Below are 56550 nucleotides of genomic sequence, written 5' to 3' on the forward strand. Positions count from 1 at the left end.
AACCCCCCCCCGCGCGGCCGGCCCCCCCCCCACCCCCCGCCTGTTGGGGGGCGGGGGGGCCCGCGCCCCCCCTGGGGGCCGGCGCGGACGCCACACCTCCCGGCGCCAGAATCGGCAGCGCCAGACCCATGTCGCCGTAGGCCAGGGCCTCTGCCGCCAGCACGTTGGTGACGCTGGATCGGTGCGCGGCGATCCCCTCGAAGTCCTCGGGAATGTTGATCGCGGTGATGCCCAACTCGGCGGCCTTGGCGATCAGATCCGGCGGGTAGGTCGCGGCCTCGTCTGCGTCGTGCGCCGCGGGCCGCAGCACCTCTTCAGCGAAGTCCTCGAGGGTCTCGACGATCATCTTCTGCTCGTCGTCGGGCGTCAGGTCGTAGTAGTCCTTGCCGCTCGACTTGAGCCGGGTCGGTCCACCGCGAAGGTTCTGGACCCGCTTGAACTGCCGGGTGGTGGCGCCGGCGGTGGAGAAGATCGTCTTGGTGCCGTAGCGCAGGGCCCGGTTGAGCGGGTCGCGCAGATGGTATTTGTCCAGAAAATCCTGCCCGACGAGCGGGGTGAGCAGGGCCATGGCGATATCGATCCCGGTCCGCCGGTGCGGTTGCAGCCCGACGCCGGTCTTGCGGCCGCGCCGCCGGAAGCGTGAACGCGTGGATTGCGACGATTGAGTCTTCTTTGAACCGGTCATTTCGGCAGCCTCGGTCGTTGGGGCGATGCGGATGACGCTATCTTACTCCGGAGTAAGATGCGCGAGATGCCCTGTTAACTAATTCACACCGCGTGCTTCCGGATGCGAGCCGATGCGGGCCAGCACCTGGTCGTGCAGCAGCCCGTTGGTCGCGACGGCGCTGCCGCGGTGCGGACCCGCGCTGCCGTCCAAGCCGGTGAACGTTCCGCCCGCTTCCCGGACGAGGATGTCGAGGGGTGCCAGGTCCCACACCGACACCTCCGGCTCGGCGGCGATATCGATGGCCCCCTCGGCGAGCAGGCAATACGACCAGAAGTCGCCGAAGGCGCGCACCCTCCACACCGCGTCGGTCAGCTCGACGAAGCGTTCGCGTAGACCGCGTTGCGCCCATCCCGACAGGCTGGCGAACGACAAACTGGCCGAATTCAGCTGTGCCACAGAGGAAACCGAGATCTGCCGCGGCGGGGCTCCTTCGACAGCGACGAACGCTCCCCGGCCGCGGGCAGCCCACCACCGACGCTGCAGCGCGGGGGCGCTCACCACCCCGACCGAGGGCGCACCGTCCTCGAGCAACGCAATCAAACTGGCCCACACCGGCACTCCGCGCACGAAGTTCTTGGTGCCGTCGATCGGGTCGATGATCCATTGCCGCCCGGTGAACGATGTGGTGCCGCCGAACTCCTCGCCTACGACGCTGTCGTCCGGCCTTTCGCGCCCGAGCACCTCGCGCAGGTCGGCCTCGACCGCCCGATCGGCGTCGGTCACCGGAGTCAGATCCGGTTTGGTGTCGATGCGCAGGTCGAGTGCGCCGAACCGGGCACGAGTCAGCGTGTCCGCACGGTCGGCCAGCACGAGCGCCAGCGCCAGATCATCCCGGGCCATGCCAGCAGTCCTACCACGACTTTCAGAAAGGACTCCCGGAAAGCCCTAACCTGGATGCGTGTGGGAATTCGGGTTGCTGCTCCTACTCGTGGCCGTCCTGGCGGTCTTCCTTGCGCAACGGTTCATCCCGCGTGGCCCGCGCGGTGAGCTGGCGAGCGGCACGCTGCTGGTGACCGGCGTCAGCCCGCGGCCGGACGTGAGCGGTGAGCAATACGTCACGATTGCGGGGGTGATCAACGGGCCGACTCTCGATGAGTACTCCGTGTATCAACGCATGGCGGTCGATGTCGACGCGTGGCCGACGGTGGGCCAGCTGATGCCGGTGCTGTATTCCACCAAGAATCCCAATAATTGGAAGTTCGCGCCGCCGGAGCCTCCCGCGTAGCCGGCCGTCATCCAGCCGCCGGCGGGCGCGCCATCACCGTGACCCGGGCGCCGTACCGGGGGACTACCATCGCGGCCCGCGAGACTCTCGGCATCCCGGGTACGCCCGGCATGCCGGACCCCGTCCCCTGGGGCGCCGGTAATCCGTTGCTCGACAACGCCATTGCGGGGATGGTCATCGTCGGTGCCACAACAGCGTTACCCGACGGCGCGGCCCAGCTTGACGGCACGGACATCGACCCGATGGTGCCGGCCCGGGCCAGCGTCGCGGTGACGTTCCCCAGGCCGCCTCCGAGGCTCGAGGCGCCGCTGAGCGACGGCGCCACCTGAGCCGTTGTCGCCCCGACGACAGGCAAAATCCCCAAGTCCTTCTCGGCCCCGATAATCCCGGCAACGAATCCCCCGAAACTGGTGGGCGCTTTCAGCGCGGTGCCGGTCGCCATGATGGCGTCGAAGAGTGCGAAATCGGCGGGGGTGCCCGAAGCGGTGCTGGGTACCGTCGAAACCGCCTGTGCGGCTGGGATTGTGGACGCGGCGCCAGCGTTGGCTTGTGCGACCGCGGCATTTTGCGCGGCCATCCCGTCGGGGTTGGTGGCCCGCTTCGGAGACGAGAACGGCGTCAACCGCGTTGCCGCCACCGAGCTGGTTGCGTAGCCGGACATCGCAGTGACGTCCTGGGCCCAGTACTCGGCATACTCCGCCTCGGTGGCCGCGATCGCCGCGGTGTTCTGGCCGAAGAAGTTCGTCGCTATCAGCAGAGCCAGCCGAATCCTGTTGGCCGCGACCGCCACCGGAGGCACCGTCATCGCGAACGCCAGTTCGTAGGCCGCCGCGGCTGCCCGAGCCTGGATGGCGGTCTGCTCTGTCTGCTCTGCGGCCGCGTGCAACCACCCCAGATAGGGGGTGGCGGCTGCCGCCATTGCCTCCGAAGCCGGCCCGCGCCAGTGCAAGCTGGTCAGGGCCCAGAGCACCGATTCGCAGACCCCGGCCGCGATGCCCAACTCGGCCGAGAGCGATTCCCAGCTTTCCGCGGCAGCCAGCAGCGGGCCCGACCCCGGGCCGGCATACATCCGGGCGGAGTTGACCTCCGGTGGCAAGAAGGCGAAATCCATTGTGTCACATATCGATAGAGGGTGGCCGTGGTCAACCGTGCGCAGCGGCGGCGCCGGCGCGCGGAAACGCGCGACAGCGACAGCGGTTGGTCAGGCGACCGTCACCCGGCCGCCGGCGGGCGCGGCATCACCGTGAGCCGGACACCGTATCGGGGCGGAGCACCCACGCCGGCGCCCCGGGAGACGTTCCCCGCCGGCATCCCTGGGTAGCCCGGGTAACCCGACGCGACCGCCTCCTCGGTTCCCGGAATCGTGGTGAAGCCGGCGGGTTCCAACCGCGCGATCTGACCGGTCGACGGCGCCGCCCAGCTCGCCGGGACGGACATCGGCCCGATCGTCCCACCGCGGGCGAGCGTGGCCGTGACGTTGCCCAGCCCCGCACCACCGCCCAGTTGGGGCGACGCCGTCAGCGTTGGGGCGAGCGCGGCCGGAGCCGCCGCGACCTTGGGCAAAATGCCCAGGTTGTTCTCGGCCCCGATGACACCGGAGGCGAACGCTTCCATGTTGTACGGGGCCGTTAGCGCGAGATTCGTCGCCTGAATGGCATCGAGGATCCGGAATGCGGTCGAGTCGGACGCCGCCGCAGCGGGCGCGGCCGCGGCGGGCGCGGCCGCGGCGGCCGGCTGGACAGCGGCCCCAGAAACCGCCTGCGCGGCCGACCGGGTGGCGGTGGCGCTGGCGTTAGCCTGGTTGACCGCGGCGCCCTGAGCGGCCACCCCGGACTCGGTGGTGGCCCGGTTCGGGGAAAAGAACCGAGGCAACCCCGTCGTCGCCGCTGTCGAGGAGGCGGAGTACCCGGACATCGCGGCGGCGTCCTGAGCCCAGTAGTCGGCGTACTGCGCCTCGGTGGCCGCGATCGCCGCGGTGTTCTGGCCCAGCACGTTCGTCGCGATCAGCGAGGACAGTTGTGTCCGGTTGGCGGTGACCGCCGGTGGGGGGATCGTCATCGCGTAGGCCTGCTCATAAGCGGCCGCAGCCGTCCTGGTCTGCATGGCCGTCTGCTTTGTCTGTTCGGCGGTCGTTTGCAGCCAAGCTACGTAGCGGGCGGCCGTGGCCGCCATCGCCTCGGATGCGGTCCCGCGCCACTGCAAGTCCAGGCCGGAAAGCACCGACTCATAGGACTCGGCTGTGTTGCTCAACTCGGCGGACAGGGCGTCCCAGCTACCCGCGGCGGCCAACAGCGAGACGGCCCCGGGTCCGGCATACATCCGGGCCGAATTGACTTCCGGCGGCAAAAATGCGAAATCCATTGTGTCGCATCTCCTTCATGAATTGCTTTGCGGTGAGGTTCATAGGCGTCGACAACGCGACCACCGCCCCGGGGGCGGTGGTTTAGGGAAGTGGGTTGGCCGCTACGGTCGCGGCCGGCGTCGTCAAAAAAGAGTTGGCGGGGCGTTCGCACAGGGCATTTCTGCAGCCTTCAGCTATGTATCGTCTTGAGCCCGAGAGGCCAGTATCGCGTTTTGGGCCTGGTAACGGAGCAAGTCTGCGAAATTTCCGGCGACAGTTCCCTCGTCGCCCGAAAGGGACCAATGGCACTCGGTTGGTGACCATCGCCTCTGCGGGAACGGCATGCCCGGCCCATAACGTACGGGTTAGCAACGATGGTCACTCCCGCAAAGGAGACTCCGATGAGCGACATCTACCCAGCTCCGTCGGTCGTCGTCGGCATCGATGGATCAAGGGCGGCAACCCACGCCGCCCTGTGGGCCGTCGACGAGGCGGTCGCCCGGGACATCCCGCTGCGACTGGTGTACGTCGTCGATCCGCTGTGCACCCCCGCGGCCGGCTCACAGGACGACCCGCAAAGCGTCGCCCGCGCCGCGCTCTACGCCGCCTACCGGGCAGTCGACGCCACGGACAAACCGGTCAAGATCGAAACCGAGATCCTGTGGGGGCGGCCACTGGCCAAGCTGATGGCCGAGTCGAGGTCGGCGGCATTGGTCTGTGTCGGGTCGATCGGGCTCAACCACGCGCGCCGCATCGGCGGCACCGTCGCCGCGGCCTTGGCCGAATCGGCGTTGTGTCCGGTTGCGGTGGTGCACCGCTCGCCGGGCGGTCCGGCAAGCCCCGAGGTCAACGAGGTCGTCGTGCAGGTGGACAATGGTTCGGTGCTGAGACACGCGTTCGACGAGGCGAGGTTGCGCGGAGTTCCGCTGCGGGCACTGGCCGCACACGTCGCCGAGACCCCCGATGACGTCGGCGACGGAAACCGTTTAGCGCAAGCGCAACTGGATCGCCGGCTGGCCCGCTGGACGCCGCGCTACCCCGACGTGCCGGTCGAATCCACGGTCATCCGCGGAGGTGTCGGCGAATACCTCGGGGCCAACGCGGACACCGGGCAGCTCTTCGTCACCGATATGCACGCCGCCAATGACGTGTGCGGGGCGTACAACGTGGGATGCTCGATACTCACGGTGCGGTGCGGCAACTTGTAGGCAGCGGATGTCGGGAGTGGCGCCTTGGTAAAGGTCTTCTTGGTCGACGATCACGAAGTGGTGAGGCGCGGACTGATCGACCTGCTCGGGGCGGATCCCGACCTCGACGTCGTCGGTGAGGCGGGCTCGGTCGCGGAGGCGATGGCCAGGATTCCGGCCGCGAACCCGGATGTCGCGGTGCTCGACGTCCGGCTGCCCGACGGCAACGGCATCGAACTGTGCCGTGATCTGTTGTCGCGCATGCCAGAGCTGCGCTGCCTGATCCTGACGTCCTACACATCCGATGAGGCGATGCTGGACGCGATCCTGGCCGGCGCCAGTGGCTATGTCGTCAAGGACATCAAGGGGATGGAGCTGGCACGCGCCGTCAAAGAGGTCGGCGCCGGGCGATCGCTGCTCGACAATCGGGCCGCCGCGGCGCTGATGGCCAAGCTGCGCGGCGCCACCGAGAAGTCCGACCCGTTGTCGGGTCTCACCGACCAGGAACGCACACTGCTCAGCCTGCTCAGCGAAGGCCTAACCAACAAGCAGATCGCCGACCGGATGTTTCTGGCCGAAAAGACAGTGAAGAACTACGTGTCTCGGCTGTTGGCCAAGCTTGGCATGGAGCGGCGAACCCAAGCCGCGGTGTTCGCAACGGAACTGAAGCGCTCGCGGCCGCCCGGTGATGAATAGCGACACCCCAGACGCCGGCATCGGCCCGCTGCGTCAAACACTTTCCCAACTGCGGCTGCGCGAGCTGCTGGTCGAGGTGCAGGATCGCGTCGAGCAGATCGTCGAGGGCCGCGACCGCCTCGACGGGCTATTAGAGGCGATGCTCGTGGTCACGTCCGGGTTGGATCTGGATGCCACCCTGCGCACCATCGTGCACTCGGCCACCAAGCTCGTCGACGCCCGATACGGCGCGCTGGAGGTGCACGACCGGGACAACCGCCTGGTGCGCTTCGTCCACGAGGGCATCGACGAGGAAACCGTGCGGCGCATCGGCCACCTACCCGAAGGCCTGGGTGTCATCGGCCTGCTGATCGACGAACCCAAACCGCTACGCCTAGACGACCTTTCGCAACATCCCGCCTCGATCGGGTTTCCGGCGCACCACCCACCGATGCGGACTTTTCTCGGGGTGCCGGTCCTGGTGCGCGACCAATCGTTCGGCACGCTCTACCTCACCGACAAGACCAACGGGCAGCCGTTCAGCGATGACGACGAGGTGTTGGTCCAGGCGCTGGCCGCGGCGGCGGGCATCGCCGTCGCGAACGCCCGGCTCTATCAGGAGGCCCAGCAGCGGCAGTCGTGGATCGAAGCCACCCGTGACATAGCCACCGAATTGCTGTCCGGCACCGAACCCGCGACGGTGTTCCGGCTGGTCGCCGAGGAAGCACTCAAACTCACCGCCGCTGAAGCGGCGCTGGTCGCCGTTCCCGTCGACGACAACGCGGCGAGTACCGACGAGCTGCTGGTGGTCGAAACAGTGGGCAGCGCAGCGGCTTCCACCGCCGGCCGAACGGTCGCCATCGCGGGCACGGCGATCGGGGACGCCTTCGCCACGGGCACCCCGCGACGGGTCGACGGACTCGACCTCGACGGTGCGCACGACCTGGGCCCGGCGCTGATACTGCCGTTGCGGGCCACCGATACGGTCGCGGGAGTCGTTGTCGTGGTACGCCAACGCGGCGCATTCACCGACGAACAGCTCGAGATGATGGCCGCATTCGCCGATCAGGCCGCGCTGGCCTGGCAGCTTGCCACCTCCCAGCGCCGGATGCGCGAGCTCGACGTGCTGACCGACCGCGACCGCATCGCGCGCGACCTGCACGACCATGTGATACAGCGGCTCTTCGCCGTCGGTCTGGCGCTGCAGGGCACCGTGCCGCGGGCACGCGATTCTGAAGTGCAGCAACGGCTTTCGGAAGCCGTCGACGACCTGCAGGCCGTCATCCAGGATATCCGGACGACCATCTTCGACCTGCATGGTGCCGCGCAGGGCATCACTCGGCTGCGGCAGCGGATCGACGAAGCGGTCACCCAATTCGCCGGCTCGGGGCTGCGCACGACGGTCCAATTCGTCGGGCCGCTGTCTGTGGTCGACGGTGCACTGGCCGATCACGCCGAGGCGGTGGTCCGCGAAGCGGTCAGCAATGCCGTTCGGCACGCGGACGCCACCACGCTGACGGTCCGGGTCAGCGTCGAAGACGACTTGTGCATCGAGGTCAGCGATAACGGGCGGGGGATGCCCGACGAGTTCACCGGCAGCGGCCTGACGAACCTGCGGCGTCGCGCCGAGCAGGCCGGCGGTCAGTTCACGATCGAAAGCGCCGGCACCGGCGGCACGGTGTTGCGGTGGTCAGCCCCGCTGCTCCAATAGGCCGGGCCACTCGACGACCCGGGACAGCCGGCGCCGCGGCGTCGGCGGCAACGGATCGGCGTTGACCGGGGCCCACCCCACCCGGAGCAGCATCTGCGGGTATCCGCTGGAGCCGAAGACATCGGCGCGCACGGCCTCGCGGGTTTCACGGATTTCCAGGGGTTCGCTGATCGGGCAGCACGCCAATCCCAGTGCCGTCGCCGTCAGCAACACGACGCTGGTGGCTTCCCCGGCGCGCAGCCGGGACAAGCGGTCGTCGCCCTCGGTGCCCAGCGCCACAATCGCGGCCCCGTCCTCGGCAGGCGGGGCGGCGGACGGGGCCAGACCCGGTCCCGCGAAGAGACGGCCCGGGATCGGGGAGGTTCGCTCCGACGGTGGTGTGTTCCTGGCCGGGACCCCGGCCACCGAACCGTACCGTCCGCTCCACATGGTGAGTTCGCGAAGGTAGTCGCGATTGGTCGCGTGATCCCAGACCGCTTGGGCGACAATCTTGTTCATCCGTTCCAGGGCGTCTACCTGCCGCAGCATTACCCCGCATCGCGCGGCACGGGCGGCCATCAACGCGATGTCGCCCCCCGATACCGGCCACGACCCGTAGGCCCGCCGATCGGTTCGGCGCCGCGGGATGGCGGCCGCCAGCGCGATGTCGGCATGGTCCGGGGTGTGCCGCGCGACGTCGATGGTCGCCAGGTGGGTGGGGTCGTCGGGATCGGGAAAGCGATGAACCCGCGCTTGCCAGCCCATGGCGGCCAGCGCCGCAACGCAGTGATGCAACGCGGTTCCGCAGCTGAGCATCAACTCCCGCCCGTCGGGGTCGGTGTTGCGCAGCTGCATGTCGGGCTCGGAGTACAGATCCACGCTCGCCGCGCCCACGCGCCACCGCCACGGTTGCGTGTTGTGAATGGAGGGCGCCCGGGTGGCCAGGGTGAGGACCGCCTCAACGGTGTCGGTGTCTGGGAAAAGGGCGTTCATGTCTGCCTCTCCGGTCCGACAAACCTTGCTGTCGAGAAGTGTGGTCATGCTTTCCAGGATCGCGCGACGACGCCGTCGCCAGCAGAGCAGGAAGCCACCGGCATCGGGGGACCTTTGGCCCTGAACACTTTGATCGCGCGGTGACCGTCAGGAAGGACCCGCGGCGGGGTCTGGCTCTGGTCCGAACCTGAAGTGGCGGCCGGTGATTTCGGACGGGGTCACGCGGACGTAGTGAACCTTGGGTATCGCGGTCCACGGCAGGAGCTGGGCCCGCTCGGCTTCCTCGATCTCGGCGTCGGTGCGTAGCACCTTGGCGCGGCCACGGACGATCACGCTCCAGCCTTCGGCGACGTTGTGGTCGTCGGCCTCGAACAGCACGACGCTGTTGGCTACGGCGGAAAACAGTTTGGTGCCCTCGGAAGTCCGAAACAGCACGGTCCGGCCCTGCGCGACGAAGTTGACCGGGAAGATCTCCGGCTCACCGGCAAAGCTGGTTACCAACCTGCCCAGCGCGACGCCGCCCAACCGGCGCCAACTCTCGTCCTCCGACAGGATGGTGACTGGCTCATCGGTCATGGTTCCAACCTTTCCCTGCACATCACCACCATTTCAAGCCGCCGCGTGGTTCCTCGCGAAACTCGAGGACGTCGTCCAACGGCCGCCGCGGTGTCGGTGCGGGAAGCGCCTCCAGGGGCGGCGCGATCCCGGCGCGGACCAGCACCTGCGGTTCGCCGTGGCCGACCAGGTTGCGGACGACGTCGCGGCTCTCCTCCGATTCGATCAGATGAGTCAACGTGCAGGTCGCCATCCCGGCCACGGTGCATTCCAGTAGGACGGTCGACAGCGCTTCGCCGCACTCCAACACCTCGGCCCGCGTGTCCTCAGCCGTCGACAGCACAAGGATTTTCGACCAGTCCGCGCCGATCTCCGGGCGCCGATCCTGGTGGCTTCGAACCGGGAAGTCGCGGGCCACGTCGACTCGGTGGCGCTCGACGTCCGATGCCAGCGCGCTCGGCGGCACGCCCTCCGCCAACGCGAATGGCGAAGTCCACCACTGCAGCTCGAGCTGATACGACGAATCCTCGCGCCGGAGCGATTCGCTGAGCTGCGTGGCCTCCGCCAGGAGCGGGCGCTGATTATCGGTCAGGATGTCAAGCGTCGCAACGCTTTCGCTCAACACGCTTCGCAGCTCGGGTTCGAACGCATCCCAGTAGGTGGGCATGCCGAAGGCGAGCCGATCGGTCCGACGTTGCAGGATCGCCCGCGCGCGCTGTCGCTGCGACTCGGTGATGTGATCCGTGAGGCTGAATTCGATCGAGGCCAAGTGTGAGGGATCGGTCGGGTCGGGCAGCCGAGTAATGCTCGGCAGCCAACCGGCCGCGGTAATGGCCACGCGAAAGTGGTCGAGTGCGGCGCCGCAACTCAAGATCGCTTCCCGGCCGGATCGGTCGGCGGCGGGCACCGTCCGGTGCCGGTCGACGAACAGATGGACGACATCGCCTCGCGCCACCCACCGCCAGGGCTGGCTGTTGTGAACGGAAGGAGCGCGGCAGGCCAGCAGGACCGCCGTCTTGAGCGCCTCGACTTCCACACCGCAGACGCTATGGCGAGCGGGCGCGGGCCCCTAGGGGCCTTCGTCCCTTATCAACCCGCAGAAGGCACTTGTCTGGCATCCTGAGGGCATGGCACGCGGAGAAATCGATCCGATCCGGGCAAAGAGCGCTCTGGCGGTGATCAGGCAGAACCCCGGAATAGCGCTCTTCGCGGTCTCACCGGCACTCGTGGCGCTGGCCGTCGTCTGGTGGCTCGCCGGCGCCGGCTGGGCCATCGCCGCCGCCATCCTGCTGCTGATCGCTGGAACCGCCGTCGTCGTCTTGAAACGCTGACGCCGCCAGCATGCGTTCGTGGTGGGGCTGGGGCACCGTCGAGGACGCGCTTTCGGAGCACGAGACACGCGAGCTGGTCGCACGCGTGGCGACGCTGCTTCCCGGGCACGACCTGACCGATCACCCGCCGCCGGACCCCCATGCCCTCGGTCTGGCGCAGCCGCGGGTGGCCCCGCCGTCGTCGCTGGCAGACCTGTGCTCCGTTGACGCCGTCGATCGGGCGGCCCACGCGCACGGCAAGGCTTTCCGCGACGTCGTGCGCAACCTGCACGGCCGCCTCGACCACGTTCCCGACCTTGTCGTGCGACCCCGCCACGAACAGGACGTGATCGACGTCCTGGATTGGGCTGCACCCCAAGGGATTGCGGTGATCCCCTACGGCGGCGGCAGCTCGGTGGTCGGCGGTGTCGAACCGCGCTTCGACGGTCCGGCCGTCACGGTGGATACCACCGCCATGGGCGCGGTGCTCGAGCTCGACCGGACCAGTCGGTCCGCCCGCATCCAGGCCGGCGCTCTGGGGCCGGAGCTCGAAAACCAGTTGCGCCCATACGATTTGACGCTGCGCCACTATCCGCAGTCGTTCGGGTTTTCCAGCCTGGGGGGCTGGCTGGCCACCCGCGCCGGCGGGCACTTCGCCACGCTCTACACCCACATCGACGACCTGACCGAATCGTTGCGGGTCGTCACCCCGGCCGGGGTGAGCGAGTCGCGGCGGCTCCCGGGGTCCGGTGCGGGGCCGTCCCCGGATCGGCTGTTCCTCGGCTCCGAGGGCACGCTCGGCGTCATCACGGAGGCGTGGATGCGGCTGCAAAACCGGCCGAAGTGGCAGGTCACCGCGTCGTTGGCGTTCGACGACTGGGCGGACGCGCTCGCCGCGACCCGGACGATCGCGCAGGCCGGCCTGTACCCGTCGAATTGCCGGTTGCTGGACCCGGCCGAGGCATTCCTGAACGCCGGAGCCGCGGTCGGGGGAGGGATGCTGGTACTGGCTTTCGAATCCGCCGATCACCCGGTCGACGCGTGGCTCGGCCGCGCCGTGGCGATCGCCGCCGAACACGGCGGCGTTCTGACCGCGCGACGCGACCGCGAAAACACAAGCGATGCAAGCAAATCGGACGCTTCCGGGAATTGGCGTTCGGCCTTTCTACGCATGCCGTACCAGCGCGATGCGCTGGCCCGCCGCAGTGTCATCGCCGAGACGTTCGAGACGGCGTGCACCTGGGACGCATTCGAGGCCCTGCACGACGCGGTGATGAGGGCGGCGCGCGCATCAATCGAACGGATCTGCGGGACCGGCGTGGTGACCTGCCGGTTCACCCACGTCTACCCCGACGGCCCGGCGCCTTATTACGGCATCTATGCCGGCGGACGGTGGGAATCCCTGGACGCGCAATGGGACGAGATCAAGGCCGCCGTGTCGGAGGCGATCATCGCCGCCGGCGGCACCATCACTCACCACCACGCCGTCGGTCGCGATCACCGCCCGTGGTACGACATGCAGCGCCCCGACCCGTTCGCGGCGGCGCTGCGCGCGGCGAAGTCCGCGCTGGACCCGGCCGGGGTTCTCAACCCCGGGGTGCTGGTCGACGCGTGATCAGCCGTGGCTGACGCGCAGGAGCTCGGCCAGGCTCGGCAGCTTGACCCGCGGCCGCCCGTGGGGCTCACCGGCGGCCCGCTCGTGGCGATCGATGATCTCCCAGTGAGCGGAGGTGACCAGCTTCGGCTGCCGGGAGGCCAGCCACTCGGCCAACTTGTCGGCATGGTCCTCGCCGAAGTCGGCCAATTCGTCGGTCCCGCTCAGGTCGGCCAGCAGCGTGTCGACGGTGTCCTGGGAGTCCTTCTTATTGGTGCCGATCACACCCGTCGGCCCGCGCTTGATCCATCCGACGACGTACTCGTTGCGGCTGCCCTCGACCCGGCCGTTGGCGTGGGGGATGGTCGCGCTTTTGTCGTCGAAAGGCAGTCCCGGGGTTGGCACCCCGCGGTAACCCACCGACCGCACCACTAGCTGCACGGGCAGTTCCTCGCGCTCACCGGTGTCCTTGGCGGCCACCCGCCCGCTCTCGTCGGCGACCAATTCGTTGCGGCCCAGCACGATCCGCTCCACCTTGCCGTCACCCTTGATCTCGATCGGGGACGTCTTGAACCGGAACACCATGCGACGGTGTCCCGGGCGGGGTTCACGGCCCGCGTAGTCGCGCAGCACCTTGAGGTTTTGCTTGCAGACCTTGCCGACCGCGGCCGCGTCCTCGTCGGTGATGCCCTCCAGATCGGCGGGATCCACAATCACGTCGACACCTTCGAGGTCTGCCAACTCGCGTAGCTCGAGCGTCGTGAACGCGGTCTGCAGCGGACCGCGCCGGCCGACGATCACCACTTCCTCCACACCGCATGGGCGCAGCGATTCCAGCGCGTGATCGGCGATGTCGGTTCGCGCCAGCTCGCCCGGGTCGGTGACCAGGATGCGCGCGACGTCGAGTGCGACGTTGCCGTTGCCGATCACTACCGCGCGACTGCCCGACAGATCGGGCGATATCTGCTCGAAGTTGGGATGGGCGTTGTACCAGCCCACGAAATCGACGGCCGCGACACTCCCCGGCAAGTCCTCACCGGGAATGTTGAGCGAGCGGTCCGACTGCGCCCCGACGGCGTAGATCACGGCGTCGTAGCGCTCGGCGAGTTCGGGCGCCTCGAGGTGCTCGCCCACCACGACGTTGCCGAAGAAGCGGAAGCGGGGGTCCTCGGCGGTCTTCTCGAATTGTTTGCTGATCGACTTGATCTTCGGGTGATCGGGAGCGACACCGGAGCGCACCAACCCCCACGGCGTCGGCAGCATCTCGATCATGTCGACGGCCACGTCGATCTCGTCGGAGGTGTCGGCGGCTTTCAGCAACGATGCTGCGGCGAAGAACCCCGACGGTCCGGAGCCGACGATGGCGACATGGTATGGGCGCATACTCCAGCCTTCTGTTTAGTGCCCGGTCTGCGCGCAGAGGGGCTGTCGCGGCACAGTCGGGGGCTGCACATGATCGTGACTCGATGCTAAACGCATGACCGCTGGTCGTGACCTGAGCACTCGCCGAGCGCAAAGCCCCCGGTAACGTGGGCGGCTGTGGAACCCGACCGTCAAGCCGACATCGCCGCCCTTGACTCCGCCCTGACCACGGTGGAGCGGGTACTCGATGTCGACGGTCTGCGCGGCCGCATCGAGAAACTCGAGCACGAGGCGTCCGACCCCAACCTCTGGGACGACCAGGCCCGCGCGCAGCGCGTCACGAGTGAGTTATCCCACACGCAGGGCGAGCTACGCCGGATCGAGGAGTTGCGGCAGCGCCTGGACGACCTGCCGGTGCTTTACGAGCTGGCGGCCGAGGAGGGCGAAGGCGCCGCCGAAGCGTTGGCCGAGGCCGATGCCGAGCTGAATGCCCTGCGCGCCGACATCGAAGCCGCCGAGGTGCGCACCCTGCTCTCGGGTGAGTACGACGAGCGCGAGGCGCTGGTCACCATTCGTTCCGGCGCCGGCGGGGTGGATGCCGCCGACTGGGCCGAGATGCTGATGCGGATGTATATCCGGTGGGCCGAGCAACACAAGTATTCGGTCGAGGTGTTCGACACCTCCTACGCGGAGGAAGCGGGCATCAAAAGCGCGACGTTCGCCGTGCATGCGCCGTTCGCCTACGGCACGTTGTCCGTCGAACAGGGCACCCACCGACTGGTGCGAATCAGCCCGTTCGACAACCAAAGCCGGCGTCAGACATCCTTCGCCGAAGTCGAAGTGCTTCCGGTGGTCGAAACCACCGATCACATCGACATTCCGGAAGGCGATGTGCGAGTGGACGTTTACCGCTCCAGCGGGCCCGGCGGCCAGTCGGTGAACACCACTGACTCCGCGGTTCGCTTAACCCACATCCCAACGGGTATCGTCGTGACTTGTCAGAACGAGAAGTCGCAACTGCAGAACAAAGTTTCGGCAATGCGAGTGCTCCAAGCAAAGTTGTTGGAGCGCAAGCGATCAGAAGAGCGCGCCGAGCTGGACGCCTTGAAAGGCGAAGGCGGCAGTTCCTGGGGAAACCAGATGCGCTCCTACGTACTACACCCGTATCAGATGGTCAAGGATCTGCGAACCGAGTACGAGGTGGGCAATCCGGCGGCCGTTCTGGACGGAGACATCGACGGATTCCTGGAAGCGGGAATCCGGTGGCGCAACCGAAAAGATGACGACTAACACAACTGTTCTCGCTGCATCGATGGCGGATCGCTGGCACGGCTTTTGGCGCGGTGCGATCGGCGAATGGATCCTCGGCAGAGGCCTGCACATCATCATGCTGCTGATCGCGGCGGTGCTGGCGGCACGCTTCGTCAGCTGGATCGCACAGCAGGTGACCCGGCAACTCGACGTGGGCTTCACCGAAAGCGACGCGTTGGTGCGCTCGGAGGCAACCAAGCACCGCCAGGCCGTCGCGTCGGTGATCCAGTGGGTATCGATCGTGGTCATCGCGATCTGGGTCCTCGTTCAGGTTGCTGGTGTGCTGCAGTTCTCCGTGGGTGGGCTGATCGCGCCGGCCACGGTGCTGGGTGCGGCGCTGGGTTTCGGGGCTCAGCAAGTGGTCAGGGATCTGCTTGCCGGGTTTTTCATCATCGTCGAGAAGCAATACGGCTTCGGGGACCTGGTCACGCTCACCATCGTTTCCACGACGGAAGCCAGCGGCACCGTCGAGAACGTGACGCTGCGGGTGACACGGCTGCGCTCACCGGATGGCGAGGTGTTGACCATCCCCAACGGCCAGATCGTTAAGGCGACCAACCTCTCGAAGGACTGGGCACGCGCAGTGGTGGACATCCCGGTGTCGACCAGCGCCGACCTCAACCAGGTCAACGACGTCCTGCACCAGGAATGCGAGCGCGCTCTGGACAACCCGGTGTTGGGTGAGCTACTGCTGGACGCGCCCACCGTGATGGGCGTGGAGAGCATCCAAGTCGACACCGTCACCCTGCGCATGGTGGCCCGCACGCTGCCCGGGAAGCAGTTCGAGGTCGGCCGCCAGCTGCGTGTCCTCGTCATTCGAGCACTTGCCCGGGTCGGGATCGTGACTTCGGCCGATGCGAGGGTCGGCGTCGTTGACGACGCCGCGATCCCGGACGCCGAGGTCGCCGCGGCGCAGGACAGGACCGAGAATCGGGTGCATCAGCGGTGAAGCTGACCCTGAATATCTTCGAGAAGGGCGACGACGAGGTCCAGCAGCGCCGGCCCCTGAGCCATCTGTTCGGCGGTCGGGTTCGCACCTCCACCGTGGTGTTGATCGTGGCTTTCCTGGCGGTGTGGTGGGTCTACGACACCTACCGCCCGGAGCCGCCTCCCAAGCCGGCCGCGCCGCAGGTGGTGCCGCCCGGGTTCGTGCCCGACCCCAACTACACCTGGGTGCCGCGCAGCAGGGTGCAGCAGCCGACGCCCACTGTGACCGTCACGCCGACGCCGACCACGTCCACCCCGGCGCCCCCGCCACCGCCGCCGCCGGTCACCACGACGACGACGCCCCCGTTCGTGCTGCCGACGCCGCCGTGTTTGCTGCCGCCGCCCTTCTGCCCGCCGAGCGCGAGCCCGTCACCGGCGCCGCAGCAACCCCAGCCGGGGCCCGGTCCGGTGCCGACATCGGCGCCACCGGCCAGCTGATCGTCCGGGCCAGCGAAATTCACCGCTACACTGGCGTGCCGTGATGATCACCCTGGACCATGTCAGCAAGAAGTACAAAGCGTCGGCCCGCCCGGCGTTGGACGACATCAACGTCAAAATCGACAAGGGTGAATTCGTCTTCCTGATCGGCCCGTCGGGTTCGGGCAAATCGACGTTCATGCGGCTGCTGCTGGCCGAGGAGACGCCCAATACCGGCGACATCCGGGTCTCGAAGTTCCACGTCAACAAGATGCCGGGCCGGCACGTGCCGAAGCTGCGGCAGGTGCTCGGCTGCGTCTTCCAGGACTTCCGGCTGCTTCAGCAAAAGACGGTGTTCGAAAACGTCGCTTTCGCGCTGGAAGTCATCGGCAAACGCAGGGACGCGATCAATCGGGTGGTGCCCGAGGTGCTCGAGACGGTCGGCCTGTCCGGCAAGGCCAACCGGCTGCCGCACGAGTTGTCCGGCGGCGAGCAGCAACGGGTCGCGATTGCCCGCGCGTTCGTCAACCGGCCGCTGGTGCTGCTGGCCGACGAGCCCACCGGCAACCTCGACCCGGACACCAGCAAGGACATCATGGATTTGTTGGAGCGGATCAACCGCACCGGGACGACGGTGCTGATGGCGACGCACGACCACCACATCGTCGATTCGATGCGGCAGCGCGTCGTCGAGCTGTCGTTGGGCAGGCTGGTTCGCGACGAACAGCGCGGCATCTACGGAATGGATCGCTAAGTGCGCTTCGGTTTCCTGCTCAACGAGGTCCTGACCGGTCTTCGTCGCAATGTCACCATGACGGTCGCGATGATCCTGACGACGGCCATCTCGATCGGCCTGTTCGGCGGTGGCCTCTTGGTCGTCCTGCTGGCCGACCACTCGCGTGCCATCTACCTCGACCGCGTCGAAACGCAGGTCTTCCTCACCGAAGACGTCTCCGCCAACGACCCGGGCTGCGGAGCCAACCCGTGCAAGGCGCTGCGGGAGACGATCGAGAAGCGCCAGGACGTCAAGTCCGTGCGATTCCTCAATCGCCAGGACGCGTACGACGACGCCATCCGGAAATTCCCGCAGTACAAGGACGTTGCGGGAAAGGATTCCTTCCCAGCGTCGTTCATCGTCAAGCTGGAAAACCCCGAGCAGCACAAGGACTTTGACACCGCGATGCAGGGCCAGCCCGGCGTGCTCTCGGTGCTCAACCAGAAGGATCTGATCGACCGGCTGTTCGCTGTCCTGGACGGATTGAGCAACGCCGCCTTCGCCGTCGCCCTGGTGCAGGCCGTCGGCGCGATTCTGTTGATTGCCAACATGGTTCAGGTGGCGGCGTATACCCGGCGCACCGAGATCGGGATCATGCGACTGGTCGGGGCCAGCCGCTGGTATACCCAGCTGCCCTTCTTGGTGGAGGCGATGGTCGCCGCGGCCGTCGGTGTGGGCATCGCGATCCTCGGCTTGATCGTGGTGCGCGCGTTCTTCCTCGACAACGCGCTAAACCAGTTCTACCAAGCCAATTTGATCGCACGGGTCGACTACGCCGACATCCTTTACATCTCGCCGATTCTGTTTTTGCTCGGCGTGTCGATGGCCGGCCTGACCGCCTACGCGACGTTGCGGCTCTACGTGCGGCGGTAGTAGCTGTGGCCAATAACTCCGGCCGGGACAAGGCCGCGGGCGGCAAGCGTGGCAGCAAACAGATTGTGGCCACCAATCGCAAAGCGCGACACAACTATTCGATCATCGAACTTTTCGAGGCCGGAGTGGCTTTGCAGGGCACCGAGGTGAAGAGCCTTCGGGAGGGCCACGCGTCGCTGGCCGATGCGTTCGCAACCGTCGACGACGGCGAAGTGTGGTTGCGCAACTTGCACATTCCCGAGTACGAGCATGGTAGCTGGACCAACCATGACCCACGCCGCAATCGAAAGTTGTTGTTACATAGGCAACAAATCGACAGGCTGGTCGGCAAGATACGTGATGGTAACCTCGCCCTCGTGCCGGTGTCTCTGTATTTCTCCGAAGGAAAGGTCAAGGTCGAGCTCGCGCTTGCACGTGGCAAGCGAGCGTACGACAAGCGCCAGGATTTGGCCCGCCGCGACGCGCAACGCGAAGTGCATCGCGAGCTGGGCCGGCGAGCCAAGGGCATCAACTGATCGGGGCGGCTTACGCCCAGCTGTCGGCCGTTACCTACGGCGTCAGCGATTTCGTGGGCGGAGTAGCCGCTCGACGGGTAGCTGCGCTGCGAGTGATGCTCGTGGCCTACCCGATCGAGACAGTGTTGACCGCCGCGCTGGCCATCGCCGTGGGCGGACCAATCCAGACGGGCGCGGTCGTGTGGGGCTGTCTGTACGGCATCGGCATGGCGTTCGGCGTGTGGGCGTTGTTCGCCGCGCTGGCGGCCGGGCCGATCTCGGTGGTCTCGCCGCTGGCGGCCGTGCTCAATGCGGCAGTGCCCGTTGCGGTCGGTGTAGCCCTGGGGGAGCGGCCAGGCCAGGCGGCATCGCTGGGCGTCGTACTGGCCCTGGTCGCGGTGTTGCTGGTCAGCCGCGAAACCGCTGTCGACGGCATCACGCCGTATCGGTTCACCCCGAAGGTGGGCTGGCTCACGCTCCTCGCGGGATCCGCGATGGGGCTGAACCTGGTGTTCCTCCATCAGGCGCCCCAGGAGTCCAAGCTCTGGCCACTGTTGTTCGCCCGGGTGTCGGCCACCGCGGTGGTGTTCGCCATGGCTGCGATCAGCAAGAATCTGCGATTGCCGGGCGGGCAGCCGCTGAAGCTGGCCCTGGGTGTCGCCCTGCTGGACATCTGCGCCAACATCACGATGCTGCTCGCGCTGCACACCTGGCTGCTGTCGTTGGCCAGCATCCTGATCTCGCTGTACCCGGCGGCGACGGTCGTGCTGGCCATGGTGGTGCTGCGCGAGCGGCTGAGCCGCTGCCAGGGGGTCGGCATGGTGTTGGCCATGGGCTCGGTGGCGATGATCGCCGCAAGCTGAATCCCGGTCCGTGCTTCACCCCTTTACCATGATCCCGACAGCAGCGGACGTCGTGTCGGGAGATGGCATTAGGCGCGTTTGATACCGAGGACCCGGTGATCCGGGAGTTGTCCGACGCGGTGGAACGCAGCCCCGACGTCGTCGAGTTGCGGCTGCATCTGGCTGGCCTGCTAGCAGACAAGGGGCGCTATGCCGAGGCGCTGAACCATTGCAGTGCGGCGCTGACCCGCGATGCGGGCAATGCGACCGCGCTGAGCCTGTTGCAGCGGTGCAGCGCGGCGCTGGCGGGAGCACCCGCCGAGCCACCCGCTCCCAAAGACAGCTTCGATTGGCCCACCGCAGAAAAGGAAGTCGCGGACATTATCGAGCCGGCCTTTGTCGAGGCGCCTGCCGATGTCGTCGACGAGGGCGACTTCGACGTCCTGGAGCGCAGCCGGGTGCGGCTGGCCGACGTCGCGGGCATGGCCGACGTCAAGCAACAGATCGAACTTTCCCTGCTGGGCCCGATCCGCAACCCCGAGCTGATGAAGGCCTACAAGATCTCGGCGCGCGGAGGCCTGCTGCTCTACGGGCCACCGGGATGCGGCAAGACATATATCGCGAAGGCCATCTCGGGTGAGATGAGCGCGAACTTCTACCAGGTGGGCATCGCCGAGGTCCTGCACCATTGGTTCGGCGACTCCGAACGCAGCATCCACTCGATCTTCGAGACCGCCCGGCGCAACGCCCCCTGCGTGCTGTTCTTCGACGAGGTGGATGCGCTAGGACACCGGCGGTCCGGGTTGGCCGGCAGCTCCGGCCTGCGCACGGTAGTCAACACCATGCTGGAGGAAATGGACTCGGCCACTTCCACCAACGACGGCGTCTATGTGCTCGGCGCGACCAACGCCCCGTGGGACGTCGATCCCGCGCTGCGGCGGCCGGGACGATTTGACCGGATGGTTTTCGTCCCGCTGCCCGATGCCGAAGCCAGGGCCGGCATTGCCCGCTTTCACCTGAGAGACCGGCCGGTGGCGGGGATCGACCTTGCGTCGATCGCGAGCCGAACCGAGGGCTATTCCGGCGCCGACCTCGCCCACATCTGCGACAGCGCAACGCAATTGGCGATGGCCGATTCGATGCGTGCCGGACAGGTTCGCCCGGTGACCATGGCCGACGTCAACGCCGCCGCCGCGCAGATCCGGCCCAGCACGGGGCCGTGGTTCGACACCGCCCGCAACATCGTCGAATTCGCCAACAACGACGGCACCTACGACGAACTGGCGAAGTTCCTGCGGCGCAGGAAAATTCGGTAATGCCCGAGTCCGGCCTGGTCCGACCGGACCAAGTCGTTCACGTCACCGACGCGTACATCGACAGCAAGAACTACGAGCGAGCCCGCGACGTGCTGCGGCAAGCGTTGTCACAACACCCGAACGATCCGGTCCTGTTAGCGCGCTACGCCCGGGCGGAATACATGCTCGACAACTATCCCGGCGCAGCGTCGAGCGCCTACGCCGCCTTGTCGGTGGCCCCGCAGGACGAGATGGCCATGCGCATGTACGCGCTGTCGCTCGATGGCCTGGGCCGCGGGTACGAAGGATTGTGGATGGCGTGGCGGACCGTGCTCGCGCATCCGAACGAACCGACGGCGCACCGCCTTTACGCGCGACTCCTGCAGAAGTCGCGCCAATACTCCTCGGCGTTACTTGCAGTGGATGAGGCGCTCCGGCTTGACCCCACGAACGTCGACGGACTGGTGCTGCGCGGCTCCGTCCTGCACGATCTGCGCCGGATTCCGGAATCGGACGCGGCCTATCGGCAGGCGTTGGCCTTGGAACCGGACAACGCCGAGGCGCTCAACAACATGGCGGTCAATCGGGTGCAGCGCGGCAGGTTCGCGACCGCCCTGCTTGGGTTTCTGGGCGCGGCCGGCATCGACCCGGCGTACGGGGATCTCGCCCGCAGGAACATCGGGGTGGTCCTGCGCAGGGTGCTCAGGTTCGTGACGGTCGCGGCGACGATTCTCAGTGTCCTCGTCGCCGTGGCCGCCGGGTTGTACAGCGAAGGCCACTCGACGACGACGATCCGAGTGTTCGCCGGGCTGATCACCGGGGTGCTGATCGCCGTCCTGGGACGGTTGGGGCGGACCATCCCGCGTCAGGTGCTCGCATCCGTCCTGCGGCAGCAGTTCTTTGCCACGCTGCGACTCGTGCACGCGCTGCTGGCCGTCGTGACCGGCGCCTGGATTACCATCTTTCCGTGGCCCGCGGTGTTGATTGCCGTCGGTGGCATGCTGGCGATCTGCGGCCTCGTGCTTTTTCGGGTCGGCTCCTTTATTGGGAGGTAGTCGGCCTACGATCCGACCATGGCCACTCGTCCCCTCACCGAGCTCGATAAATCCGATGTCCTGTCCGGTCTGTTCGCCGTCTGGGACGACATCGCCGCGCTGCTGGAAGGGTTGCCCGAGAGCGGCTGGTGCGCGGCCAGTCCGCTGCCCGCGTGGGACGTCAAGGCCCTGGTGTCGCACATCATCGGAACCGAGTCGTTCCTGGCCGGCATCGCGCCTCCGCAACCCGACGTCGACGTGTCCGCGCTCGACCACGTGCGCAACGACATCGGAGCGATGAACGAGTGCTGGGTACGTCATCTCAGCGGTGAACCCGGCGTCGAGGTGCTGGCCCGGTTCAGGGACATCACTAACGAGCGGCGCAAGGCGCTGATCAGCCTCTCGGACGAGGAGTGGAACGCGGTCACCGCGACTCCGGTGGGCCCCGAGAGCTACGGGCGATTCATGCGGGTGCGGGTGTTCGACTGCTGGATGCACGAGCAGGACATGCGCGAGGCGCTGTCGCGGCCACCATCCGACAACGAGCTCGACGGGGCCGCGTCGCAGCTTTCCCTCGACGAGGTCGCGGCGACCATGGGATACGTGGTGGGCAAGCTCGCCAAAGCGCCCGAAGGGTCACGCATTCTGTTCGAGCTGACCGGCCCGGTGGCCCGCAACATCCACGTCAGCGTGGACGGTCGCGCTCAGGTGGTCGACGGCTTCGGCGGCCAGGAACCGACGGCGACGATCCGGATGGACGGGCTGCAGTTCACCAGGCTTTCGGGCGGGCGCCCGATGAGCCCCGCCCGCAGCCAGGACATCGAACTCGACGGCGATAAAGACGTGGCCACGCAGGTCGTCGAGCACCTGAACTTTGTGATCTGACCGCAGCCTGCAACGGAAGATAATTCCGTTGCCGCTGGTTGAACACGGCGTACCATGGATTGTCCTGCCGAAAGTCGGCGGGGATGAGCGAAGAACGCATAGACAAGGGGCTGAACGGTTTCGACTTCGCGCATCGAATCAAGGGAAGCGTGCCGGTGCAGGCAAGAGACCACCGTAAGCGTCGCTGCAAATATATAAGCGCCGATTCACATCAGCGCGACTACGCTCTCGCTGCCTAAGCGACAGCTAGTCCGTCAGACCGGGAACGCCCTCGGCCCGGACCCTGGCGTCAGCTAGAGGGATCCACCGGTGAGTCCGGTCGCGGGACTCATCGGGACATACACAGCGACTGGGATCGTCATCCTGGCTGGTTCGCGTGACCAGGAGATCCGAGTAGAGGCATAGCGAACTGCGCACGGAGAAGCCTTGAGGGAATGCCGTAGGACCCGGGTTCGATTCCCGGCAGCTCCACTGAATAGCCGCTGGCCGCCGGATGCGGTCATTACGGCGGTCGCCCATCAGTACGACAACCTCACGCAGCCGCCTGCAGGGTGATCTCGGAGATTTCCATCCGGCTCTCGCCGTGGGTGCTGCCCAAGGTGGAGATCCACACCAACACGTTGGACGTCTTGGTCTGGTTATGCACTTCTATGCGGTTGTGCCCCGATTGCAGTGACGTGGTTGGTGTCAGCTCGACGGTGTCGGCCAATTTGGCTGGGGCATCGGTGGGTGACGAGCGAATCTGCACCTGGGTTCCCGTGCTGGATACGTCGATCGTCACGGCGCTCAGCGCGGTCGGTTCTGACAGGTGTAGCAACAGACCCATTCCTTCGATGAATTTCGGGAAAGGGTCGGCGTCCCTATAGGTCACGGTGGACCACGCCGTGTTTGGGTTCCCGTCAATTGCCAAATTGGCCTTCTGCGGATTGTCGGGGGCACCGTCGGGTGAAAACACCGTTGCGCTCGCTGGCCTGACGATGGGGCCGGGACGAGTCCAATGGCCGAAGCCGTCGGTGAACCACATCACCGCACCCGCGGTCAACAGGATCACAGCGGCAGCGGCGACGAGTGCGGCGATCCACCCCTTTCTGCTTTTCGCTGCTTCCGATGCCTTTTCTCGCGGCGGTTGGGTGCGGGCCGCGGACCAGCGTTGCTTCGGACGGGCTACGGCTGAAAGGTTGACGATCTTGTCGGCATCGAGGATGTCGCCGTCCCAGACGCCGCTGACCTCGACCTCATCCCCATCGGCGAGCTGGCCCGCCACGAGATCAGTTTCAATTTCGACCGGAACATTCGCAGGCCCGTTGTCTGGTGGTTCATACGGGATCAAATGGAACGACAACATCCCGACCTGGTCCTGGGCACCCACCACGCCTTGCTGTACGCCGCGCGCTGTCCCAGTGATGACCAAACGCTCGAGACGCTGCGTGGGTGGGCGTTCGCCCGAGCCCGGGTATCCGGCGCGGCCGGGAGCCTGCTGCGTGAGGGCCCGGGCGAAATCGACGCAGGTCGGGTATCGCTGTTCCGGATCCTTTGCCAGCGCCCTGATCAGCACGGCGTCCAGATGCGCGAGATCGGGTCGGCGCTCTGAGATCCGCGGTGGTGGCGCACTGAGATGGTGGCTTAGCACCACGGCGCGATTTGAGTCTTGAAAGGGTGGGGCGCCGGTTAGTAGGTGAAAGGTCGTGGCAGCCAACGCATATTGATCCGCTCGGCCGTCAAGCGGCTTGCCCAAAAGTTGCTCAGGGGCCACGTAACTGTTAGTACCTATGTCTATGTTGGTCGCAGTCAGGCCGCTGATGTCATCGGTTCGCCGGGCAATACCGAAGTCAGCCAAAAGGATTCGGTGCCGTTCCACCTCAGACCCTGTGAGCAGGATGTTCGCCGGTTTGACGTCGCGATGCAGTAGCTTGCGCTGGTGCGCATAGTCGAGCGCATCAGCGACGGCAGTGACAATCTCGGTCGCGTACCATTCGGGGAGGCCGTCTGGGTAGTGCTGCCGTTGCAGTCGCCCAGCGTCGGTCCCGTCCACGTAGTCCATCGAGATCCAGAGCCGGCCGTTGAACTCACCACGATCGAGAACGCCGACGATATGTGGGTGCCACAGCGTCGCAGCCAATTCGGCCTCGCGATTGAATCTCGCGCGAAACTCCTCGTCGCGTGTTGAGGCCAACGACAAGATCTTCAGCGCGTCGTGACGAGGCAGACGAGGATGCTGGGCGAGGTAAACCTCACCCATACCACCAGTGCCGAGCAAGCGCTGAATAACGTAGCCAGCGAAGACCTCACCGTTGTTGAACGGCATGTCCGAAGCCTACAAACCGGCGTCGCCGAGAAGCGAATTCGGCCAACGAGCACTAGGACCCGAGTGGGGCCCTTGACGCGGTCAAGACGGGAGAGCGAAACCGCAGATAACAAGGGGTGCTGAATCGGGCCGAAACGTAACGAACAGGCAGCTCGCAAGCCATTTTGCCTGATAAAGCGTCCGGTTCGATTCCCGGCAGCTCCACTGAGAATGTGCTGTGCTCAACGTCAAGAGACTTGTGGGTTGGATTATGCCTAGGGTGAGCGGCTTTAATCGTCATACGACGGCAATGTCACGTCGTGCACGCCCGAGACCGCATCACGAGGAGCTCTCATGACCTATCGCCATCTTGCGTGGGTGCTCGGCGCACTGATGGTGGCGGCCATCGTTCCCGTCGAGGCGCATGGCCAACCGCCGACGAAGTGTCTGACCAACACCCCCACGGGCAAGCAGGTCTACGTGCCGTGCGATCTGCTCAACGCCGGCGCCAATTTCCCGCCGGGGCAGCGTTGTCCTCCACCGCTTGAGCAGTACCCGAAAGATGTGGCGGACTGGTGTGGCGAAGGCCCCGGCCTTGCGAGTCCCGCGCCCGCGAGTCCCCCGCCCGCGAGTCCCACGAGCCCAACAGGTCCGACGACCCCTGTGCGGCCTACGACCCCCGTGAGCCCAACGCGTTCTGCGACTCCGACGAGTTCTGCGACCCCGACGAGTTCTGTGACCCCGACGAGTTCTGCGACCCCGACGAGTTCTGTGACCCCGACGAGTTCTGTGACCCCGACGAGTCCCACGACCCCGACGAGTCCCACGAGCCCGGAGGTTCCGGACAGCGCGAGCTGACGACGTCCTGCATGAGGTGGCCAAGTGCGAGAGCGTCCATGCGCGGCAAAAGATTGCTTCCACTGATCGCCATCGCCGCGGGGCTGGCGGCATGTAGCAAGGCGACTCACACCACTACACCCGCCGGGCCGCCATCGATCACCAGCGAGCCCTTCGGTCAGGTGAGCGGGACACCCGTAAACCGCTACACGCTCATCAGCGGGCACGGCATGCGTGTGCGGGTCCTGAACTACGGCGGCATCATTCAGTCGATCGAGGTCCCCGACCGCACCGGGCGCAACGGCAATGTGGTGCTCGGCTTTCCGACGCTGGACGGCTACCTGAACAACACCGGATCCGCCAAAACGTATTTCGGTGCGATCATCGGCCGCTACGGCAACCGGATCGCCAAGGGAGCTTTCTCGTTGAACGGCAACGAGTATCGCCTGCCGATCAACAACAACGGCAACAGCCTGCACGGTGGCAGCGCGGGTTTTGACACGAAGGTGTGGCAAGCCAGCCAGCAGAACGGTAGCGACAGCGTGGGCCTGAAGCTCCAATATGTCAGTCCCGCAGGAGAAATGGGCTATCCCGGCACGCTGACGACAACCGTCACCTACACCGTGAACCAGAAAAACGAATTGCGCATCGACTACCACGCGACCACCGATGCGCCGACCGTGATCAACCTGACCAATCACAGCTATTTCAACCTGGCGGGTGAGGACACGCTCGACGTCTACGACCAGAAGGTCACCATTCGCGCCGACCACTACCTGCCAACCGATTCGACACAGATCCCGACCGGGCAGATTGCCTCGGTGCAGGGCACACCGTTCGATTTCACATCGCCCACCGCGATCGGCGCGCATATCAGTGCGAATGACCCGCAGCTGTTGCTGGCCCAGGGTTACGACCACAACTGGGTGATCAACCGCGGCAACAGCGCGGGGCTGGTGGAGGCAGCCAAGGCCGAGGATCCGCAGACAGGGCGCACGTTGACTGTCTCCACTACCGAGCCCGGGGTGCAGTTCTACACGTCCAATTTCATCGGCGGGGCGTTCACGGGCACCAGCGGGCATATCTACCGGCAGGGCGCGGGATTCACGATGGAGACCCAGCACTACCCGGATTCGCCAAATCAGCCGAACTTCCCGACCACGACGCTCAACCCTGGCCAGGCCTACGATTCGACAACGGTTTTTGCCTTCAGCACGGCGTAAGGTTCGACCATGAACGTCGCGGGCAGGGCCCCGGACATCCACTATGCCAAGAGCGGCGGCCTGAACATCGCGTTCTCGGTGATCGGCGAGGGGCCCGACCTCGTCGTCGCGCCCGGCTTCATCTCGCACCTCGACATCATGTGGGAGGAGCCGTCGGTCGCCCACTTCTACTCACGGCTCGCGTCCTTCCGGCGCGTCGTGATCTTCGATAAACGGGGGACCGGCCTCTCTGATCCGACAACGCATGCGCCGACGTTGGAACAGTCCGTCGACGATATGCGCGCTGTCATGGACGCGGCCGGATGTGAAAGTGCCGACCTCGTGGGCATTTCGGAGGGCGGCACGATGGCGATGCTGATGACGGCCAGCCATCCCGAGCGCGTCAAGGCGCTCGCCCTCTACGGCACGTTCTCCCGCCTGCTCCAAGCGCCCGACTACCCGCTCGGTGTGACCGAGGAGCAGCTGTCGGCGTTGATCGAGCTAAGCGCCAAGGGCTGGGGTGAAGGCGTCGGACTGGGTGCGTGGGCCCCGAGTCGTCGGGGCGACACCGCCCTGCGGGGGTGGTGGGCGCGGCTGCAGCGCGTCGCCGCCAGCCCGGGCATCGTCCGCAACATCTTCGCGCTCTATCCGCAACTGGACATCCGCGACGTGTTGCCCGCGATCCAGGTGCCGACGCTCGTGCTCCACCGGCGGGACGACCGGATGGTGAGGCTCGAGATGGGACGCTACCTCGCCGACCGCATCCCCGGGTCTAAGTTCGTCGAGCTCGACGGCACTGACCACCTGTTCTTCACGGGCGACGCCGACGCCTTGCTCGACGAGGTCGAGGAGTTCCTCACCGGCGTCCGTCCGGTTCCCGCGGTCGAGCGCGTCCTGGCCACCGTGCTGTTTACCGACATCGTCGACTCCACGAAGCGAGCGGTCGAGCTCGGCGACGAGCGATGGAAGGAGCTGCTCGGTAGGCACGACGCCCAGGTGCGGCGCCAGCTCGAGCGCTTCGGTGGCCGTGAGGTCAACACGACGGGCGACGGCTTCCTCGCCCGGTTCGATGGACCGGCCCGCGCGATCCGGTGCGCCATGGCGATCCGCGACATTTTGCGGAGCCTGGGTCTCGAGGTGCGGGCGGGCGTGCACACCGGCGAGGTCGAGCTGCGCGACGACGACATCAGCGGCATCGCCGTCCACATCGCGGCACGTGTGGCAGCAGCGGCCCGGGCGGGCGAGGTGCTCGTCTCGCGCATCGTCGTCGACCTGGTCGCCGGGTCGGGCCTCAGCTTTGCCGCTCGCGGCGAGCACACCCTCAAGGGTGTGGCGGGCGAGTGGGGGCTGTTCGCCGTCGAGGGTTGATATTTGGCTGCGAATCCCAAATCGTTTGTGTCTCAACGTCGATCGATGGGTGATGGAGTTCCTGAAAGTTCCGTCCGCCCCGACGGAATGTGGCAACGACGGCGGCCGGCACATCCGGCTCCAATAACGGAACGGACAGCCAGTCGCAGGGGCGTACGTGCACCAAATCCACTGCCGCCGCGGTCTTGTCGGCGTCGTAGAGGTACGGCCCGCAGATGCGGCCCAACCAGAACCACCCGTCGGTGTCGCGGGTCCACACGAACGAGCCGTCGTCGAGCTCCGCGAATCGGGCGACCCGACGGACAAGGCGCTCCTCATCGGCCTGCCGACTTACGCGTTGCCCGAACCCACACACGCCGAGCCGGCGAGCGCGGTCGATGGTGGCTTGCGGCTCGACGGCGTCGTCGCGCGATCGCATCGGCGCGCGGTAGACGGCGACCAGGTCAGTTCCCCGCTTCGATAGCCGCGACTCGTGCGGCAGCGTCGGGTCCGCAGAAGCGCTGGAGGTCCACTCCGCCCGCGGCCAGCAGATCGTCGATGCGGCGCTTGAGGTCACCCGATGTGAGGTGGGCATACAGGCTCGCGCCCGGGCAAGATGTCTGGGCAAGATCCCGGTGGCCCGCCAGTGTGTTGGTTGCGATGCCAAATGTCCGCGCGGCCCAGGCGAATGCCAGAGCGGCTCCGCGCAGCTGGGCCTCAGACACGGCCTCCTGGTCGAAGTCCCCTTCGCAGAGGACCAGGAAATGGCCCGTCGTGTCGTAGTCCGTTGCGGTGTCGCCCGCTAGCTCAGTGCTCCGGAGTTCATAGATGTTGCCATTACGGTCGACGCCGACGTGATAAGCGATGTCGATCCAGCCGTGCTGGTCTTGGTGATAGCGCTGATCCTGTCTGAGGTGGCCCGGGGCGTTGCGGTTGTCGCCAAGGACCACGGCCTCGTGGTGGAGGGTCATGCGGGTGATCGTCTGGCGCTTGCCCCCCGGGTGGGCCGGGCGCGCACCCCAGGCGTCTCGGCATAGCAACGGTGCTGAAGTGGAAGCGGTCAGCTTGACGCTCGACCGCGTAGAACTCGAGCAGGCGCCGACCATGGACGCCACGCCGACGCTGCCGGCCAGCCCAAGCAGCTGGCGGCGGCTGACGAAATCCGGTCGCTCATCGGGCCGGCCGGGCGGTGGCCCACACATCGTCTTCACCATACGGAGGAGGATCGCGCCAGAGTCGCTTGTCAGGAAATATCCACGGTCCGCATACGTTCCTTGGGAGCAGTTACTAGGATTCGGCGCATGGCACTGGCGAACGGTGCGATTTTCGCTGGCTATACCATTCAGCGACTGCTGGGGGCCGGTGGGATGGGGGAGGTTTATTTGGCCCATCATCCCAGGCTGCCGCGGCTGGACGCGCTGAAAATCCTTCCTGCGGCACTAACCGAGGACGGCGAGTTCCGGCAGCGATTCAACCGCGAAGCTGACCTGGCGGCCGCGCTGTGGCATCCGCACATCGTGGGCCTTCACGACCGCGGCGAGTTCGAAGGCCAGCTGTGGATCACCATGGATTACGTGGACGGGACCGACGCTGGGCGACTGCAACGGCAGCACTACCCAGACGGCCTCCCCGAATGGTACGCGACCGAGATTGTCACTGCCGTCGCTGATGCGCTCGACTATGCGCACCAGCGCAAGCTACTGCATCGCGACGTCAAACCGGCGAACATCCTGCTCACAGGGTCTGAGGTGGAACGGCACCGAATCCTTTTGGCTGACTTCGGTATTGCCCGGCGAACCGATGACATCAGCGGCCTGACTGCGACCAACATGACAGTCGGCTCGGTTGCATATGCGGCGCCCGAGCAATTGATGGGCGAGTCGATAGACGGGCGAGCTGACGAATATGCGTTGGCCGCCACTGCTTTCCACCTCCTAGCCGGTGCGCCTCCATTTCAGCATTCCAACCCTGCAGTCGTCATTAGCAGGCACCTCAATGCGCCCCCGCCGCGGCTAGCAGAGCGGCGCCCAGAGCTGGCGCGGCTAGACCCGGTGTTGTCGAAAGCCCTCGCGAAGAACCCTTCAGAACGCTACCCACGATGCCTTGACTTCGCGCATGCGCTCAGAGCGTGCATCGCCGGCGCGGCCCCTTATCCAGATGCGAACCTTCCCAGCAACATTCGGCCGCTCGAAAGAGTGTCTGCTGTGGGCGGGCCAGCGGGCCAGGCGCCGATCACTCAGCCAGCGATGCCGTCCTCATATCACCGAACGATGCATGTTCCTTCGCCGCAACGGCCCGCGCTGCGTGCAGCCACGGTCGTACCAATGATCTTGGCGGTATTGCTGTTCGGTGCCGCAGGCTTCGCGGTCACGCAGGTTCTACGCCCGGACCCGCAGCCTTCCACCGCCGCGCCGCAGTGGCAGCCGTACGTCGACTACGCCAAACAGTTCACGGTGTGGTTCACGAGTATCAGTGCTCAATCGGCTGATAGCGACATCCAGCGGATCCTCGACGGATCAACCGGGTCTTTCCACGATGACTTCGCTAATAGAAGATCCGACTTCAGGCAGACGCTCGTGAATTCAAACGTGTCAACCCAAGGAACCGTTAACAGCGCCGGCCTGGACTCCATCAATGGCACGACGGCGCACGTTCTGATAGCCGCGACATCCAAGGTCACTAATAACGCTGGCGCATCGCAAGATCCAAGAAGTTGGCGATTAGACGTGCAAGTCGAAAAAGCCGGCGACACGTACAAGGTGTCACGAGTGGACTTCGTGCAATGACCCGCGCCGGGCTACTGCGCGTCGGATGGTGGTTGCTCGTGGTTGCACTCGCCGTCTCGACCGTGAGTGCCGCAGCCGTGGGCGGGTGGCAGATGCAGGTCAAAAGCCGCCAACTGCCTCCCGTCGCTGACCAACCCGCCGATCGTCAGAACGCAACACAGGCGGCAAGTACCGGTACGGTGAAATTGTTGAGCTATTCGCCAGACACACTTGAACAAGACTTCAGCGCTGCCGAAGCGATGCTCACCGGCGACTTCCTCGCCTACTACAAGCAATTCTCAACTCAGGTTGTCATGCCAGCCGCTCGGGAAAAGCGCGTCACTACGTCTGCCACCGTTCTCCGCGCCGGCGTCGAATCCCTTGCCAGCCAGAATGCCTCGATACTTGTCTTCGTAAACCAATCGACCACCACGAAGGAGAAACCGTCGCCGTCAATCGCGACAAGCTCAGTGCGGGTAGGTCTTGTCAAGGTGAACGGAACCTGGCTCATCGCCAAATTCGACCCGCAATAGATCGACGCACGGAGCTGCCCACCAAGGGATGAACAACGAAACACGAGATCGTTGCGAGCGCCGGGCGGGTGCATTCGCGCCAAGTTTTGAGAAGATCCAACCCGAGCGCGGAATCGAAGCAGCGCCAGTATGCCCCCTTTTTCGGGCGCAACTCTCGTAAGAGACATCCAGGCCAGCGGCCTCTAAACCCTTCTCAGCGGCTTCTCAGCAGTCTATCCATACGCTGGCGCTCCCATGTTTACAGCAACTTTTCGCCCACCAGGCGCACGCGTCGAGGTCTCGATTAGGTGACGCGGCAACTGGTTTGGACACCTGTTCCGGATGACACCGACGACTGTCACACGCAACCGACGAGCGGACGTGTGCCGGCTCGGTCGCTGCAACCCGCCGAGTTGGCGCACGCCGCGGTGATGGGCGCCCTGTGCGCCGCGATCGCGATCATTGCGGTCATCCTCCCGCACGCGGGCGCGTTGGGACTGCTGGGCACCGTGCCAATGGGCCTGCTGAGCTACCGCTACCGGATCCGCGTTCTGATCACCGCGACCGTCGCGGCCAGTGTGATCGGCTTCCTGGTCGTCGGCATGAGCGGGTTCGGGGCGGTCGCCCTGTGTGCCTATGTCGGCGGACTGGCCGGAATCGTGAAACGCCGCCGTCGGGGAACGCCGACCGTGCTCGCAACGTCCGTCGTCGCCGGTGTTGCCGTCGGCGCCACGGTGGTCATCGGGTTGACCTTCCTGGTGCGGCTTCGTCAGCTGATATTCCACACCATCACCGCCACCGCCGACGGAGTCGCGACGGCGATCTCGCGCGTGCCGCACCTGCAGGCGGTCGCGCAGGACCTTAAGCATTTCTCCGCCGACGCGCTGCAGTACTGGCAGTGGCTCGTCGTCGGGTACGCCGTCATTGCGATCATGGGTGCCTCATTGATCGGTTGGTGGGCGTTGTCACGAGTGCTGGTGCGCCTCAGGGGAATTCCCGATGTGCACAAACTGGATGCGCCGATCGACTCCGGGTCGATCGAGCCCATCCCGGTGCGACTGGACGGGGTGCGCCTTCGCTACCCGCACACCGACCGCGATGCGCTGCGCCCGGTCAGCCTGGACGTGCGGGCGGGCGAACACGTGGCCGTCACCGGTGCCAATGGTTCGGGAAAAACCACACTGATGCTGATCCTGGCCGGCCGCGAACCGACATCGGGCACCGTTGACCGCCCCGGCGCGGTGGGCCTCGGTCAACTCGGTGGCACTGCCGTCGTCATGCAACACCCGGAAAGCCAGGTGCTCGGCACGCGCGTAGCCGACGACGTGGTCTGGGGATTGCCGCCCGGCAAGAGCATTGATATCGAACGGTTGCTCCGTGAGGTCGGGTTGGCCGGCCTCGCCGAACGCGACACCGGCGGCCTGTCCGGCGGTGAACTGCAGCGCTTGGCCGTGGCCGCGGCGCTGGCGCGAGAGCCCGCGCTGCTCATCGCCGACGAGGTCACCAGCATGGTCGACCAGCGCGGCCGCGACGCACTGCTCGCCGTGTTATCCGGACTCACCGACCGTCACCGAACTGCCCTTGTGCACATCACCCACTACGACAACGAAGCCGAGCACGCCGACCGCACGATCGACCTCAGCGACTCGGCGGACAACACCGCAATGGTCGAAGCCGCAAGAGCGCCCGCGCCGACAGCCGCCGTCGTACACCGACCAAACGCGCCGGTGCTCGAACTCAACGGTGTCAGCCACGAATACGGCAGTGGCACCCCGTGGGCACAGACTGCGCTGCGCGATATCAGCTTCGCGGTCCACGAGGGCGACGGGCTGCTGATCCACGGCGACAACGGCTCGGGCAAGTCGACACTGGCTTGGATCATGGCCGGGTTGACGGTGCCGACCACCGGCACGTGCCTGGTCAACGAACGCCCCGCCGCCGAACAGGTCGGCGCGGTCGCGCTTCAATTTCAGGCCGCCCGCCTGCAATTGATGCGCAGCCGTGTCGACCTCGAAGTTGCTGCGGCAGCGGGCTTTTCGCCCGACGATCACGACCGGGTAATCGAGGCACTGGCGGCCGTCGGCCTGGACGCCGCCCTGGCGAAGCGGCGTATTGACCAACTCAGCGGCGGCCAGATGCGCCGAGTGGTGCTAGCTGGATTGCTGGCCCGGTCGCCACGGGTATTGATCCTCGACGAGCCACTGGCGGGCCTCGACGCGGCCAGCCAGCGCGGACTGGTGCGGCTGCTCGCGGATCGGCGGCGTGAGACCGGCCTGACCGTGGTGGTCATCTCGCACGACTTCGGCGGGCTGGAGGAACTGTGCCCGCGCACCCTGCAGCTGCGCGACGGTCGGCTGGAATCGGCGTCGCCGCATGCGCGGAGGACCCACGAGACGGCCGCCCCGCCGGCCAAGCCGACCAGCCGCCAAAGGCGCCCCGTTGTGCTGCTGCGCCCGGTGCCTGGACGCTCCGCGATGCACGACTTGTGGGCTGGCACCAAACTGCTTGCCGTTGGCGCCATTTCGGTGTTGCTGACCATCAACCCGGGTTGGGTAGCGATCGGACTTGTCGGCGCGCTGGTGCTCGCGGGAGCCCGGGTAGCACGCATTCCCAGAGGCGCGCTGCCGTCGCTGCCGCGCTGGCTTCCGATCCTGCTGGTCGTCGTCGGCGCCACCGCGGCGACGGCCGGCGGCCTGTTGGATTTCCTGCGCTTGACGGCGCTCTCGGTCGTGTTGCTCGGCCTGGGCGCGCTGGTGTCGTGGACGACCAATGTCGCCGAAATCGCGCCGGCGGTCGCCACTCTGGGTCGCCGGCTGCGACCGTTGCGGATCCCGGTCGACGATTGGGCGGTGGCATTGGGGCTCGCACTGCGTACCTTCCCGATGCTGATAAACGAGTTCCGCGTGCTCTACGCCGCTCGCCGGTTGCGGCCCAGACAAACACCGCGAACCCGCGGGGCCCGCGTCCGGCAACTGGCGGCAGACGTGATCGACCTGGTCGTCGCGGTCATCACCGTGACGCTGCGGCGTGCCGACGAGATGGGCGACGCCATCACCGCCCGTGGCGGCACGGGCCAGATCTCGGCGGGCCCATCGCGGCCGAAACGGGCCGACTGGGTGGCACTCTCGATCGTCACGGCGGTGTGTGCGGCCGCCTTGACGGCGGGGCTGGTGCTGGGCGTCTGAAGGCCAGAGGTACTCAGCGCCTGACCAGGCCGCCAATGTGGTAGACACGCGCTATGTCCGCGGTGGGCGACGATCGATTGCTAGCTCCGGGCGAGACGTGCTGGCGGATTGAGCGCGCCGATCAGTTCGCCTACATCATCGACGGGGCCGATTACTTCAGGCACGTCAAGGCTGCGATGCTGCGCGCCCACCACCGAATAGTCCTGGCCGGGTGGGATTTCGACGCCCGGACGACGTTCGAGCGAGGCGCCAAGACGCTTCCCGGCCCCAACCAGCTGGGCGCCTTCCTGTATTGGATGCTGCGGAAGCGACCGGCACTTGACATCTACGTGCTGAAGTCCAACCTGCGCCTGCTCCCGGCCTTTGACGGCATCTGGTTCGGCGTCACCCCGGTGGCGCTGCTGAATCAGATCAGCAGCAAGCGGATGCATCTCGCCATCGACGGCGCGCATCCGATCGGCGCCGTCCATCACCAGAAGATCGTGGTCATCGACGATACGGTCGCGTTCTGCGGCGGCGTCGACCTCACCCTTGACCGATGGGATACACGTGCGCATCAGCACCACAGTCGCGGCCGTCGGACGATGGGGCGCAGGTATGGGCCGCGGCACGAGGTCGCCGCCGCGGTTGACGGTGCGGCGGCCCGCGCGCTCGCTGAGCAGGCACGGACCCGGTGGCTGACCGCGACGGGGCAGTCGTTGGAGCCAGTCGACCCGAAGCACGTCACCTGGCCGCGCGGGCTGGAAGTTACTCTGCGCAACGTCGACGTCGGGATCGCGCGGACGCTGCCGGAACTCGAGGACCGCCGCGAGGTGCGGGAAGTGGAGGCCCTCAACCTTGCCGCCATCGCGGCGGCCCGCGACACCATCTATCTGGAGAACCAATATCTTGCGGCCCGGCGGCTCGTCGATGCGCTTGCCGCTCGACTCAGCGAAGCCGACGGCCCGGAGATCGTCATCGTCATTCCCCGCCGGGGCAACAATCCCCTCGAGCGGGGAACGATGGACAGCGCGCGGCACCGGCTCATTCAAATCCTGTGGGCCGCCGACGAGCATCGCCGATTGGGTGTCTATTGGCCGGTAACCGATGGCGGTGAACCGATTTACGTCCACTCGAAGGTGCTGATCATCGACGATCGATTACTGCGCATCGGCTCGTCCAATCTCAACAACCGGTCGCTGGGCTTCGACAGCGAGTGCGACATCGCCATCGAGGCGGAATCGAATAATCCGCACCACGATGGCATCCGCCGCCAAATCACTTCGGTGCGGCATGAATTGGTGTCAGAACACCTCGGCGTGTCCGTCGACGAGCTCGAGAGCGCGGTGGTCGAGTGCGGGTCGTTCGTCAAGGCCATCGAGACGTTGCGGGGGGACGGCAAGACGTTGCGACCCGTCACCGAGGAGACGGTGGCCGGTGAGGCGAGTCCGCTGGCGGAGAACGACCTGATGGACCCCGATCATGTCCCGCGGTCACTGGCCCGGAGCCTGCAACGGTTCATCGCCGGATTCAGGGATTGACCGAACTATCGGCGTAATACCTTGGCGCGCAGTCGTTTCAGGTGCCTCCGCCCACCAGGTTGTTGTTCTGGGGGCAGTAGGTCTGAACCGAGATTGTCACATAGGTGTTGGCCGAGTCGGCGAGTCCCGGATTACTGGCGCGAAAGGCCGCGGTGATCTGCGGCACCGAGACCCCTCGGCCGATGTCGCTGCACACCAGCTTGCCGTTCGCGATGGCGGCGTCGGGATTCGCGAATGAGATCCCTCGGTCATTGAGCGCCTGAATGTATTTGTTGTCCTGATCCGGGGTGGACACGATCGACGAGGGGCCGGCCGACGGCGGTGCACCCGTTGACCCAGGAGTCGCGCCGCCCTTCGGCGTAGCCGGTGCGGCCGGCTTCGGCGCAGCCTTGTTATCGCCGGTCAACAGCGAACGCCCGAACACGATCGCCCCAGCGAGAACCAGACCGGCCGCGACGAGCGCAGCCGCGATACGCCAAGTGGCACGCCATGATTGGCGGTCGCCCGCCCGGCCGAGTTGTCCGTCGTCGTCGCGACGGTCGTCGCCGCCGCTTTCGCCGTCGCCGTCATCGTTGCTTGACCACGCCAGCTCGGCCGCATCAGGCGCTGCGGAATTGGGTACGGCGACGGTCTCGTCATTGTTGAGTCCGACGGTCTTATCGCCCGCCGGGCCCGGCTCGGCCATGACGGTCATGGTAGCCATCGCCCGCTATGCGCCGCCACCCGCAACGATTTGTGTGATCGAGTCGGGCGCCACGCCCAATCCCCGCAGGCAGAATCGCAGCGCGCGGTTGCGAACGTCGGCGCGCGCGCACTGGCCCGTTGCCCGCTGCCGGTGAGTGTGTCCCCACACGACGCCGTGAATCGACTTCGCGGCCGTCGCCGGAAGGATGTCACGAAACACGCCGAGTTCCAGACCGCGCTGAAGCTGCTCGATGAGTGGCTCCAGAATCGCGTTGTACGCGGGCGACACCAGCTCGGGCGTAGAGGACATCGCGGCCTGGGCCTCCAGGGCAACCTGGCGCACTTCCGAATCGATGTTCTCGTCGAAGGCGAGGTCGAGTCGACCCTCGATCCAGGCGGCCACCGCCGCGGCGGGGGTGGAGGCCGCAGCCATTTTCGTTCTCAGGCGCAGCACCTCATCGCGTGTCACCTCCAGAAACAGCGCCGCAACCAGCTGGTTCTTTGATTCGAAATGCCGATAGAACGCGCGAGTGCTGAGCTGCGCGCGGTCCAGGACCGCCGCCACGCTCAGCCCCTGGACTCCCTGCTCGCGGACGGTTTTCGACGCGGCGGCCACGATGGCGCGACGCACATCGGGGTCGGGGGCGAGCTTGTTTCCCCGCCGCGTGACTGGACGGCTCGCGTAACCATGCCGACGAGTGAGCGGGTCCCCCTGATCCGTCATCAACACCCAAAGGTAATCCTCTCCATTCGCGGATCCCACCTTCCTCGTTTGCCGTCGCGCTAGGCTGCGGCCATGTCGATCGACCGTGCCGGGCTCGTCGCGGGCACCATCCGGCTCGCTTCGGGCGTCCATTTCCTCGTCGACCCGCTGGGTGCGAACCGGCTGTGGGGTGATAGCGAAGAGCCGACGCCGACGGCGCGCCTGCTACTGCGATCGATGGGCTATCGCGACGCCCTGATCGGCGGTCTGCTTGCGACGGCGGCGCTGCGTGGCAAGAACACCCGGGGCTGGTTCCTCGCCTCCGGTGGCGCCGACGCGGCCGACCTGATCGGCGGGCTAAGCGTCCACGACGAACTCAAGCGCCCCCAGCAGCTCATCGGCCTCGGTGGCGCGGTCATCGGCATCGGCGTCGGACTGTGGGGCGCTACCCGTCGCAGACCGAAGCGTCAGCGAACGGCGTCGCCGATCAGCGACCAGTAACACCTTTCGCGCTCGGTCATTTCGTTCGACGTGATCGCGCCGAAAGCCGCGGCCTCGCGCGCGAAGGTGTCGGGCGCATCGGGCAGTGCGTCCGGGCCCTCGAGGCGAAAGCAACTCGGTGCCAGCGGTCCGAAAAGCAGACCGCGGCGCAGCTGCGGCCAGTTATCCAGCCGCGGCTCGACGCCGGCGGCCCGGGCGAAAGTGATCGCCACCAGGTTCATTTGCGTTTTCTGCGGCGAACCCCTTGTGGCGCGATAAGCATCGATCGCCAGCCGCTGGTCGATCTCGCTGCTTGCCGGGATCGTCCCGCCCCACGTGTATGCGATCCACCTGGCTTGCAGTTCGAGTGGCACGAAGTATCCGCCCGACTGGTCCCACATGCCCACAAACGCCAGCCCCGGAAGGTCGGGATGAAAGGTGTAGCGGTCGGCGTCCATGTGCTGGGAGTCGAGGTCGAGGGTGACCCGGATTTCGTCACTGAGAAACGGCAGCGACAGATGGAAGCCGGTGCCCAACACCATCGCGTCGAACTCCTCGGCATGTTCGTCGAGGAAAGTGACCGTCGCGCCCGACACGGATTTCATCCATGGCCGCACCGTGATTCGGCCCTCTGCCACGAGCGGAAGGTAGTGCTGGTTGAGCGTGACACCAGCGGCGAACAAAGACGGGTCGGGCGCCGGCGCGCCGTACTGATCGGGGCTGCCCGCCGCCTCGATCACGATCTCCTTAAGCTGCCTTTCCGTCTCGGCCGCTGGAAGCGCCTCGTTCGCCAGGACTCCGTATCGGGTGTAGAGGCGATGGTCGGAGGGAACGCCGGCGGCGAACTTGGGTGCGACGTACCTCTGCCGCCGCTGGGTGACGACGACGTGTGCGCCGAGTTGGGTGAGTTCCGCCGCGATCTCAAGGGCACTGATCGCGCAGCCTGCCACCAGGACGCGCTTGTCGCGATACGCGCCGCCGTCGCGATAGTGGTAGCTGGAGATGGCTCGCAGGGAGCCGGAGAAGTTGTCGAGTCCTGGAAGGGGTGGGATCGCCGGGGTGTGGAACCTGCCGCTCGCCACCACTACCCGGTCAAAGGGCTCGTCGCCGCCGGCGTGACGCACGAGCCACTTCGCTGCGTCCCGACTGATCAGTTCGACCCGAGTGCCCAGCCGGATGCGCGAGGTGAGCCCAAATGTTTGCGCGTAGCGCTGCAGGTAGTCGAGAATTTCGCGGTTCGGCAGGTAAACGTTGTTGTTCGCGTGCTCGAGGTCGCTGAAGGCCGTCACGGTACGACTGCTGTTGGTGTACATGGCCGGCCATACGCCGCTGCGACCATCCAGGCCCGTCCACTGGCCACCAAGCGACGGCCCCTGCTCGAAGATCGTGGGTTCGAATCCTTGCGACAGCAGCCATCGAGCCGCAATCAGCCCGCCGGGTCCGGCACCGACGATGGCGACGCTTTCCGGGCTCCTTGTCACCTCCGGAACTGTCCCACGACTCGAACTGCTTCGCGATGACTTTCGCGCACCTGCGGTCTGCCGGAATGAAACGCGCCCCGATGCGGTTGACTGTCACCGTTCAACGACGATGGGAGCGGACATGGGTTTCGGGGTGCTGACTTTTGTCACCGATGAGGGCATTGGCCCGGTGGAGCTGGGCGAGGCGCTCGAGGAGCGCGGGTTCGAGTCGCTCTTCCTCGCCGAGCACTCGCACATCCCGGTGGACGCGAAGACCCCGTATCCGGCCGGCGGTCCGATTCCCCCGAAGTACTACCGGACCCTAGATCCGTTCGTGGCGCTGACGGCGGCGGCCGTCGCCACCGAGAACCTGACCCTTGGCACCGGTATCGCCTTGCTTCCGCAGCGCGACCCGATCCTGACGGCCAAAGAGGTGGCGTCGCTGGATCTGGTGTCGCAGGGACGGTTCCGCTTCGGCGTGGGTGTCGGTTGGTTCCGCGAGGAAATCGCCAACCACGGTGTCGATCCCTCGGTGCGGGGACGCGTGTCCGAAGAGCGGTTGCGCGCGATGATCGAGATCTGGACGAACGAAAAGGCCGAATTCCATGGGGAATTCGTGAACTTCGATCCCATCTACAGCTGGCCCAAGCCTCTGACGAAGCCCTATCCGCCGTTGTACCTCGGCGGTGGGCCGGCGAACTTCAAGCGCATCGCCGGGCTAAAGGCCGGCTGGATCTCCCTGAGCCCGTCGGCGGACCTGTTGTCGGCCCCGCTCGAGGAATTGCGGGCAGTCGCCGATCACGACGTGCCCGTCATCCACGTCCACATGGGCGAGGAATGGGAGGCGAAAGATCTCGAGGGCTACCGCGACCTCGGCGTCGATCATGTTCTGGTGGAACTGCCCACCGAGCCCCGCGATCAGACGCTTCGCCGTTTGGACGAGCTGCAGGCGGAATTCGACAAACTGGCGTAAACCTCAAGTGCCGCAGAACGTTTGGTAGGGGCCGAAATCCTCGGGTGCGGGGCTGGCGTAGCGCTCGAGGCCGGGTCGTTCCTCATAGGGGGCGCTGACCGCCCCCAGTAGTCGCTCGACCGGATCGAGATCGCCTTCCGTGGCCGCGGCCAGGGCCTCCTCGACCAGATGGTTGCGCGGAATGTAGATCGGGTTGACGCGATCCATCGACTCGGCGTTGGGACCCAGCCCTCGCCAGCGCGACATCCAGTCGTCGAAGCCGGCATCGGATTCGGACGTTCCTCGGGCCACGTTGCCGAGGCGGCGGAAGAACGAGGTGTAGTCGATGTCGTTGTCCTGCAGCAGGCCGAGCAACTCGTCGACCAACGACCTGACGACCTCGTCGGCGACCTCGGCCGGCAGACCGAGTTTGGCGCGCATACCCGATAGCCAGACCGCGTCATAGCGAACACGGAACGCGCCGAACGTCTTTTCCGCGAGCGCGACCGCCTCCTCGATGTCGTCGGAGAGCAACGGCAGCAGCGCCTCGGCGAACCGGGCCAGGTTCCACCCGGCGACCGCCGGCTGGTTGCCAAAGGCGTAGCGGCCCCAGAAATCGATGGAGCTGAAGACCGTCTCCGGGTTGTAGGCCTCCATGAACGCGCACGGCCCGTAGTCGATGGTTTCACCGGAGATCGTCATGTTGTCGGTGTTCATCACGCCGTGGATGAACCCGATCAGCATCCATTGGGCCATCAGCGATGCCTGGACCGCGACCACCGCTTCGAACAGCGCGAGGTACGGGCGCTCGGCCTGCGCCGCGCCGGGGTGGTGGCGGGCGATCGCATGGTCGGCCAGCCGTCGCAGCAGGCCGATGTCGCCGGTCGATGCGGCGTATTGGAAGCTGCCCACCCGCAGGTGACTGCCGGCGACGCGGACCAGCAGGGCGCCGGGCAGCAGCGTCTCACGCTGGACCGGGCGTCCGGTAGCCACGACGGCAAGGGATCGCGTGGTCGGCACGCCCAGGGCGTGCATCGCCTCGCTGACGATGTATTCGCGCAACATGGGGCCCACCGCGGCCAGGCCGTCGCCACCGCGCGCGAACGGTGTGGGACCGGAACCTTTCAGGTGGATGTCGCGCACTTGCCCGTGGCCATCGACGACCTCGCCCAGGAGAAGAGCGCGGCCGTCGCCCAACCGTGGCTGGTAACCGCCGAACTGATGCCCTGCGTAGGCCTGGGCGACCGGAACTGCGCCTTCGGGGACCAGATTGCCCACCAGAAAGCGCAGCCCGTCGGGACTGCGCAGCCAGGCGGCGTCGAGGCCGAGCTCCTCGGCCAGCGTCTCGTTGAGCGCGAGCAGCCGCGTCTCGGGAGGCGTCTGAGCCTGCCAGCGGATGGCCATCTCCGGCAACTCGCGGGAGAATTGGTCGCCCAAGGCGACGGCCATTTCCGGTGTGACGCTCACGCCACCGAGACTACGGAAACTGCTGCCGGTCGCGACTAGCCGACGGCTTGTCGGATCAAATCGCGTGCCCGGTCCAGCATCGACGCGAACGGGCCGACGGCGAAATTCAGCTTCGCCGATTCCACGCCCGGATGCGGGCGGGTTGGCGCGATGGCCTCGGCCGCCCGCACCGCTGTTCCCATCCGCTTGAGCTCGTCGGCGTCGACCTCTCGCTTCAGCACCGGGAACTCCTCGTTCTCCTCGTGCTTCGCGTGGTCCAGCACGGCGTCGCGCAACTTGGTGAGCTCGTCGATGAACCGCTGCGAGGTGATGTCGAGCTTCTCGATCTGCGAGAGCGCTTCCTTGGCCTGGTGCTCTTCGGTCAACCGGGCGTCGACGATCGTGTCGCCGGTGCGCGCCTCGCGGCGAACCCGGGGGTGCACCACCATCTCCTCCGCTGTCTCGTGCACGGCCAGCAGCTGTCGCAACTCCACGAACGGCTTTTCGCGCGCCTGCGGGTCCGACGCGTGCAGCACTTCGTCGAACATGTCCTCGATGAGGTTGTGCTGCGCTTTGAGGAACGCCACGACTTCGTCGGGCGATTGAACAATCATGTCGGCCATCGCCGATACCTCCATTGGAGCAAGGGGAGCGCGGGCTTTGGGCTGTGCACCGCTTCGGCGGAAGATACCCCGCGGGGGAACACTCAAACGCCCCAGCTCCACCGCCCTTTTTGGGCATCGCTACGGTTTAGGGAATGTATGAAGAGGTCGACACCGACGCGGCGGACCCCGCGGACATAGGCTCGCGCATCGATCCGGTTCTGGCGCGCAGTTGGCTATTGGTCAACGGCGCGCATGCCGACCGGTTCGAGGCCGCGGCTCGCTCGCGCGCCGACATCGTCGTCCTCGACATCGAGGACGCGGTGGCGCCCAAGGACAAGGCCGCCGCCCGCGACAACGTCGTGCGTTGGCTCGGCGGCGACAACACCGACTGGGTTCGCATCAACGGCTTCGGTACCCCGTGGTGGGCCGACGATTTGGCCGCGCTGGCCCGCACCCGCGTCGGCGGGGTGATGCTGGCGATGGTCGAATCGGTGGACCACATCACCGAGACCGCGAAGCGGCTGCCCGACGTACCGATCGTGGCGCTGGTCGAAACGGCGCGCGGTCTCGAGCGCGTCACCGAAATCGCCGCGGCCAAGGGCACGTTCCGGCTCGCCTTCGGTATCGGTGATTTCCGGCGCGACACCGGGTTGGGAGAAGACCCGACCACGCTGGCTTACGCTCGGTCGCGCTTCACGATCGCCGCGAGGGCGGCCAACCTGCCCAGTGCGATCGACGGCCCGACAATCGGCTCCAACGCGCTCAAGCTCATCGAGGCCACGGCCGTCTCCGTCGAGTTCGGCATGACCGGCAAGATTTGCCTCTCGCCGGAGCAGTGTGCGGTGGTGAACGAGGGGCTGTCGCCCTCGCAAGACGAAATCGGCTGGGCCAAGGAGTTTTTCGCCGAGTTCGAACGTGACGGGGGAGAGATCCGCAATGGGTCCGACCTGCCGCGCATCGCCCGGGCCACCAAGATCCTCGAGTTGGCTCGCTCCTATGGCATCGAGGCATCGGACTTCGAGGACGAACCGGTCCACATGCCGGCGCCGTCGGACACGTATCACTACTGACGCAAGACGGAGGGCCCGATGAGTACCGTCGTGGACTTTCATTTCGACCCGATGTGTCCGTTCGCTTACCAGACGTCGCTATGGATCCGCGACGTCCGTGAGCAAGTGGGGATCACGATCAATTGGCGGTTCTTCAGCCTCGAGGAGATCAATCGCGAAGACGGCAAGAAGCATCCGTGGGAGCGTGATTGGTCCTACGGCTGGTCGCTGATGCGGATCGGGGCGCTGCTGCGTCGCACTGACATGTCGCTGCTGGACCGGTGGTACGCGGCGATCGGACGCGAACTGCATGCAGCAGGTGGCAAACCACACGACCCCGCGGTTGCGCGGCGCCTGCTGGGCGAGATCGGCGTCGATGCGGCGATGTTGGATGCGGCGCTGGACGACCCGACCACCCACGACGAGGTTCGCGCGGAGCATCAGCGGGTCGTCGACGCGGGCGGGTACGGCGTTCCGACGCTGTTCTTGTCCGGACAGTGCCTATTCGGGCCGGTGTTGGTGGACCCGCCGACCGGGCCCGATTCGCTGAGGCTGTGGAGCGTGGTGACGGGCATGGCCGAGTTGCCGCATGTCTACGAGCTTCAGCGTCCGAAAGCACCGGCCGACGTCGAACTCATCGGCCGGCGTCTGCGGCCCTACCTCGATGGGCGCGATTGGGTGAGTATCAACCGCGGCGAAGTCATCGACCTCGAGCACCTCACCGGCCAAGGCTGAGGCTCTCGTCTACGCGGCGTGCCGCGGCAGTGCGATGCCGATGCGGAATTCGAAGTCGTTGAACATCATCGTCGGGGCGCGCGGCGGGGCCGCTGACCGGTAGGTCTTACCCGTTGGGGTCGTGAATTCGGCTGTGTGGGTGTGAGTTTCGTCGATGCTCGTGCTGACCCGCCACCCGGCGGCTTCCTTGGTGTAGTTGCAGCGCTCGCACAATCCGAGGCCGTTGTCCGCAGTGGTCGAGCCGTCCTGGGACCACGGTCGCGCATGATCGCGATGTCGGATCGGCGCATCGCAATAGGGAGTGCGACAGCGCTGATCCCGCAACTCGATGAAGGCGGCCAGCCCCCGCGGGAAAAGCCGCGCCCGTGACTCCATCGCCACCAGCGCGCCCGTCGGGGGACGGGCGTAGAGCCTGCGCAGCGTCGCCCGAGAGCGTCGGTCGCCGACGGCGCTGGAGATCATCGCGCGGGCGATCGCCGCCGGCACAGGGCCATACCCGCGGATATCGGCTGGTGCGTTACCACCGCCCAGCAGCGTTTCATCCGAGAGGACGACGTAGACCGCGACCGGAACGGGCACGGTCGCTTCGCGGCCCGTGACCCGTTCGACCAGCGTGTCGGCCATCACCTGTCCGCGTGACCGCCCGTCGCAGCGGGTGTCCGCCTCGCGACGCAGCGCCGCGTACACCGAAACTCCCTGGGCCACCGGCAACAACGCGGTCAGATAGGTCATGGTGTCGGGTGCCGGCCGAATGGTGACGGTGCGCTCGTTCTCGGCCTTGGCCGCCCGCTCGACAACGGCGTGCGGGTCCAGGCGGTAGGCGATCGCCTTGGCGGCCGCGGCCACCCGCGCGTCGCCCATCCCGTCCAGTCGGGCCGGGTCAGCGCACAACTCTGCATCCAGCGTGCGACGATCCTCGACGTCCAAGCAGGCGCTTTCCCGCACGATCAGGGTGGCCCGCCACTCGGAGAGCATCCCGCATTCCAGCGCCGCCAGCGTGTGCGGCATTTCGTGCACCAGCGCCTTGGCAAAGCCCAAATGCCGGCCGCCCCGGGCAGGGGCGTCGCGTCGTGCCAGTGCGATCTCGCTGGCCAGCCCGCGTCCGCGTTGAGCCGCGGGCACCCCGGCGGCCGCCTCGGCCTCGCGGCGTGCCGTGTCCAGCGCGACCGCGGCGCGCGCCTGGCGCGCCGCCGCCGCGGATTTGGCTCTCTCCAGTTCGGCGATGTACTCGATCAACGCCGACTCGTCGGCCTCCGGGTCGAGCGCCACTAACGTATCGAACATACGTTCGAGGATAGCAGCCGTCACCGACAGCGCTACTCTGACCAGGTGAGCGCCAGAAAGCGCATCCGGGTGGCGCGGGTATACGACGACGCCGGCGGTGATGACGGCCAGCGGGTCCTGGTCGATCGCATCTGGCCGCGCGGAGTCCGCAAGGACGACCCCCGGGTGGGAACCTGGTGCAAGGACGTCGCGCCGTCGAAAGAACTGCGTGAGTGGTACCAGCACAAGCCGGAACGGTTCGACGAATTCGCATCGCGCTACACGGCGGAACTGCGCGACAGCCCCGCGCTGGAGGAACTGCGCAAGCTGACCAAACGCGGCGCCGTCACCCTCGTCACCGCCACCCGGGACGTCGACATCAGCCAAGCGGCCGTCCTGGCCAAGCTCCTGAAAAGCCGCTGAGACGGTCGCGCGATGCGGCTGGGATTGCACGCGCTGGGAATCGGCACCGGCGCCGACCGCGCAGTGATCGATGCCGTCGCCTCGGCCGCCGACAGGTGCGGGTTCGCCAATTTGTGGGCCGGCGAACACGTCGTCATGGTGGACTCCTCGGAGTCACGCTATCCGTATTCCGAGGACGGCGTCATCGGCGTTCCGGCACAAGCGGATTGGCTCGACCCAATGATCGCACTGAGTTTCGCCGCCGCCGCCTCATCGCGGATCGGCGTCGCGACGGGCGTGTTGCTGCTGCCCGAACACAATCCGGTCGTGGTGGCCAAACAGGCCGCGAGCCTGGACCGGTTGAGCGGCGGGCGACTGACACTCGGGGTAGGAGTCGGGTGGTCCAGGGAGGAATTCGCCGCGCTCCGAGTGCCTTTCGAACATCGCGCGGCTCGCACGGCCGAATACGTCGCCGCCATGCGCACGTTGTGGCGCGACGACGTCGCCTCGTTCGACGGGACGTTCGTCGGCTTCGATTCGATTCGCGTCAACCCCAAGCCGGCCCGCGATCGCCGTATCCCGATCGTGGTCGGGGGCAACAGCGATGCGGCACTTCGGCGCGTTGCGGCATGGGCGGATGGCTGGTACGGGTTCAACCTCGCCGGAGTAGAGGCGGTGCGTGAGCGGATCGGAAAGCTGCGGCGGCTGTGCGCCGAGGCCGGGCGTGACCGCTCCGAACTGAGGCTGGCCGTGGCCTTGAGTGAGGCCAGCGTTCGCGATATCGATGCGCTGGTGGAGTTGGGCGTCGACGAGTTGGTACTGGTCGAGGCGCCACCCGGCCGTCCCGGGGTGGCGGCCGACTGGGTTTCGGCGCTGGCCGATCGGTGGATGGGTAGGCTCCCCGGTTGACATGACTGAAGCCGAACCCATACTGCGGCGGGAGCTGACCGATATCCCGGACGAGGTGCGCGCCGTCCCGCCACCGCCCATACCGGAATTGCCGGCGCCATACGGTTTGCGCCTCGCCGACCCGGACGGCGACGCCGAGATGATCTCCGAGTGGATGAACATGCCGCACCTGGCCGATTCGTGGGAGTACGCCTGGCCAGCGGAGCGCTGGCATCGTTACCTGCGTGCGCAACTCGACAGCACGTTTTCTCGCCCGTTCGTCGCCAGTCATGATGGGGCAGACCGTGGATACGTCGAATTATACCGGGCGGCAAAGGATTCCATTGCTGCCCGATACGAGTACGATCCCTACGATCTGGGCCTGCACGTCGCGGTCGCCGATTTGGACTACTTACAACAGGGACATGTGAGCTTTTTGCTGCCGCACCTGCTGGCGAGCATGCTCAACCTCGACCCGCGATGCCGCCGGGTGATGTTCGATCCGGATCACCGTAATGTCTTGGCGCGCAAGTTTTGTGAGCGTGGCGGTTGCGTGTTTTTGGGCGAACACGATATGTCCAACCGGCGGATGGCCCTGTACGCGTTGGTCCGCACGCCCGAGGATGTCCCCCGGCCGCGAGAGGCGTAATCAGTAGTCGTGCTGAGCCAGCGTGATGTCACCGAGCCGCTGGGTCTCGTCCAGCGACAGTGCGGCCGGAACCATCTCACTGGTCACCAGCCCGTGGCGGCTCGTCACCTCGTCGACAATATCGAAGCTGCGCGCGATCGATCGCGGCGTGTCGACGATGATCGTGGTCACCGGAACCCGCCGCGCCAGCTGGAATAGCTTGTCCCCGTGGGGTTTATGGTCCCCATGGAATCCCCAGATACCGCGCAGCACCGTCGCCCCTCGAGCCGTTTCCGAATGCAGCAGTCGCTGCACCAGCGCCCGATGGATCGGCAGCCCGTCCTGGATGGTTCCCTCGGCCGTGTACACCATCAGCTTCTGCCACAGGGTGCGTCCCTGGTCATCGGTCGCCGGCAGCTCCTGGGGTCGCGCGAATAGCTCACCGTCGCGTTTGCACAGCCGCACCCGCTCGACGGTCAGTATCGGGTTGGGCGTCGCGGCGGCCAGTTCGATTGCGGCGGCAGCGACCTGCGCCGTCGACCCGATAGCGATGATCATCACCGGAACGTTGACGTTGCGCCCGAAGAAGTGGGCCCGGTAGCGCTCGCCGTGCGCCGTCCCGTCGACACCGAGAAGCACGATGGCACCGGCAAATCCGTGCCGGTACAGCAGGTCGCATATCGCGTGGTGCGCCCGCCTGCCGGCGATGCGTTCTTGCCGGCCCACGTACACGGTGAGTTTCGCCGCATCCCCGTTGTGGGCTGCCTCAGTGACTTGCAAGTCCGCAAGACCATCGGTGCCCAGCTGCGGCGTCACCAGGCGCGCGCGTTCGAGGGTCACCAGCCCACGGCCGGTCATCGCGCCGACGTCGTCGACCAGGGAACGGATCTTCGATTCGACGTCGACCGCGGCGACCGCCACTGCCGGATCCTCCGACAGGCTCAGCGACACGTCGCTGCGCAGCTCGCGGCTCGGTCCGAAACTGGCGATACCGCGCAGCATCACACTGGTCGCAACGTCGCTGGTGCCGAACAGGTCCAGCATCTCGTCGGCCAGAAACCGCCCGCCGGCGCCGACGGCGCGTTGGCGCTCGCCGAAGTACGCGGTCAACTTCAGGCAGGGCTGGTTCATATGTGATCCGCAATCCACTGTCCGAGCAGCGCCGCGGCCATGCCCAGCACGACGCTGACGACGATGTTGGCCACCGCCGCCCACGTCTGGCGCTCCTCGCCGAGCCGCTGCGTTTCCAGCATCCACGTGGAGAAGGTCGTGTAGGCGCCGACGAACGCCGTGTCGACCAGCAGGGCCGCATCCCTGCTCAGCGCCAGCCCGCCGAGCAACCCGAGCAGCGCGGCACCGCTGACGTTGACCGCGAGCGTGCCGAACGGAAACGGCTGCGCCACACGCCGAGCCACCGCGCGATCGACCAGAAAACGAAGCACCGAGCCGAAGCCGCCGACGACCACGACGCCGGCCCACACCAACGCCGTCGTCGCCGCGCCGGTCATCCGCGCACCCGAACCCGGCGAACCAACACGGTGGCCAGGTGCACCGCCAGCAGGCCCAACACGATGCTGGTGACTGTGTAGCCGACGGCCAGGCCCCAATGGCCGTGTTCGATCATCTTCAGCGTTTCGACCTGCATTGTGGAGAACGTGGTCAAGCCGCCACACAATCCGGTGCCGAGCAGGGGACGCCGGTAACTCGACAGCGGCAACCGCTCTAGCAGCCGGGTCGTGAAATAACCGACCAGAAAGGCGCCGACGATATTGACCGCGAAGGTGGGCCATGGCCAGCTTGCGGGATCGTCGACCGTGAAAGTGCTCAGTGCCGCGCGGGCCAGGGCGCCCAGCGCGCCGCCGGCGAAAACCGCGGCCAACTCGCGATAGTCACGACCAGGCACCTAAGCAGCCTAGGCAGGACATCGGCAGAATTGGTACATGGCTCACCCGCGCGCCGGCCAGCCGGCCCGACCCGAAGACCTCGTCGATCTGCCTCACCTGGTGACGTCGTACTACGCGATCGAACCCGATCCCGACGACGTCGCTCAGCAGGTGGCGTTCGGCACGTCGGGTCACCGCGGCTCCTCGTTGAACGGGGCCTTCAACGAGGCCCACATTTTGGCGATCACCCAGGCGATCGTCGAGTACCGCGCGGCGCAGGGCACCACGGGGCCGTTGTTCATCGGCCGTGACACACATGGCCTCTCGGAGCCGGCCTGGGTGTCGGCGCTCGAGGTGCTCGCGGCCAATGACGTCGTTGCCATGATCGACGCGGCCGACCGGTACACGCCCACGCCGGCGGTCAGCCACGCGATCCTGACCTACAACCGCGGCCGCACCGACGCGCTGGCCGACGGCATCGTCGTGACGCCGTCGCACAACCCGCCGTCCGACGGAGGCTTCAAGTACAACCCGCCCAATGGGGGACCCGCCGACACCGACGCGACCAACGCAATAGCCAAGCGCGCCAACGAGATTCTGCGCTCTGGAGCGGGCGTCAAGCGGGTGCCGCTGGCCCGGGCGCTGCCGACCGCCCAGCGCTACGACTATTTGGCCAGCTATGTCGAGGACCTGCCCAACGTGGTCAACATGGATGCGATCCGTGCGGCCGGGGTGCGGATCGGCGCCGACCCGCTCGGCGGGGCGAGCGTGGATTACTGGGGTGCAATAGCCGAGCGGCACAGGCTCGAGCTGACGGTGGTCAACCCGTTGGTCGACGCGACGTGGCGGTTCATGACGCTCGACCACGACGGCAAGATCCGGATGGACTGCAGCTCTCCGGATGCCATGGCCTCGCTGATCGCGAACCGGGACCGCTATCAGATCGCGACCGGCAACGACGCCGACTCCGACCGCCACGGCGTCGTCACGCCCGACGCGGGGTTGCTGAATCCGAATCACTACCTCGCGGTCGCGATCGACTACCTCTATACCCATCGGCCGGCCTGGCCGGAGGGCATCGCGGTCGGCAAGACCGTGGTCAGCTCGTCGATCATCGACCGTGTGGTCGCCGGCCTCGGCCGCAAGCTCGTCGAGGTGCCGGTTGGGTTCAAGTGGTTCGTTGACGGCCTGATCGGCGGCACGATCGGCTTCGGCGGCGAGGAGTCGGCGGGGGCGTCGTTCCTGCGCCGCGACGGAACGGTGTGGACCACCGACAAGGACGGCATCATCCTGGCGCTGCTGGCTTCCGAGATCCTGGCCGTCACCGGCTCGAGTCCCTCCCAGCGCTACGACGAGCTGACCGCCGAGTACGGGACGCCGTCCTACGCGCGCATCGACGCGCCCGCCGACCGCGACCAGAAGGCCCGGCTGGCCAAGCTGTCGCCCGATGAGGTGACCGCGACCGAACTGGCCGGTGAGCCGATCACCGCCAAGCTCACCGCCGCGCCCGGCAACGGCGCGCCGCTGGGTGGGCTGAAGGTGACGACGGCCAACGCGTGGTTTGCCGCGCGGCCGTCGGGCACCGAGGACGTCTACAAGATCTACGCCGAATCCTTCAACGGCCTCGAGCATCTTGCCGAGGTGCAAAAGACCGCCCGCGAGGTGGTGAACCAGGTCATTGGGTAGGTGCCTGACCTGCGACTTTGAACGCATGTTCCCAGTGGTGTAGCTTCGATGGGCACAACTTCTCGGGGCTATGGCGCAGCTGGTAGCGCACCACACTGGCAGTGTGGGGGTCAGGGGTTCGAGTCCCCTTAGCTCCACCAATGTGACGTCGCGAGACATTACTTCCATCAAGCCGCGAGGATCGCTTTGGCCACTTCGTCGGGGTGGGTCAGCATTCCGTTGTGCGTCCCCGGAACCACGACGGGTTGTACACCGAGCCGGGCCGCAAATTCTGGCCCCGGTTGTGGCAGCGCGCAATCGCTGTCGCTGGCGACATAGGCGGTGGGAAGACCGAGACTCGCCGCGTCGATGTCGAGACCGCCAAGGAAGTAACCGCCGGGCTGCGGCGTCATTAGATCGGCCACCAACCGCTGCAGCTCTGGGGCAACGCCTTGCATTAACAGCTGCTCGACGTATTCCAGGCTCGGTGCAATGGCGCCGAAAGGCGATCCGTCGATCAACCGCAGCATCAACTCGCGTGTGTGTGGTGTCTCATCGACAAGGGATCTGCCGCGAACCGGCACAAAAGCGTTGTAGTAGACGATCTTGGTGACCTGGCCGACGAGTAGGTGAGCGGCACCCGTGGCGGGATAGCCTCCCCAGCTGTGCGCGACGAGGATCACGTTGTCCAGTTCGCGCCGGCGCACCTCGTTGACGACGTAATGGACTGCGTCCCTGAGTTTGTAGCCCGACGGATCATCGCCGTCGCCCAGACCAGGCAGCGTCAAGGTGATCGCGCGATGGTTCACCGCGCGAAGCCGCCGGGCAACCGGACGCCAGCACCAGGCGCCATGCCAGGCGCCCGGAATCAGCACATACGTCGACCCCTGCATCGCTTTGGCCGGGGAAGAAGCCTGTTGGTCCAATGGCGTTGTCTCCAAGATACTCATCTACCGTCCTTTAGTTGACGAAAAATACGGACGTGCCCACCGGCAGGGCGTGGGCCATCATCGGGCGGCAACGGCTGCCCGCAAAACGACTGCCGTTTAGTCGAATTCAGACACGGCAACTCGTCGTTTCAGGTTTGATTTCGTCGGCTAGCGCTGGGGTTACCAGAACATCACGACGGCGGCTGCCACCAGCAACACCGTCACGATGCCGTGAAGGGCAAGTTGTCGCAGAACGCCGCCTTGGACAAGAGGGTCCCCTTCGGTCGACTGCGAATAATCCGGCACCACATATTGATTGCGCTTTGCGCTGAATTCCATTCTCGGGCTTCGCGTTGCCGTGATGCTTTGTTCATCGATCGGATCGGTCGCGTGAAGCCGCTGGCCCGAAGTCGTTTTGCACACAGTGTCGGGAAGCCTTGTCAGACATCGGGAGGTCGCCGAAAATAGCTGCCCACGACATGATGCTCAGAAAGACCAGCTGTATCGCGATCAAGCTGTGAACGCACACTTGTCGTACGGTGCCCGCCAGGGACGGCCGCGGTGGGTAATGCTCAGGAAATCGCGTCATGGTATGCCTTTCGGTGTCAGGAATCGGAAGGATGTTTGCGTACCGAAATCACTTCAGTGAGTAGCGAATTGGCAGGTGTTTGAGGCCACCGACAAACGTTGTTGCGGATAATTCGGGCTTACCCGCGAGCTCGATCGATCCCAGCCGAGGGAGCAGTTCTCGGTAGAGACTGCTGATCTCCATCCGCGCCAGCCCGGCGCCGAGGCAGAAGTGCACGCCATACCCGAAGGCCAGATGCTTGTTGGGATCGCGGCCGACATCGAAGCGGAACGGATCGTCGAAGACCTCCTCGTCACGGTTTCCGGACACATACGCCAGATACACCGACTCACCTTCGGCGATGTCGACCCCTCGAACAGTGTTGTCGGCGGTTGCGGTGCGCATGAATTCCTTGACCGGCGTGGTCCACCGGATCATCTCCTCGACCGCCGTCGGCATCAGCGTGAGGTTCTGCTTCAATCGCCCTAATTCACTGGGGTTTTCGATGAGCGCACGCATTCCGCCAGAGATGGCGTCCTTGGTGGTGTCGTGGCCGGCACTAGCGATGGCCACGTAGTAGGACGCAGTGTCCATGTCCGAGAGCGGTTGGCCGTCGATGCGCCCGTTGGCGATGGCCGAGGCGAGGTCTTCGGTGGGTTTTCGACGGCGTGACGCGGTCAGCGTGGCGAAGTAGTTGAGGAAGTCTTGCACCACCGCGATCCAGGCCTCGGGTTCTTGGCCGCGCTGGTGTTCGGCGTCATCGCGGCCGAACATCTCCTGGGTAAGTGTGCGCATCCGAGGGAAGTCCGATTCGGGAAGGCCCAGCAAGGACAGGATGACGTAAAGCGGGAAGTCGGCGGCGATGTCGGTGACGAAATCGCACTCAGGTCCGATCTCGCGCATTTTGTCGACAGAGCGCTTGGCCAGCTGGTCGACTCGCGCCTTCAGGTCGCGCATGGCCTTGGGGCGAAACCAGTCCGCTCCGATCGCACGCACCTTGCGGTGGTGTGGGTCATCCATGTCGACCAGGGTGCGGATGCCGGTCCCGGCTTCCCGCTGTGCCATGAGCAGATCGTCGGCATCGGCGCGCGTGAGCATCGGCCGGGGCGCGCTGATGAACAGGTCATTATCGCGCTCGATCGCCATGATGTCCGCGTGCTTGGTGATCGCCCAGAACGGCCGATACGGCGGATGGTCCACCCACGCAACGGGATTGTGTGCCCGCAGTTGCCGTAGCGCCGTGTGCAGCCGTTCGTCGTCGGCGTACGCCGACGGGTCGGCCAGAACTTCGGCGGCATTATCGACTGCGGGTGTGTTCATTGAGTTCCTTACTCTGCGGTTTCCGGGAGTCTGATCGGCTCGAGGCGGCCGAGGATCTCGTCGCGCCGTGCCTCGAACTGCTCGGGCAGCTGGAATCGTTTGCCCAGTTCCTGCGGCGATTCGTCGCAGTCCCAGCCGCCCTCGTTGTGTGTCACGGCCAGTTCGAATAGGGCGCCGCCGGGCGAGCGGACGTAGACCGACTTGAAGTACTTGCGGTCGCGCACTTCGGACATGTCTGTGTAGCCCGCACCCTCGATCTCGAATTTCAGGTTGTCCTGATTCTCGAGAGTGTCTGCGTTCCAGGCGAAGTGGTGGATGGTTCCGGCACCGTAGGTCCACGTCCCCGGCTCGTCTGTGCGATTGACAATCAGCTCGACCGCGCCGCCGCGGCCAAACTTGCCGGCCTCCAACGCAAACCGGTTACCTTCGGTCAGGCCCTCGCGCGCGCCGAGGTGGTTGGCGGCGAACTCGACGGCGGTGTCCGGCCCCGTAACGTGGACACCCACGCCGTAGATGCCGTGGATGGCGTACTCCTCGGGTACCCCGCTGCCGCTGTAGCCACGACGCGGGTCGTCGTCGACCTCGACCAGCTGGTACTCGATGCCACACGGATGCCGGAACAGCACCCGCCGTCGATCGAACACGGTCGTGTCCCGGACATCCGCGGCCCGCTCGTGCAACCGAGAGGACCAATAGTTCAGCGAACCCGCCGGAACGGCGAGCAATACCTCACGCGCCTGGTTGGTGCCGCGCCGGCCGTAGATTCCGGCCTGGCCAAAGGGAAAGGTGGTGAGCACCGCGCTCGGGTCGCCGTCGGCGTTGCTGTAGTACAGGTGGTAGATCGGGAGCGTCCCGTCGAACAGCACGGTCCGTTTGATCAGCCGCAGCCCGAGCACCTTGACGTGGAAGTCAACGTCTTCTTGGGCCCCGTTCACCGACATGGTGATGTGGTGACTATCGATGATGTACGACATTCGAGTTCGCCTTTTAGCCGACGCTGGGAAGTGGGATGGCGGTGAACACCGCGTCGGGATCGTAGTGATTTTTGGCGGCGACGAGCCGTGTGGCGTTGTCGCCGTATGCGTTTGCGATTTGATCGTGGTCGTCGGGCCCGAGCAGATTGGCGTATCCGCCTGGAAGCGCGTGCGGCGCAAGCGCGTCCGACAACGCTTGTGCCCAGGCGCGGTGAGCGGCGCCGTCTCCGGCCTCCCAGCACGCGACGATCTCGACGACGAAATGCGGGCGGCGGTTTGCGAACGCGGTCTGGTCCGGGGCGACGCGCGTCGATGCGCCGTGACAGTGGTGGATGGAGACGAGGCTGCGCGGCGAGGTCAGTGTCCGTGCGGCCTCCACCAGCGCATCGATGACTTCGGGCGTGTACCCCGCGACCGTGCGGGTGCGAACCGCCCAGCACAGTCCACGGACGCACCCCACGTCGAAAAGGCGCAGTATTTCACCGTAAGCGACGGGCGCGACTTGTGTGATCAGTGGCGTTCCGAGCGTTGCGAGCAGATCGACGGCCGCTAGGCCGCAACGAATATCGCCGCTCCACGCCGGCTGCAGATAAACCGTCAGGTTGCCGTCCGGGCCGGGCAGCAGTCCGCTCTGGACGGTCAGCGCGTCGGGCGCCGTCGACAACAGGTCACGCAGCCCACGCCATACCGTCGCGGCCTGCGACCACGGAAACATGATCATCCCGCCGATCAACCGGTCCACCGGATGCAACCGCACCCGCATCGAGGTGACCACGCCGAAGTTGCCGCCACCACCGCGCAGTGCCCAGAACAGCTCTGGCTCGTGAGTCGCGTCGGCTGTGACGATTCGGCCATCCGCCAGGACCACCTCGGCGCCGACCAGGTTGTCCGAGGCAAGGCCGAACCGCCCGTTGAGCGGTCCGTAGCCCCCGCCGAGCGTCAGGCCGGTCATGCCGACAGCACCGCAGTTGCCGGTGGCGGCAACGAGCCCGTACGGCGCGACCGCGTCGATCAACTCGGCCGCTGTGGCGCCCCCACCCACCGTTGCGATCCGCGCCTCGGTATCGACGGTGACACTTCGCATCCCGGACATGTCGATCACCAGACCGCCGTCGTACGCAGCGCGACCGGCCCAGTCGTGGCCGCCGCCGAGCACCGAGAGCCGCATCCCACGGTCACGCGCCACACGGATTGCTTCCTGTACGTCGCACGGTGACTCGGCCCGCATGATCAGTGCTGGACGATGCTGCACCGCCGCATTCCAAATCAACGGCGCACCGTCGGGCACACGCAGCTGGGTGGCGTTGATCCGGCTAGCCAGGTCGTTGGCTGCGGCGGCTATCAGATCGGTTGTACTCATTTGTCTCCTATCGGGACAGGGATGAATGTTGTTTCCAACAAGGCTTTTCCCCACCGCGCGGCATGACTCGCACACGAGCGCCAGCTGCGCCGGCAATACTCCCGCGCCAGTCGTGGCGGCATTTGCTCCCTTCACACGTGTGACGCTAAGAAGCGACGGGGCCAACGGCGAGTCCGCGCCCACTGATTGGGTTTTTCTCGCTGGTCACCACTTCACGGCGCAGCAAGGACGAAGCGATCCAAGGGCAGACGACACAACCGCACCGCGCATCCGATGCACAACACCGCGGGGGCCGGATCTCGTCGATCTCGCAGTAGTTGAGTTCGCGCGGA

At 66.3% G+C, this 56550-nt stretch carries 55 protein-coding genes, 1 tRNA gene and 1 other RNA gene; 32 read left to right on the forward strand and 25 right to left on the reverse strand.

The features are described from left to right. Positions 1 to 685, reverse strand: a 685-nt coding sequence (locus tag A5744_RS10420) for an acyl-CoA dehydrogenase family protein (protein WP_139331306.1), incomplete at its 3' end; no start/stop codon positions are given. 78 nt (positions 686 to 763) lie between these two features. After that, positions 764 to 1567: a histidinol-phosphatase gene (hisN, locus tag A5744_RS10425; protein ID WP_076060702.1), complete on the reverse strand. Its 804-nt coding sequence runs from the start codon at positions 1565 to 1567 to the stop codon at positions 764 to 766. Positions 1568 to 1625: 58 nt separating this feature from the next. Here hisN and A5744_RS10430 point away from each other — a divergent pair, with 58 nt between their 5' ends. Next, the gene (locus tag A5744_RS10430) at positions 1626 to 1952 is read left to right on the forward strand and encodes a hypothetical protein (RefSeq protein ID WP_076060704.1); all 327 of its coding nucleotides are present in this window, start codon (positions 1626 to 1628) and stop codon (positions 1950 to 1952) included. Positions 1953 to 1959: 7 nt separating this feature from the next. On the opposite strand, the gene A5744_RS10435 is transcribed toward A5744_RS10430, so the two are convergent. Together A5744_RS10435 and A5744_RS10440 are read right to left on the reverse strand one after the other, a co-directional pair. Further along, positions 1960 to 3063 (reverse strand): PPE family protein, encoded by a 1104-nt coding sequence (locus A5744_RS10435; RefSeq protein ID WP_076060706.1) that lies wholly within the window; start codon positions 3061 to 3063, stop codon positions 1960 to 1962. Positions 3064 to 3164: 101 nt separating this feature from the next. Next, complete coding sequence (locus A5744_RS10440; RefSeq protein WP_076060707.1) at positions 3165 to 4313, reverse strand: PPE family protein; 1149 nt, start codon at positions 4311 to 4313, stop codon at positions 3165 to 3167. A 381-nt stretch (positions 4314 to 4694) separates the two neighbouring features. On the opposite strand from A5744_RS10440, the gene A5744_RS10445 reads away from it, so the two are divergent. The 3 genes from A5744_RS10445 to A5744_RS10455 are packed head-to-tail and all read left to right on the forward strand — an operon-like array spanning position 4695 to position 7866. Next, entirely contained in the window at positions 4695 to 5501 is an 807-nt protein-coding gene (locus A5744_RS10445; protein ID WP_076060709.1) for a universal stress protein, read from the forward strand. A gap of 24 nt (positions 5502 to 5525) precedes the next feature. Further along, positions 5526 to 6176: a two-component system response regulator DevR gene (devR, locus tag A5744_RS10450; protein ID WP_076060711.1), complete on the forward strand. Its 651-nt coding sequence runs from the start codon at positions 5526 to 5528 to the stop codon at positions 6174 to 6176. Further along, entirely contained in the window at positions 6169 to 7866 is a 1698-nt protein-coding gene (locus A5744_RS10455; RefSeq protein WP_076060713.1) for a GAF domain-containing sensor histidine kinase, read from the forward strand. The genes devR and A5744_RS10455 overlap by 8 nt, the downstream gene beginning before the upstream one ends. Here A5744_RS10455 and A5744_RS10460 read toward each other — a convergent pair. From A5744_RS10460 to A5744_RS10470, 3 genes are all read right to left on the reverse strand, one after another. Further along, entirely contained in the window at positions 7846 to 8838 is a 993-nt protein-coding gene (locus A5744_RS10460) for a nitroreductase family protein (protein WP_076060715.1), read from the reverse strand. The genes A5744_RS10455 and A5744_RS10460 overlap by 21 nt on opposite strands. Before the next feature lie 147 nt (positions 8839 to 8985). Beyond that, positions 8986 to 9414, reverse strand: a complete 429-nt coding sequence (locus A5744_RS10465) for a pyridoxamine 5'-phosphate oxidase family protein (RefSeq protein WP_076060822.1) — start codon at positions 9412 to 9414, stop codon at positions 8986 to 8988. A gap of 22 nt (positions 9415 to 9436) precedes the next feature. Further along, entirely contained in the window at positions 9437 to 10429 is a 993-nt protein-coding gene (locus tag A5744_RS10470; RefSeq protein WP_076060717.1) for an NAD(P)H nitroreductase, read from the reverse strand. A gap of 91 nt (positions 10430 to 10520) precedes the next feature. On the opposite strand from A5744_RS10470, the gene A5744_RS10475 reads away from it, so the two are divergent. Together A5744_RS10475 and A5744_RS10480 are read left to right on the forward strand one after the other, a co-directional pair. After that, positions 10521 to 10724: a hypothetical protein gene (locus A5744_RS10475; protein ID WP_076060718.1), complete on the forward strand. Its 204-nt coding sequence runs from the start codon at positions 10521 to 10523 to the stop codon at positions 10722 to 10724. 10 nt (positions 10725 to 10734) lie between these two features. Beyond that, positions 10735 to 12318, forward strand: a complete 1584-nt coding sequence (locus tag A5744_RS10480; protein WP_076060720.1) for an FAD-binding oxidoreductase — start codon at positions 10735 to 10737, stop codon at positions 12316 to 12318. Here A5744_RS10480 and A5744_RS10485 read toward each other — a convergent pair whose 3' ends face one another. Continuing rightward, complete coding sequence (locus A5744_RS10485; protein ID WP_076060722.1) at positions 12319 to 13680, reverse strand: FAD-dependent oxidoreductase; 1362 nt, start codon at positions 13678 to 13680, stop codon at positions 12319 to 12321. A gap of 156 nt (positions 13681 to 13836) precedes the next feature. On the opposite strand from A5744_RS10485, the gene prfB reads away from it, so the two are divergent. From prfB to ssrA, 11 genes are all read left to right on the forward strand, one after another. Next, positions 13837 to 14949: a peptide chain release factor 2 gene (gene prfB, locus A5744_RS10490; RefSeq protein ID WP_076060724.1), complete on the forward strand. Its 1113-nt coding sequence runs from the start codon at positions 13837 to 13839 to the stop codon at positions 14947 to 14949. Then, on the forward strand, positions 14939 to 15919 hold the full coding sequence (locus A5744_RS10495; protein ID WP_139329537.1) for a mechanosensitive ion channel family protein: 981 nt from the start codon (positions 14939 to 14941) through the stop codon (positions 15917 to 15919). The genes prfB and A5744_RS10495 overlap by 11 nt, the downstream gene beginning before the upstream one ends. Then, a complete protein-coding gene (locus tag A5744_RS10500; protein ID WP_076060728.1) occupies positions 15916 to 16395 on the forward strand; it encodes a hypothetical protein in 480 nt (159 codons plus the stop codon). Before A5744_RS10495 ends, A5744_RS10500 begins: the two co-directional genes overlap by 4 nt. A 43-nt stretch (positions 16396 to 16438) precedes the next feature. After that, positions 16439 to 17128, forward strand: a complete 690-nt coding sequence (gene ftsE / locus A5744_RS10505) for a cell division ATP-binding protein FtsE (protein ID WP_076060730.1) — start codon at positions 16439 to 16441, stop codon at positions 17126 to 17128. Beyond that, positions 17129 to 18022: a permease-like cell division protein FtsX gene (ftsX, locus tag A5744_RS10510; protein WP_076060732.1), complete on the forward strand. Its 894-nt coding sequence runs from the start codon at positions 17129 to 17131 to the stop codon at positions 18020 to 18022. A 5-nt stretch (positions 18023 to 18027) separates the two neighbouring features. Continuing rightward, positions 18028 to 18537, forward strand: coding sequence for an SsrA-binding protein SmpB (gene smpB, locus A5744_RS10515; RefSeq protein WP_076060733.1), 510 nt, complete (start codon positions 18028 to 18030; stop codon positions 18535 to 18537). A gap of 92 nt (positions 18538 to 18629) precedes the next feature. After that, positions 18630 to 19379, forward strand: a complete 750-nt coding sequence (locus A5744_RS10520) for an EamA family transporter (protein ID WP_170874465.1) — start codon at positions 18630 to 18632, stop codon at positions 19377 to 19379. A gap of 62 nt (positions 19380 to 19441) precedes the next feature. After that, the gene (locus tag A5744_RS10525; RefSeq protein WP_076060736.1) at positions 19442 to 20674 is read left to right on the forward strand and encodes an AAA family ATPase; all 1233 of its coding nucleotides are present in this window, start codon (positions 19442 to 19444) and stop codon (positions 20672 to 20674) included. Beyond that, complete coding sequence (locus tag A5744_RS10530) at positions 20674 to 21708, forward strand: tetratricopeptide repeat protein (protein ID WP_076060738.1); 1035 nt, start codon at positions 20674 to 20676, stop codon at positions 21706 to 21708. The genes A5744_RS10525 and A5744_RS10530 overlap by 1 nt, the downstream gene beginning before the upstream one ends. An 18-nt stretch (positions 21709 to 21726) precedes the next feature. Beyond that, on the forward strand, positions 21727 to 22572 hold the full coding sequence (locus tag A5744_RS10535; RefSeq protein WP_076060740.1) for a maleylpyruvate isomerase family mycothiol-dependent enzyme: 846 nt from the start codon (positions 21727 to 21729) through the stop codon (positions 22570 to 22572). A gap of 106 nt (positions 22573 to 22678) precedes the next feature. Further along, positions 22679 to 23046: a transfer-messenger RNA gene (ssrA, locus tag A5744_RS10540) on the forward strand. Positions 23047 to 23104: 58 nt separating this feature from the next. On the opposite strand, the gene A5744_RS10545 is transcribed toward ssrA, so the two are convergent. Then, positions 23105 to 24877 (reverse strand): serine/threonine-protein kinase, encoded by a 1773-nt coding sequence (locus tag A5744_RS10545; RefSeq protein ID WP_076060741.1) that lies wholly within the window; start codon positions 24875 to 24877, stop codon positions 23105 to 23107. A 998-nt stretch (positions 24878 to 25875) separates the two neighbouring features. Between A5744_RS10545 and A5744_RS10550 the strand changes: the two genes are divergently transcribed. Continuing rightward, entirely contained in the window at positions 25876 to 26916 is a 1041-nt protein-coding gene (locus tag A5744_RS10550) for an aldose epimerase family protein (RefSeq protein ID WP_240563012.1), read from the forward strand. A 9-nt stretch (positions 26917 to 26925) separates the two neighbouring features. Continuing rightward, on the forward strand, positions 26926 to 28263 hold the full coding sequence (locus tag A5744_RS10555) for an adenylate/guanylate cyclase domain-containing protein (protein ID WP_076060743.1): 1338 nt from the start codon (positions 26926 to 26928) through the stop codon (positions 28261 to 28263). Here the strand turns inward: A5744_RS10555 and A5744_RS10560 are convergent. Both A5744_RS10560 and A5744_RS10565 read right to left on the reverse strand, forming a co-directional pair. Beyond that, the gene (locus A5744_RS10560; protein WP_076060827.1) at positions 28217 to 28705 is read right to left on the reverse strand and encodes a GAF domain-containing protein; all 489 of its coding nucleotides are present in this window, start codon (positions 28703 to 28705) and stop codon (positions 28217 to 28219) included. The two genes, A5744_RS10555 and A5744_RS10560, sit on opposite strands and share 47 nt — an antisense overlap. A 1-nt stretch (position 28706) precedes the next feature. Continuing rightward, entirely contained in the window at positions 28707 to 29456 is a 750-nt protein-coding gene (locus tag A5744_RS10565) for a peptidoglycan recognition family protein (protein WP_240563013.1), read from the reverse strand. 87 nt (positions 29457 to 29543) lie between these two features. On the opposite strand from A5744_RS10565, the gene A5744_RS10570 reads away from it, so the two are divergent. The 4 genes from A5744_RS10570 (at position 29544) to A5744_RS10585 (ending at position 36224) form a co-directional block, all read left to right on the forward strand. Beyond that, positions 29544 to 31028 carry a serine/threonine-protein kinase gene (locus A5744_RS10570; protein WP_076060745.1) on the forward strand — a complete coding sequence of 495 codons (1485 nt, stop codon included), beginning with the start codon at positions 29544 to 29546 and terminating at the stop codon, positions 31026 to 31028. After that, on the forward strand, positions 31025 to 31540 hold the full coding sequence (locus A5744_RS10575) for a hypothetical protein (RefSeq protein WP_076060746.1): 516 nt from the start codon (positions 31025 to 31027) through the stop codon (positions 31538 to 31540). Before A5744_RS10570 ends, A5744_RS10575 begins: the two co-directional genes overlap by 4 nt. 410 nt (positions 31541 to 31950) lie before the next feature. Then, positions 31951 to 34704, forward strand: a complete 2754-nt coding sequence (locus A5744_RS10580; protein ID WP_083679265.1) for an ATP-binding cassette domain-containing protein — start codon at positions 31951 to 31953, stop codon at positions 34702 to 34704. 53 nt (positions 34705 to 34757) lie between these two features. Beyond that, positions 34758 to 36224 carry a phospholipase D-like domain-containing protein gene (locus A5744_RS10585; protein ID WP_170874466.1) on the forward strand — a complete coding sequence of 489 codons (1467 nt, stop codon included), beginning with the start codon at positions 34758 to 34760 and terminating at the stop codon, positions 36222 to 36224. A 37-nt stretch (positions 36225 to 36261) separates the two neighbouring features. On the opposite strand, the gene A5744_RS10590 is transcribed toward A5744_RS10585, so the two are convergent. Beyond that, positions 36262 to 36909 (reverse strand): DUF732 domain-containing protein, encoded by a 648-nt coding sequence (locus tag A5744_RS10590; RefSeq protein ID WP_170874467.1) that lies wholly within the window; start codon positions 36907 to 36909, stop codon positions 36262 to 36264. 24 nt (positions 36910 to 36933) lie between these two features. After that, positions 36934 to 37632 carry a TetR/AcrR family transcriptional regulator gene (locus A5744_RS10595; RefSeq protein ID WP_083662986.1) on the reverse strand — a complete coding sequence of 233 codons (699 nt, stop codon included), beginning with the start codon at positions 37630 to 37632 and terminating at the stop codon, positions 36934 to 36936. A 72-nt stretch (positions 37633 to 37704) separates the two neighbouring features. Between A5744_RS10595 and A5744_RS10600 the strand changes: the two genes are divergently transcribed. Then, a complete protein-coding gene (locus A5744_RS10600; protein WP_076060754.1) occupies positions 37705 to 38112 on the forward strand; it encodes a DUF4267 domain-containing protein in 408 nt (135 codons plus the stop codon). Here the strand turns inward: A5744_RS10600 and A5744_RS10605 are convergent. After that, positions 38079 to 39572: an NAD(P)-binding domain-containing protein gene (locus A5744_RS10605; RefSeq protein ID WP_076060755.1), complete on the reverse strand. Its 1494-nt coding sequence runs from the start codon at positions 39570 to 39572 to the stop codon at positions 38079 to 38081. The genes A5744_RS10600 and A5744_RS10605 overlap by 34 nt on opposite strands. 121 nt (positions 39573 to 39693) lie before the next feature. On the opposite strand from A5744_RS10605, the gene A5744_RS10610 reads away from it, so the two are divergent. Continuing rightward, a complete protein-coding gene (locus A5744_RS10610) occupies positions 39694 to 40524 on the forward strand; it encodes an LLM class F420-dependent oxidoreductase (protein ID WP_076060757.1) in 831 nt (276 codons plus the stop codon). Between the two features lie 3 nt (positions 40525 to 40527). On the opposite strand, the gene A5744_RS10615 is transcribed toward A5744_RS10610, so the two are convergent. Then, positions 40528 to 41970: a protein adenylyltransferase SelO gene (locus tag A5744_RS10615; protein ID WP_076060759.1), complete on the reverse strand. Its 1443-nt coding sequence runs from the start codon at positions 41968 to 41970 to the stop codon at positions 40528 to 40530. Positions 41971 to 42005: 35 nt separating this feature from the next. Beyond that, positions 42006 to 42572: a hemerythrin domain-containing protein gene (locus A5744_RS10620; RefSeq protein WP_076060760.1), complete on the reverse strand. Its 567-nt coding sequence runs from the start codon at positions 42570 to 42572 to the stop codon at positions 42006 to 42008. A 134-nt stretch (positions 42573 to 42706) separates the two neighbouring features. Between A5744_RS10620 and A5744_RS10625 the strand changes: the two genes are divergently transcribed. Together A5744_RS10625 and A5744_RS10630 are read left to right on the forward strand one after the other, a co-directional pair. Next, a complete protein-coding gene (locus tag A5744_RS10625) occupies positions 42707 to 43624 on the forward strand; it encodes a CoA ester lyase (protein WP_076060762.1) in 918 nt (305 codons plus the stop codon). Positions 43625 to 43642: 18 nt separating this feature from the next. Further along, positions 43643 to 44338 carry a DsbA family protein gene (locus tag A5744_RS10630; RefSeq protein WP_076060764.1) on the forward strand — a complete coding sequence of 232 codons (696 nt, stop codon included), beginning with the start codon at positions 43643 to 43645 and terminating at the stop codon, positions 44336 to 44338. Between the two features lie 9 nt (positions 44339 to 44347). Here A5744_RS10630 and A5744_RS10635 read toward each other — a convergent pair whose 3' ends face one another. Continuing rightward, on the reverse strand, positions 44348 to 45622 hold the full coding sequence (locus tag A5744_RS10635; protein WP_076060766.1) for a DUF222 domain-containing protein: 1275 nt from the start codon (positions 45620 to 45622) through the stop codon (positions 44348 to 44350). 45 nt (positions 45623 to 45667) lie between these two features. Between A5744_RS10635 and A5744_RS10640 the strand changes: the two genes are divergently transcribed. From A5744_RS10640 to A5744_RS10650, 3 genes are read left to right on the forward strand one after another with little or no spacing between them, the layout of a single operon-like run. Next, a complete protein-coding gene (locus tag A5744_RS10640) occupies positions 45668 to 46024 on the forward strand; it encodes a DUF488 domain-containing protein (protein WP_076060768.1) in 357 nt (118 codons plus the stop codon). A 12-nt stretch (positions 46025 to 46036) separates the two neighbouring features. Beyond that, on the forward strand, positions 46037 to 46912 hold the full coding sequence (locus A5744_RS10645; protein ID WP_076060769.1) for an LLM class F420-dependent oxidoreductase: 876 nt from the start codon (positions 46037 to 46039) through the stop codon (positions 46910 to 46912). 1 nt (position 46913) lies between these two features. After that, complete coding sequence (locus A5744_RS10650; RefSeq protein WP_076060771.1) at positions 46914 to 47540, forward strand: GNAT family N-acetyltransferase; 627 nt, start codon at positions 46914 to 46916, stop codon at positions 47538 to 47540. Here A5744_RS10650 and A5744_RS10655 read toward each other — a convergent pair whose 3' ends face one another. Genes A5744_RS10655 through crcB (A5744_RS10665) form a run of 3 tightly spaced genes read right to left on the reverse strand, consistent with a single transcriptional unit; the run spans position 47541 to position 49422 of the window. Further along, complete coding sequence (locus A5744_RS10655; protein ID WP_076060772.1) at positions 47541 to 48650, reverse strand: DUF190 domain-containing protein; 1110 nt, start codon at positions 48648 to 48650, stop codon at positions 47541 to 47543. Then, positions 48647 to 49027 (reverse strand): fluoride efflux transporter CrcB, encoded by a 381-nt coding sequence (gene crcB, locus A5744_RS10660; RefSeq protein WP_076060774.1) that lies wholly within the window; start codon positions 49025 to 49027, stop codon positions 48647 to 48649. The genes A5744_RS10655 and crcB (A5744_RS10660) overlap by 4 nt, the downstream gene beginning before the upstream one ends. Further along, the gene (gene crcB, locus A5744_RS10665; RefSeq protein WP_076060776.1) at positions 49024 to 49422 is read right to left on the reverse strand and encodes a fluoride efflux transporter CrcB; all 399 of its coding nucleotides are present in this window, start codon (positions 49420 to 49422) and stop codon (positions 49024 to 49026) included. The genes crcB (A5744_RS10660) and crcB (A5744_RS10665) overlap by 4 nt, the downstream gene beginning before the upstream one ends. 37 nt (positions 49423 to 49459) lie before the next feature. Here crcB (A5744_RS10665) and pgm point away from each other — a divergent pair, with 37 nt between their 5' ends. Continuing rightward, complete coding sequence (gene pgm / locus A5744_RS10670; RefSeq protein ID WP_076060777.1) at positions 49460 to 51088, forward strand: phosphoglucomutase (alpha-D-glucose-1,6-bisphosphate-dependent); 1629 nt, start codon at positions 49460 to 49462, stop codon at positions 51086 to 51088. Positions 51089 to 51152: 64 nt separating this feature from the next. Continuing rightward, positions 51153 to 51228 (forward strand) — tRNA-Ala (locus A5744_RS10675). A gap of 27 nt (positions 51229 to 51255) precedes the next feature. On the opposite strand, the gene A5744_RS10680 is transcribed toward A5744_RS10675, so the two are convergent. The 5 genes from A5744_RS10680 to A5744_RS10695 form a co-directional block, all read right to left on the reverse strand. Beyond that, entirely contained in the window at positions 51256 to 52017 is a 762-nt protein-coding gene (locus A5744_RS10680) for an alpha/beta hydrolase (RefSeq protein ID WP_240563014.1), read from the reverse strand. 159 nt (positions 52018 to 52176) lie between these two features. Continuing rightward, the gene (locus A5744_RS24640; protein WP_170874468.1) at positions 52177 to 52335 is read right to left on the reverse strand and encodes a hypothetical protein; all 159 of its coding nucleotides are present in this window, start codon (positions 52333 to 52335) and stop codon (positions 52177 to 52179) included. Positions 52336 to 52633: 298 nt separating this feature from the next. Further along, entirely contained in the window at positions 52634 to 53884 is a 1251-nt protein-coding gene (locus tag A5744_RS10685; RefSeq protein ID WP_076060779.1) for a cytochrome P450, read from the reverse strand. Positions 53885 to 53892: 8 nt separating this feature from the next. Next, a complete protein-coding gene (locus tag A5744_RS10690) occupies positions 53893 to 54858 on the reverse strand; it encodes a VOC family protein (protein WP_076060781.1) in 966 nt (321 codons plus the stop codon). A 13-nt stretch (positions 54859 to 54871) separates the two neighbouring features. Beyond that, on the reverse strand, positions 54872 to 56218 hold the full coding sequence (locus tag A5744_RS10695) for an FAD-binding oxidoreductase (protein ID WP_076060783.1): 1347 nt from the start codon (positions 56216 to 56218) through the stop codon (positions 54872 to 54874). Between the last annotated feature and the right edge of the window lie 332 nt (positions 56219 to 56550).

The organism is Mycobacterium sp. IS-1264 (genome assembly GCF_001954195.1).
Taxonomy (GTDB): Bacteria; Actinomycetota; Actinomycetes; order Mycobacteriales; family Mycobacteriaceae; genus Mycobacterium.

Coding starts and splice junctions, on each gene's coding strand:
- hisN (WP_076060702.1), bottom strand. CDS start 1,567: ATGGCCCGGGATGATCTGGCGCTGGCGCTCGTGCTGGCCGACCGTGCG.
- A5744_RS10435 (WP_076060706.1), bottom strand. CDS start 3,063: ATGGATTTCGCCTTCTTGCCACCGGAGGTCAACTCCGCCCGGATGTAT.
- A5744_RS10440 (WP_076060707.1), bottom strand. CDS start 4,313: ATGGATTTCGCATTTTTGCCGCCGGAAGTCAATTCGGCCCGGATGTAT.
- A5744_RS10445 (WP_076060709.1), top strand. CDS start 4,695: ATGAGCGACATCTACCCAGCTCCGTCGGTCGTCGTCGGCATCGATGGA.
- A5744_RS10455 (WP_076060713.1), top strand. CDS start 6,169: ATGAATAGCGACACCCCAGACGCCGGCATCGGCCCGCTGCGTCAAACA.
- A5744_RS10460 (WP_076060715.1), bottom strand. CDS start 8,838: ATGAACGCCCTTTTCCCAGACACCGACACCGTTGAGGCGGTCCTCACC.
- A5744_RS10465 (WP_076060822.1), bottom strand. CDS start 9,414: ATGACCGATGAGCCAGTCACCATCCTGTCGGAGGACGAGAGTTGGCGC.
- A5744_RS10475 (WP_076060718.1), top strand. CDS start 10,521: ATGGCACGCGGAGAAATCGATCCGATCCGGGCAAAGAGCGCTCTGGCG.
- A5744_RS10480 (WP_076060720.1), top strand. CDS start 10,735: ATGCGTTCGTGGTGGGGCTGGGGCACCGTCGAGGACGCGCTTTCGGAG.
- A5744_RS10485 (WP_076060722.1), bottom strand. CDS start 13,680: ATGCGCCCATACCATGTCGCCATCGTCGGCTCCGGACCGTCGGGGTTC.
- A5744_RS10495 (WP_139329537.1), top strand. CDS start 14,939: ATGACGACTAACACAACTGTTCTCGCTGCATCGATGGCGGATCGCTGG.
- ftsE (WP_076060730.1), top strand. CDS start 16,439: ATGATCACCCTGGACCATGTCAGCAAGAAGTACAAAGCGTCGGCCCGC.
- A5744_RS10525 (WP_076060736.1), top strand. CDS start 19,442: ATGGCATTAGGCGCGTTTGATACCGAGGACCCGGTGATCCGGGAGTTG.
- A5744_RS10530 (WP_076060738.1), top strand. CDS start 20,674: ATGCCCGAGTCCGGCCTGGTCCGACCGGACCAAGTCGTTCACGTCACC.
- A5744_RS10535 (WP_076060740.1), top strand. CDS start 21,727: ATGGCCACTCGTCCCCTCACCGAGCTCGATAAATCCGATGTCCTGTCC.
- A5744_RS10545 (WP_076060741.1), bottom strand. CDS start 24,877: ATGCCGTTCAACAACGGTGAGGTCTTCGCTGGCTACGTTATTCAGCGC.
- A5744_RS10555 (WP_076060743.1), top strand. CDS start 26,926: ATGAACGTCGCGGGCAGGGCCCCGGACATCCACTATGCCAAGAGCGGC.
- A5744_RS10565 (WP_240563013.1), bottom strand. CDS start 29,456: ATGGTGAAGACGATGTGTGGGCCACCGCCCGGCCGGCCCGATGAGCGA.
- A5744_RS10570 (WP_076060745.1), top strand. CDS start 29,544: ATGGCACTGGCGAACGGTGCGATTTTCGCTGGCTATACCATTCAGCGA.
- A5744_RS10575 (WP_076060746.1), top strand. CDS start 31,025: ATGACCCGCGCCGGGCTACTGCGCGTCGGATGGTGGTTGCTCGTGGTT.
- A5744_RS10580 (WP_083679265.1), top strand. CDS start 31,951: ATGGGCGCCCTGTGCGCCGCGATCGCGATCATTGCGGTCATCCTCCCG.
- A5744_RS10585 (WP_170874466.1), top strand. CDS start 34,758: ATGTCCGCGGTGGGCGACGATCGATTGCTAGCTCCGGGCGAGACGTGC.
- A5744_RS10590 (WP_170874467.1), bottom strand. CDS start 36,909: ATGGCCGAGCCGGGCCCGGCGGGCGATAAGACCGTCGGACTCAACAAT.
- A5744_RS10595 (WP_083662986.1), bottom strand. CDS start 37,632: ATGACGGATCAGGGGGACCCGCTCACTCGTCGGCATGGTTACGCGAGC.
- A5744_RS10600 (WP_076060754.1), top strand. CDS start 37,705: ATGTCGATCGACCGTGCCGGGCTCGTCGCGGGCACCATCCGGCTCGCT.
- A5744_RS10610 (WP_076060757.1), top strand. CDS start 39,694: ATGGGTTTCGGGGTGCTGACTTTTGTCACCGATGAGGGCATTGGCCCG.
- A5744_RS10620 (WP_076060760.1), bottom strand. CDS start 42,572: ATGGCCGACATGATTGTTCAATCGCCCGACGAAGTCGTGGCGTTCCTC.
- A5744_RS10625 (WP_076060762.1), top strand. CDS start 42,707: ATGTATGAAGAGGTCGACACCGACGCGGCGGACCCCGCGGACATAGGC.
- A5744_RS10630 (WP_076060764.1), top strand. CDS start 43,643: ATGAGTACCGTCGTGGACTTTCATTTCGACCCGATGTGTCCGTTCGCT.
- A5744_RS10635 (WP_076060766.1), bottom strand. CDS start 45,622: ATGTTCGATACGTTAGTGGCGCTCGACCCGGAGGCCGACGAGTCGGCG.
- A5744_RS10645 (WP_076060769.1), top strand. CDS start 46,037: ATGCGGCTGGGATTGCACGCGCTGGGAATCGGCACCGGCGCCGACCGC.
- A5744_RS10650 (WP_076060771.1), top strand. CDS start 46,914: ATGACTGAAGCCGAACCCATACTGCGGCGGGAGCTGACCGATATCCCG.
- A5744_RS10655 (WP_076060772.1), bottom strand. CDS start 48,650: ATGAACCAGCCCTGCCTGAAGTTGACCGCGTACTTCGGCGAGCGCCAA.
- crcB (WP_076060774.1), bottom strand. CDS start 49,027: ATGACCGGCGCGGCGACGACGGCGTTGGTGTGGGCCGGCGTCGTGGTC.
- pgm (WP_076060777.1), top strand. CDS start 49,460: ATGGCTCACCCGCGCGCCGGCCAGCCGGCCCGACCCGAAGACCTCGTC.
- A5744_RS10680 (WP_240563014.1), bottom strand. CDS start 52,017: ATGAGTATCTTGGAGACAACGCCATTGGACCAACAGGCTTCTTCCCCG.
- A5744_RS24640 (WP_170874468.1), bottom strand. CDS start 52,335: ATGGAATTCAGCGCAAAGCGCAATCAATATGTGGTGCCGGATTATTCG.
- A5744_RS10685 (WP_076060779.1), bottom strand. CDS start 53,884: ATGAACACACCCGCAGTCGATAATGCCGCCGAAGTTCTGGCCGACCCG.
- A5744_RS10690 (WP_076060781.1), bottom strand. CDS start 54,858: ATGTCGTACATCATCGATAGTCACCACATCACCATGTCGGTGAACGGG.
- A5744_RS10695 (WP_076060783.1), bottom strand. CDS start 56,218: ATGAGTACAACCGATCTGATAGCCGCCGCAGCCAACGACCTGGCTAGC.